Source organism: Alcaligenes sp. Me129 (assembly GCF_050487245.1).
Taxonomy (GTDB): domain Bacteria; phylum Pseudomonadota; class Gammaproteobacteria; order Burkholderiales; family Burkholderiaceae_B; genus Alcaligenes; species Alcaligenes phenolicus.
The window spans coordinates 229,644-284,974 of record NZ_JBKQGX010000002.1 but is presented as its reverse complement, the minus strand read 5'-3'; the positions used below and the strand labels follow the sequence as shown (position 1 = coordinate 284,974).

The window sequence follows — 55,331 nt, the reverse complement described above, 5'->3', positions numbered from 1 at the left end:
GGCTTCGATGATGCGATTTTCGATCTGATCGCTCATGCCCAGACCATGACGGCCACCAATGCGGTTGGCTTCCAGCATCAGTTCCACAGGGTCGGAGAATTCCACGCCGTTCAGGGCGACAGGCTGACCATCTTCAAAGCGCACACGCACTTCTTCAGCAGCCACGGCCACATCATCACGCCAGAAAGCCACGCCCATGATGGGTTTGACGATATTGATACCGGCATTCAGGTACTCCAGATCCTTGGCTTCGTGCGTGGCACCCAGCATGTTGGAGTCGGTGGAGTAGGCTTTTTCGGCCGACATCTTGTAGTCGAAGCCGTTTTCCTGCATGTACTCGGACATCTCGGCGCGGCCGCCCAGCTCGTCAATGAAGGTCTGGTCCAGCCAAGGCTTGTAAATCTTCAGCTCAGGGTTGGTCAACAAACCGTAGCGGTAGAAACGCTCGATGTCATTGCCCTTGTAGGTGCTGCCGTCGCCCCAGATATGGACGTCGTCTTCTTTCATGGCAGCAACCAGCATGGTGCCGGTTACAGCACGACCAATAGGCGTGGTGTTGAAGTAGGTTACGCCACCGGTGGTGATGTGAAAGGCGTTGCACTGCAAGGCGGCAATCCCTTCAGCCACCAGTTGCTGACGGCAGTCCACCAGACGGGCCAGCGTGGCACCGTATTCCTTGGCCTTGCGGGGAATCGCATCGTAATCGGGTTCGTCAGGCTGACCCAGGTTCGCGGTGTATGCGTAAGGGATCGCGCCCTTGTTGCGCATCCACAAAAGTGCAGCGCTGGTGTCCAGGCCACCGGAAAAGGCAATGCCGACCTTCTGGCCGACTGGAAGAGATTCAAGGATGGTTGTCATTATCGCGTCAGTAGTGGTGTGCAAGTACAGTTCCGCCCGTAAGGCTCTCTTGTAGAGCCCTGCCCGCGGCAGGATCAATATGTCATTATATCGTCTTGACCGACCCTGGACACCTTTGCGTAGCTGGATTTAATTACTCGATGAACTAGAACATCCATTTTTACCTGGAGACAAGCCATGCCCGAGACCCACGCTCAACCCGCTATCAGCCGTTATCCCGTCCCCACGCTGGCCGAAATGCCCGAGGATATTCGCAGTCGAATTGAAGCCGTGCAGGAAAAATCCGGTTTTATTCCGAATGTGTTTCTGGCTCTGGCCCACCGTCCTGACGAATTCCGCGCTTTTTTTGCCTATCACGACGCGCTGATGGAAAAGCCCAGTGGTTTGAGCCATGCAGACCGGGAAATGATTGTGGTGGCGACCTCCGCCGCCAATCAGTGTCATTACTGCGTGATTGCCCACGGTGCCATCTTGCGCATCCGCGCCAAGAATCCCCTGGTGGCAGACCAGGTTGCCGTGAACTGGCGCAAGGCCGATATTCCGGCACGCCAAAAAGCCATGCTGAGCTTTGCCATGAAAGTCTCGCAAAACGCTCAGGAGATTGAAGACGCCGACTTCCAGGCCCTGCACGAGCACGGTTTCAGCGACGAGGACGCCTGGGATATTGCCGGCATCAGTGCCTTTTTTGGCCTGAGTAACCGCATGGCCAACTTCATGTCCATGCGCTGCAATGACGAGTTCTACATGCTGGGACGCGTTCCCCGCTAAACATGATGCGTTACGCCCTGTTGTTTGCCGGGTGGATTTGTGTGGCGCTGGCGATTGCCGGCGCTGTTTTACCCTTGCTGCCTACCACGCCATTTGTACTATTGGCCGCGTGGTGCTTTTCCCGTAGCTCCCCCCGCTTTCATCAATGGCTGCTGGATCAACGCCATCTGGGCCCATACCTGCGAAATTGGGAGAACGGCCAGGGCTTGACCCGCCAGGCCAAACGCCGGGCGCTGATCATGTTGTGGCTGTCGCTGGCCGTCTCGGCCTGGCTGACCAGTCACCTGGGCTGGTATCGACTGGGGCTCTTGATCCCAGGCATTTTCGCCACCCGCTATTTGCTGCGTGCCAAAACCCTGGATGACACCCCTTCCGAGCCTGTGCAAAAATAGCCTGCTTGAACCGATCCTGGCTTGACCCTTTTTGCTTGAAACACCTATGTCCAATCCTGTCATCTTGCTGGCTGCCGCCTACATCACCAACCCTGAAGGCCAAATTCTCCTGGTCCGCAAACGTGGCAGCGCCTATTACATGCAGGCAGGTGGCAAGCTGGAAGCAGGTGAAACGCCCTTGCAAGCCCTGCAACGCGAACTGGACGAAGAGCTGGGCCTGACAGCGGAAGAAACCGCCTCGGCCCGCTACGAAGCATACTTTGAAAGCCCCGCCGCCAATGAACCTGGCCACGTGGTTCATGCCCACGTTTTCACTTTGACGGTAAACCGGGAAATCCAGGCCGCCGCCGAGCTGGAAGAAGCGCGCTGGGTCAGCCCGCAGGAAATCCGTTCGCTGACGCTAGCCCCCTTGCTGGCTAATCACATTCTGCCGCGCCTGTGCGCCCAGGCCGCCGCCTGAGTGCCAGCCCGCACAAGACTTCCTTCTGCCTTGTGCCGTCCAAGCCACGAACCGCCTATTTTTTGGCATAATGTCGCCCTTGAGTCCCCTCTTGCGGGGACGCAGCTATTTGCCCGACCAGCCCGCAACGGCGGGCTTTCTTTATTGAGCGCTAATTTATGTCCTCTTTGCCCTGTCAAGGCGCAATCGTCACCTTTACCCTGCAGCAGCTGCGTGCCGCCACGCAAGCCGGGGGGATTTTAGGTGTGTCCATCAAAGGACAAGGCAATCATTTTTTTGTACAAGTGGCCACGCGTGCCGGTCAGGCTGTGCTAGTTACCGCCCGCAGCAAAGATCCGCGCAGTTTCAAAAGCCCCTTGCAGGCCATGGTTCTGCTCAAGCAAGTCGGGATCGTTACTGGCCAGTTTGATCTGACCCAGTACTCGCCTGACCAGCACGAAACCGCCCCGCGCAGCCGTCGTCGCCCGGCCAAACCCAGCAAACTGGGACTGCGCTGGAACCGGATTGCAGAAAGCATCTCCAGCCCCGCTCAACCTTCTTTGGATGATCCCAGCCTGGACATCAGTGAAGAACAGACGCGTCGCCTGATCGCCAGGCAGGAAAACCAGCAGTTAAGCCTGCTGGGCAACTAAACGCAGCCCACTTGTGCTTCTGGGCGTGTTGAGCGCATAAGCCGCGTCCAAAGCCTGTTCCAGGTCTTGCTGCAAGTGCTGGGGCTCTTCCAACCCCACATGCAAACGCAATAACTGCCCTTCCCCGAACAAGGCTTTCCCATTGCGTTTGGGCATATCCATGGGTAGAGCCAGACTCTCGAAGCCCCCCCAGGACAGACCGATGCCAAACAGGCGCAAGGTCTTGAAAAAGCAGGCTAACTGCGCTTCGCTCAAGGGTTCCAGCACAAGGCCAAACAAGCCGGTAGAGCCGGTGAAATCCCGCTTCCAGATGGCATGACCGGGATGCGATTCCAATGCCGGATGCAACACCCGCTGAACCTGCGGATGATTCTCCAGAAAACGGGCAATCTGCAAAGCACTGGCTTGGTGCTGACGCAAACGCACACCTAAAGTACGCATGCCGCGCAGCGCCAAAAAGGCATCGTCAGGACCGGCTGTCTGACCAAAATCATGTGCAGCACGGCGCAGCAACGGCCAGGCACGCTCATTCGCGGTGGCAATTCCCAGCAAGGCATCGGAATGCCCGGTCAGATACTTGGTGGCCGCCTGAATGGATACGTCCACACCATGCTCGAAGGGCTGGAAGAACAAGGGAGTAGCCCAGGTATTGTCCAAGAGCACATACGCCCCCACCGCATGTGCGCAGCGAGCAATCGCAGGAATATCCTGAATCTCGAAAGTGGCCGAACCGGGCGACTCTACGTACACCACCTTGGTATTGGGACGAATCAGGCTGGCCATGCCCTCCCCCACAGACGGCTCGTAAAACTGCACCTGAATACTCATGCGGCTGGCCAGCACCTGCTGGGCAAACGCGCGTACCGGTCCATAGACTGAATCCGGTATCAGCAAATGATCTCCAACTTCCAACATGCCCAACAAGGCATGAGTACAGGCCGCCAATCCAGAGGGAAACAAGCTGGCCTGAAAACCGCCTTCCAGCTCGGCCACGGCCTGCGTCAAGGCTTGCAAGGTGGGATTGGTGAAACGGCCATAAGACGCGTAGGGATTGTCAGGCTCCTTGCGCTGCGCCCATTGCTCCAGATTGTCGGCCAGGATCGTGGAGCCGCGACAAACGGGTACATTCACAAAACCAGCCGACACGCTGGTGTCCCGTCCTACATGGGTCAAACGGGTTTGTTGATAATTGCAGTCCTGCATGCTGTTTTCCTGATCCTGATCGCTAGAGATGAATGGAAACAGTCTACGCAAGAGCCCAAGGGCAATTATTGCGTTTTCACGCTACTGCGGGCAGAATTCCGAGAATAAAAACCTACAATCAGCAAGATTATTGGGAAATTATTTTATGCTGGATAAATTCGACAAGCACATTCTGGAGATCCTCCAAAACGATGCCACCTTGGCCATCCAGGAAATTGCCGATCGGGTGGGTTTGTCCAGCACACCCTGCTGGCGACGCATACAGCGCCTGGAGCAGGAAGGCTATATCGAAAGACGGGTGGCTTTGCTCAGCTCTGAAAAGCTGAATGTCGGGGTGACGGTGTTTGTGGCCATCAAGACCAATCAGCACAACAAACAGTGGTACAGCCAGTTTTCGGCCGTGGTGGAGGCGATCCCGCAAATTGTGGAGTTCTATCGCATGAGCGGCGATACCGACTATTTGCTGCGCGTGGTTGTGCCTGACATCAAAAGCTTTGACCGTGTTTACCAGCGCCTGATCTCGGAAATAGAGCTGACCGACGTCAGCTCCAGTTTCGCCATGGAGCAGATCAAGTTCACGACCCGTCTGCCCCTGGACTACGCCTGATCCAGTGTGGTTCAGGGCTTAAAAGCTGTATTCTACATCCAGCGTCTGGCCGATACTCAGTCTCTGAGGTTTGGATTCAACCAGCATGGCCTGCATGCCAAACAAGGTCCCTTGCGGGAACTGACGGCTTTGTGCCAAGGCCAGGCCGGGTTGGGTACCCACATCCGCTGTCAGCTGATTCACATTGGGCATAGGGCAACGAGTACAAGGGCGGATAAAAGCAAAGCTCAAGCCTTCACTGCTGACACCCAGCACATAGTCCTCTTCGTACGCAGGCAAACCTTCAAAAACCACATTCGCGCGGAAACGATTCATGGGCACAGCCTGCTCACCTGACTGTTGCACCAGGCGGTTCAGCTCTTCCAGGGACGCCTCATTGGTAAACAGAAAAGGCAGCGCATCTGCAAAACCAAAACCGTTGATCTGATCACCAATCTGACGCCAGCCCTGGGACTTTTCTTCCCAGGGACGCACACGTTCGGTCAATACATAACGCCTGGCGCGGCTATGGTTACGCAACACCCGGCAAGGAGTCTGCAAAAAGTCGCTAAACCATTGCGCGACCTGATCACCCTCGTCCCGGCCCAAGGTATCTGAACTCCAGATACGCACGGACACAGCGACGTTATCCCCTGCCAGGGCATCCAGAGACCAGGACAAAGGATCCATACCAGGCGCTTGCACAGTAATCTGCCCGTCCTGCACCACTGGCTGAATCAAGGCCATGCGCGGCCAGCGACGCTGCGTCATGAATACGCCCTGTTGGTCAACAACAACCCACTCTCGGTCAAAGGCCAGGCCCGCAACGCTGACCTCCACGCCCTGTGGATGGGCCTGGGCGGCACAGGATTTGATGGGATGGGTAAAAAGGCCAGTGATGGTAATCATGAGTCGCAACAGAAAAGGCAAGTTAAGGGACCTATTCTAAAACAGCCTGAGCGCCTGCCTGCCCCTGCTTTGGAGACTGATTGCAAAGAAGTGGATCAGAAACATCGACTCTGAAAATCTATTTCGCACCAATACTTGACAACAGCGCAAAGCTATGAGTTAATAGTTGATTGATTGCACCAACATACCATTACATCAAGAAAGTGCGATCAACATTTTTTTGAATGTACCCACGCAAAACAGGTCCCTTTGACCTTCTGGCATGTCCCCAAACATGCGGGTATTCATTCACCACGGCGACGACAGCCACATCCAGACTTATTTTTTGCATCGTAGCGGACTCGCTCCGTCCATTTGCTTGGCAAACGAATAAGGCGCTGTCCATGCTGCCACAGAGCACGTCTGCCTGACATTTGTTCGACCAGCGCGGCTCTACATTGAAATAGCAATGGCTTGGCCTCCGTGTGGAGACCGATCCATCATGGTGTCATCAAATCTCAATAAAAAAACGATGTAATGACGCCACACGATAAGGAAAAAAATTATGAAAAATATCTATCCAACCGGTTTGGTATCGCGCCCTGAGCATATTGCCTTGAACAAGACCGATATTCGCATTGGCGATACCGTTTACTTGCAACCCAAGAACGGGCCTCGCATGGCGGGTACCGTGATTTTCAGCTCGCCTGTACACGGCTGCACCACCTATACGGCAGACGCGCAGAACCAGGACGCCAACGTGCGTTTCCGTTTCCGCCTGCAGGACGTGCATCACGTGGCTCCACGCCACCCTTTGCCAGCCTTGAACTAAGGCTTTGCCTGCCAATTAATACGGGGAACCCAACCCAATTCCCCGTATTAATTTCATTTGCAAACATATAATTACAATTTGCAAGAAACATTCCTGCTTTCATCCTAAAATAGTGGCGGCTTGAAACTTATCCGACGCTGTAAAGCGTCCACGACGAGCGTGCGCTCCTATGGCAACGGATATGAAATCAAAGCAGGCTTCCTGCTTGCGCCCGCCGCGGCGCTATTCCTATCTCTCCCGTTTTTTCCTGTTCAGCCTGGTCTTGATCCTGACCCTGCTGGGGACCAAGCTGCGCCATTACGACGCCCTGACCATCTTCTGGCCTGCCGAGGCCGTGCTGCTGGGCCTGTTCATTCGTCGCCCGGATTGGGCCAGCCAGTTCCTTAACTGGGTCATTGTTGTTCTGGCCTATCTGTGCGCCGAACTGATCGCCCGCAACCCCCTGCCTATTGCCCTTTTGCTAACCCTGGCCAATGTCAGTGGCGTCGGGCTGGCATACTGGCTGATCACCCGCAATCCGCTGCTGGACCTGTCCTTGCGCCGCCCTCAGGCCATGCTGACCCTGGCCGCCTACTACGGACTGGCCTGTATCCTTTCCGCCCTGCTAGGCGGCATTGCCCTGTCTTTGCATACCTCTCAAGCCTTGTCGCTGGCCATCCTGTCCTGGATGCTGACCGGCATGATCTCCTACACCGCTATTTTGCCCGTCATCCTGACTGCCCCGGCCCGCCCCATACGCCGTTTCATGGAGTACTGGAACGAGCCCCATTTGATGAGTCTGGCCCAGTTGGCACCCGCCCTGTCCTTATTACTGACCAGCTTGTTGAGTTTGCTGATTGACGGCCCCGGCTCCCTGGCCTTTCCCGTCCTGCCCTTATTGTGGTGCGCCCTGAGCTACTCGCTCTTTTCCACTACCTTGTTGACCTTGTTCTATGTGCTCTGGACACTGTTTGCCCTGAGCCAGCCGGTCTACTTCCTGCCCAGCCAGCTATATACCTCACTGGATCTGCTGTCGCTGCGCATCGGCATTGCCTCCATTGCACTCGCCTCCATTACCAGTGCCAGCTTGATCTCAGCCCGTAATCTGGCAGTGGAAAAGCTCCAGCGGCTGGCTCACCACGATGCCTTGACCGGTTTGCTCAACAAGCAGGCCTTTTATCAGCAAAGCCAGACCATGCTGACTCAATGTCGCCTACGGCACGTTCCTGTCAGCGTCATTGTTCTGGACATCGACCACTTCAAACCCATTAACGACACCCACGGCCACCATGTCGGTGACCTGGCCCTGAGCGCCATCACCCAGCGTATTTCCCTGGCTTTGCGCGATACAGACTTGTGCGGTCGATTGGGTGGCGAGGAGTTTGGCATCTTGCTGCCCGACTGCAGCGCCACCCAAGCCCATGCCGTGGCCGAGCGTGTCCGCAAAAGTATTGCCCTGCGGCCCCTGGCCCTGGATAACGAGCAGCAACTGACCATGACGGCCAGCCTGGGTATCGCAACTCTGGAAGCCTCCACGCTGGATCTGCATGCTCTGCTTCGTCAGGCCGACACGGCCTTGTACGAGGCAAAACGTGCCGGTCGGGATCAGAGTTTTTCCTATCATTTCCCCGAACCAAAAACGAAGACTTGACGCTATCCGTAAGCAAACCGATACTGATGTGTCAATACGAAACAAAACATCAGGGAGCGGTGATATGGCGTCAGTTTACGGCTCACCCTTGTGCCAAGCGTGTTTGACCTTGCCACAGGGATTAAGTACTAGCCAAGCGCATGCTGACTTGCGTTTACTGGGACAGCATCCTCCCTCTCCTGACGGGGCTCATGAGACCCAGTACCGCTGCCTGAGCTGCCAGACGCACTGGCTGCTACGCACCAATCGCTGGGGCGTTCCCGAAGGCTTTCGCCTGAAACCCGTATAGGCAAAGCGGGGCACATGCACTACCATGACGGCTTTGTCTGTTAGCGATTCCCGTATGTCTGCCCTGCTGTTTGATACTGAAACCACCGGCACTGCCAAACCTCAAGTCATCGAGGCAGCCTGGCTGCGTTTAAGCGACCCTGTCTTCTTGCTGGTCAATGAAGAATTCGAGCAACGCTACCGGCCTGATGAAGCCAATTCTCTGGGTGCGCTGGCCACCCACCACATTTACGACGAAGAGCTGCAAGACTGCCCGTCGCATACCGAGTTCAAGCTGCCTGCCGACACCCAATACATCATTGGCCATAACGTGGACTACGACTGGGGCGTGGCCGGTTCGCCCAATATCAAGCGGATTTGCACTCTGGCCTTGGCCCGGCACTTGATTCCAGGCCTGGACAGCTACAGCCAGTCCGCCCTGATCTATCACATTGATCGCGCCAACGCCCGCGAGCGCCTGCGCAATGCGCACAGCGCCTTGGCCGATGTACGCAATTGCCTGGCACTCCTGCAATACTTGCTGGGCCTGACGCAAAACATCAATACCTGGGAACAGTTGTGGCAGCTCTCCGAGCACGCCCGGATTCCCACCATTTTGCATTTTGGCAAACACAAGGGCATGGCCATTGCCGATGTACCACAGGACTACAAGAACTGGTTGCTGCGTCAACCAGACCTGGACCCCTATCTGGTCAAGGCCTTGAAGGTCTAAACCTCAAGGTTCGTAAAATCCCTAATGGCTGTCAGCCATCATATGCCCAATGATGAAGGTCCCAACAAGAACTTCATGAGGTGGCAAATGATCGAGGTTGCATACGTCACGAAAGATATGCGTCGGGACCCTTACGAACGAATCACCCATCTTGGAGGCGCAGGCTGGCAACGCTCTCAACCGGATGTGGTCCAGCAAATTGAGCAGGGCCAGGAGGACTATTACATTCTTCTGGATGGCATTCCCGCCAAACTGATCGTGGCGCTCAGCCGTTTTGGTGCCAAGTACCTGAAAACTGAGCTTGAAGTTGAAGAGCCTCATATTTTGCTCAGCCTTCCCAGCCAGGCCGGTTAAGCAGGCCGGTCCTCCCTCCACTTTCCTTCAAGGAAAACAGAAAACGCGGCTTTAAGCCGCGTTTTTCCATACCTGCCTGTCAACCTGCTTAGGGTTTGAGCAAGTGCCATTGGCCATTACGTACCGTAATCAGCTCGCGACCACGCTCGTCAAAGCCGCTATGGTCTTCGGGCGACATGGTATACACACCTTGGGTAGCCACCAGATCACGGGTTTGCTCCAGCGCATCGCGCAAAGCCGAACGGAACTCCGGCGTTCCGGGTTTGGCCTTGGTAGCCGCCTCAGGAATTGCCTTTTCCAGCAAAAGACCAGCGTCGTACACGTTGGCACCAAATGTAGCGGGAGCCTGACCATAACGCTCGGTATAGCGCTGGATGTAGTCCTGCGCGATAGGCTTGGACGGATTGCTATCGGCAATTTCAGGCAAGACCAACATCAGGCTGGCCGCCAGAATAGTGCCTTCAACCTGCTCGCCACCCAGGCTCAAGAACGCAGGCAGCGCAGCACCGTGAGTTTGGTAAATTTGCCCTTTGTAACCTTGCTTAACCAGCGTCACTTGCGGCAGAACAGCCGCAGCGCCAGTGCCGGCTACCAGGACCACGTCTGGTTTGGCCGCGTAAATCTTCAAGGCCTGGCCTGTTACCGAGGTATCGGAACGCACATAACGCTCGGTGGCCACAATCTTGATATTGTTCGCCTCGGCCAGTTCCTTGAACACGGTCAACCAGCTCTCGCCATAGGCATCGTTAAAGCCCAGAAAACCGGCTGTTTTCACGCCGGTATCGACCATATGCTTGACCAGGGCCTGAGCAATAATGTCGTCGTTCTGGGTCGTTTTAAAGACCCATTTCTTTTGCTCGGTCATGGGCAGCACGACGGACGCCGCGCCCACCGGTGCCAGCACAGGCGTGCCCGAATCGGCCGCAAACTGAATCAGACTCATGGCATTGGGCGAGCCGGTAGGCCCGATCAAGGCATCGATCTTGTCCTCGGAAATCATTTTCTTGAACAGCGTCACCGTTTGGTTCGGGTCGCTGGCATCATCCAGGGAGACGTACTCAACCGTCAGATCGCCAACCTTGGTAGGGAGCAGCGGCACGGTATTGCGCTGCGGCAAACCGACCACGGCGGTCGGTCCGGTGGCCGAGGCGATCACGCCAATCTTGACCTGTGATTGAGCCGGTGTGGCCAGAGCGGCCAGAACAACGGACAAAGCGAAAGCAGTTCGAGTCAATTTCATAATGTGCAGAGCCAGTTAAGCCCTTCCCCCCTTGATATCAGCGCAGCCGCGCTTATATGGATTGATCTGGGCATAAGATACCAAATTCCCCGTGCCGCACACGTCTTATTGAACGATTTGCTCCGGCAGGTCTGCTTACAATTGTACGCGGGCACACACAATAAAGTAGTTTATAACGAAGCTACTGTTTACCTTTCATAGAGCGAACTCATGTCACTTCAGCAAATGCTGCAACAAATTCTGCAAAGCGGCCAAAGCGCACTAAAACAAGGTCAAGGCCAATTGAACTCCTCCGGCCTGGGTAAGAAGATCAGTGAACAAGCCGGTGGTTTTGGTGGCGGCGCTGTGGTAGGCGGCGTTCTGGGCGTCCTGCTGGGCAACAAGAAGTTCCGCAAAATGGGCGGCTCCATGGCCGCGTACGGCGGAGCCGCTGCCTTGGGTGCCCTGGCCATCAAGGTCTATCAGAACTGGCAGGAACAAAACGCGGGCCAGCAAGCGGCCCCAACACCCGTGCAAGCGGTCCCAGCCGCCCCGCTGCCGCTGGCTTCCAACGGCCCGGCCGATACCCATGCGATGGTCATCCTGGCCGCTCTGGTCTCCGCTGCCAAGGCAGACGGCCATATCGGTGATGCCGAGCGCGAATTGATTGACGCGGAAATCAGTAAAATGGCCGCCCCCGAACAAGCCCGTCTCTGGCTGTCACAAGAACTGCTCAAACCGGTTGACCCGCAAGCCATCGCCCAATTGGCGCAAACGCCCGAGATGTCGGCCGAAATTTACTTGACCAGCGCCATCGTCATTGACGAGCAAAGCTATATGGAACGCGCGTATCTGGACGAGCTGGCACGTTTACTATCCTTGCCAAACTCCTTGCGCGAAAGTCTGGATAATCAAGTCCAAGCTTTACCCCAAGCTTGATCGGAAGTGGGACCGTTCCACCAGAACACCCCCACTCTGATTGTTTTATTTTTCAACCCCGGGCTGACACTCCCAATGCAGCCCACGACTCATCAAGGAAACCACTCATGAAAAACACCCTCAAGTTGACGATTGGTACATTGGCCTTAATGGGTCTGGCCGCTTGCGCGGCTCCAAACAACAGCAACACCGCGACTTCCGAGCGCCAAATGGATAAAGAAACCTCTCTGCAGGCTTATCACTGGCGTCTGTTTGCCACTACCGGCAAAGACGGCCAGCCAGCCCCTGCCATACCTGGCGCAGGCGGCGAGCAAGTCACTTTGAATTTCACTGACACCATGATGTCGGTCGACAATCTGTGTAATGTCCTGGGCAGCGGCTACACCATCAGCGGTTCCAAAATCACCTTTACCTCGCCGGTCAGCACCCTGAAAATGTGCTCGGACCCCGAGTTGATGCGCAACGAACAAGCCGTTGGCAAATTGTTGCCTACAGCGACAGACTGGAGCATGGCCAAGGCCGACTCCGCACCGGATAATCCAGCACCGGTCCTGACCCTGAACTTTAAAGACGGCACCAAATGGCGCCTGAAAGGTGAGCCTACTGCAACGACCCGTTACGGCAGCGAGCCAACCCGTGTGTTCCTGGAAGTGGCTGCACAAAAAGAGAAGTGCTCCCACCCCCTGATTCCAAACTACCAGTGCCTGAAGGTACGCGAGATCCAGTACAGCGATTCGGGCGTCAAGACCTACACGGGTGACTGGATGTACTACTACGGCGACATCGAGGGCTACACCCATACTCCTGGCGTTCGTAACGTGCTGCGTATCAACCGCTACGAACTGAAGAACGTGCCTGCAGACGCCTCGTCCAAGGCCGATGTTCTGGACATGGTTGTAGAGTCCGAGCAAGTCAGCAAGTAACTCACGCAGCAACGTCGTCCAAGCGCTTGTTGCACTGACGACCTGATCACATAGCCCCAAGGTTGGAGTTGATTCCGACTTTGGGGCTATTTATTTCAGGAACATTTTTTTCGAACCAGGAAGCAAACTGTCCTGGTTCAAATCCCCTAAACCCCATAAGAAACAGCACATTCGGAGCCACAAATAGTTACTCACTGCTATGCTTTGAACCTAGTCAGCAAGCCTGCCCATCCGTAGTATGGAAATACCGGATAACATTTTTCACCTCCCTATTTATCCGGCTTCAGGCCTTGCGACATGCGAGGCTTTTTTTTATGCCTGAACGGTGATGAGGCTTGCTCTTACTTCAGCGGCCCATAAAAAATAAAAAACGCGCCGGCACCAATCAGTGTGAAACCAAGCAGGTGATTCAGCGTAAAGCTCTCTTTCAGATACAACACCGAGAACACCACGAACACCAGCAAGGTAATGACCTCCTGCATGGTCTTTAGCTGCGCGGCACTGTAGACGGTGTGCCCCAAACGGTTGGCCGGCACCGCCAGGCAGTACTCCACCAAAGCAATGCCCCAGCTGATCAGAACGACTTTCAGCAAGGGGCTATTGGGATATTTCAGGTGCCCATACCAGGCAATGGTCATGAACACATTGGAGACGACCAACATCAAGATGGGAAGGATCTTAGCCATTCTGGACACGAAAATAAAAAGCGGCCTGCACCGCGACCCGGCCAGTGTAGCGTCACATTTAAGCAGCGCCTATGGGGATAATCAGGCAGCAGAAAGACGGGGCATCAAGCAAGGGCTATCAGTCCACAACTTTCAAAAAATCCACCTCAATTTCGGGTGGGCGCTTGGAACTGGTATCGACTTCGCCAATCAGCTCCACCCTGGTTTTCTCATCCAGAGTCTGACCCGCAAAATGCTTGGCCTTGATCTCCGCCACGATCTCCCCGCTGCCATCAGAGAACAGAAACTTGTCGTGGGCCGTTTGACGTAGCAAATGGCCTTGCACCCGCACGTCCTGATCATCGACGGGATTTTTCAGGATCTCCGCAACCGTCGTTTGACCAATCTCCGACGGGCCCGTGTACTGGGCATGGGCAGGAAACGACAACGCGCTTGATAACAAAGCCAGCGCCACGGCCGAGCGCAATTTAACGTAAGCAGACATAATGACTCCTGTTGTTCATGGCTTGAAACTTAACCATAACAGCAGATATCATCAGCGTTCTTATTAAAATGGCGGTGTTGGGCTTGCCTTGTTACCAAGCGCGACATCACACCATCACTGCACCATGCCCCTTCTTGAGAACTTAGGCCCCCGCATCTGCATTCTTGGCCCATCCAATAGCGGTAAATCCACCCTGGCTGACGCGATCGCACGCAAGCTGGCCATCCCGGCCGTGCATCTGGATCAGCTCTACCACCTGCCGCATAGCAACTGGGTGCCCCGCCCCGAAGCCGATTTTGTTGCGCTTCACCAGGCGGCTATTGCGCAAGAACAATGGGTGATGGAAGGCAACTACACGCGCCACCTGGCCCCACGTCTGGCTCGCGCTACAGGTTTCATCGTGCTAGAGGTCTCCACCGCTACCAGCCTGCTGCGCTACTTCCGGCGCACCCTGTTTGAGCGCAACCGTCGTGGAGCCCTGGAAGGCGGTAAAGATAGTGTGAAATGGCAAATGATCCGCCATATCGCCATCGTGACCCCGCCCAATCGCCACAAGTACTTGAGCATTTTCGAGGCAAGCACCTTGCCTAAAGTCAGACTAGGTAGCCCTCGCGACCTGAAACTGTTTTATCAAACCGAAGGCCTGCAACGCTAAGCGCATGAAGCGCTAACGCCCTGGGCTGTTTCCATCCGTGGGGCCCTATTTCCTCAAGGCCAACACATACCCCTGCAAACCGCTTAAAGCGCTCCGGTATCCATCAGCAACTCCTGCCATCTCTGTATATCGCTCTGCGCACAGGCCGACCACGTTGCGCAGCTGGCTGGCAATTCGGGCGTTTGCATCCAGCGCATGTCCGGCTCGGGCAGCCTGAGCGGCGACACGATCATTGGCGGCGGCGAGCTTGCTGCGCAAGCCATCAAGATCGGCGCGAGCAGCCACAGCAGCACGCTGAGCCGCATCCAACTGCATTTGATAAGTGACTCGAACATCCTCCACCTCCTTTTGTAATCGTTGCTCCATCAAGCGCGCACGGACCTCGGCCTGCAACTGCGCCGCCCTGGTCTGCGCCTGGGCCAGCTCATAGCCTTTGCGATACTGCTCCTGACCATAAAGCGCCCCCCATAAAAAAAGGGCTGCCAGAACAGCAGCCCCTACTAATGCAGACTTGATAGACATAACTGCCTCTCGGCCTGACGCCGCCGCTCCAGCCCCCGCAGCTTGCGGCCACCAGCATAGACCCAACGATCCAGCTCCTGACATGCTCCGGCTATATCCCGAGCCCGTAGCTTGCGCAGCAAGGTCGAATTGGCATAGGCCCCGGCCCCCACGTTGTAAACAAAGCTGCTCAGCGCCACACGTACCTCATCCGGCAAGGGATAGCTAACGGAACGATCCACCACACTCAAAGCGCGACGAACCTCCTGCTCCGTCAAGGCATCGCAACGCTGCGGACTGGCCATGTCACCCAGCTTGACTCCTTGTGTGTAGCCGTCGCAGATAGTCGGAATGCCTACGGGGTCCACATAGGCGATCAAAGAGCGCCCCTCCCAGGCGGCAACCAAAGCAATCGCCGCCGAGACTACCCCTGCACCCAGCTTAGTCTTCAGATCCATGCTTCCACTCCTTGAGCTGGCGCCAGGCACGCTGGATCCCGCCCACAATCCGCGCGGCCGCACGAGTAAAGTCCGGCAGCTTGGTCACAATCAAAATCACCACATAAGCCGCCCATAAAGTCAGCACAAAATCCTGCATCGTCCAACCATAAATAAGCAGGGCCGAGCCGGTGCTTATGGGTAGGTGAGCGGCGTCGTTATTCAGCACAGGCCCTTCTCCTTATTTAAATTTGCCCTGTCTGCTGCATCCCTTTTATGGGTGCAGCAGACATAAAAAAACCCGCTCAAGCGGGCCGGGGGAACAATTTTCAAGAAGTAATGGTAGGTCTACGCAGACCACTCAAACTGATCCACTTCGGCTTTGCTATTTGCTTGCTGAACCTGCTCAGCCAACAGCGCATTACGCTGCATCAGACTCACAATGCGTGCTTTGGCCTCTCGACCCAATTGCTGAATCTGCTCAGCCGTATGCACACGCATAGCCCAATCGCCGGCCTGGTTCGCGCACCAAAATGGTGTAGACCAGTTAGCGGCAAGACCAGACAACAATGAATCAGCCAAACTACTGGCCAGATTCAATTGATCAGTTTCATTACTAGGGTATCGGTGAAGCTCACCCAAAACCTCGGACTCAAAGCCGTCCTTGATAGCCGCCCGGCAAGCTGCCGACAAAGCGGTAATCTTGCTTTCCTTATACGTCTGCAGTTGAGCTGCTGCCGTCACGACCTTACTACTATCAATGTTGATCTGCATCGGTTTCCTCCTTTATTTCAGATTCAGGGCTTGTCTCAAAGTCGGCTTCAGAAGGCAGCTCTGGAATGGGTGCTGGCGGTGGGCTCTGCGCAGGTAATGCAACCACGCCATCCTCACTAATCACGATCGGCTCAGGAAAGCATGCTGCCGGATCTGTTTGATCCGCCGCGATATGAAAAAGCAGTTGATCAATCTCGACGCTGTCAGCATGACGGGTAACTGAGGCCTGCTTCAATAAGGGATGCTCGATTGCGCCGGCTGGCAGAACATCGCCAGGGGACATAAAGGACAAATCAAGCTCTTCCTGGTTGATTTTCAGAATGGTGCCTGAACGCTCAAGGCTGATCTTTTGGACCATACCCACAGGGATCTGGGGGCATAATTTGATGATGAAATTCATTATTTCCATACTCCAATTGCTACATAGTCAACTGCGGCACTTGTGCCAGTATCCACAATGCCAGCAGTGTCGCGAATAAAGAAACTACCCGACCCTGAACCCATCCCCATTTGAGGCACGGCATAATATCCAGAGCCGTCAGACAAGGGCTGGATCACCGTGGTGGGAGGCGCTATAAACGCCATGGGATAAGAGATCACTGGACTGGAAGGCTTCCAGCCATTACCACTGAATGTGACTTGCCCACGACAAATTTGAGTGCCATTGGCAAGCCGTATCCAATTGCCATTTGAATTTGACCCCGACTGCACAACCGATCCACCTGCCACATCACCCACAATATTCTTGTCGTGAACCAGCTTGCAGGCTGGGCGGTATTCCCTCTTGCCCGAGACCCCGCCATTTAAATAAAAGTTATCGGAGTAAGGATCGGTAGAAAGGCGCAGCCCCGCATTCATATTGCTGCCGTAGGGCATATCAAGAAAGAAAGAACCACCACCCCACGTTACCGCCCGCGTTTGGTAGTACCAACCAAATGGATTGGAACTATCCCTGCCGTTGGATGGAGTAGTTGTAGCCCCACCTAGTCCAAACTCACCGACATTCAAGGTAGTCAACCAGGCCCGATATGTACCGGAGCGGCGTCCCCTGTGAAGCAAACCACCATCTGAAGACACATAAATCTGTGCGCCCACCGTACCTGTCTGACGGTGCCATACAACGCCTGGCGCTGTGGTCGGCCTGTCGGTAATCGCCGTGCTTACGTAATACATGCCTGCCGGAACATCTACATCATTAAGCGACGCAGTGGGCCAATGGTCATACGAGTTTGCCGCCCCAAAACTACCTAAGCCGAATGCTCGACCATTAGTAAGTATCTTCCAGGCTGTCGGATCATTAGGGGCAGCTTGCAGATCCGTCTTTTTTAAAACCGAATCCCACTCCCATTCCGTTTGGGAAAGCAGAAGTAGCGAAGCGACGCGATCTGCCAACTCCTTGACGTAACCCTGCATGGGGGCCAAAGCATAGGCCTGCCCACTGGCAGACGCACCTCGATAAACCTGCGTCAGCGTCAAAGATGTGTCTGACGCAATATTCTTTACTTCATAAAGCTGCCCATCAGGTGCCACAAATGCCTCACCCTGACGCGCTCCAGAGAGCCACTTTGTTCCGGTTCCGGTGACCGTGGCATTGTTTGCGGCGACCTTGACGGTCCCGGCGGTATACCAAGCCATTGCTATCCTCCTATGTATCGTATGCTTGCCACCTGGCTACAAACAATCAGCAAAAAAAAAGCATGTGCGGGAATTATTAGAGCTAGGTACTACTGTCTTAGCCTGAAACGTCATGCTTTCCACCTTCCTATTGCACATAGACGGACTTGCAAAGCAAAGTCCCACCGAATAGCCGCCAGCAGTTTATAGTCGCAGTACCCTGTACCTCTGTTAATACCGGGGCCAACCCAAAAAGAACTGTCGCTAGTATTGAAGTCGGCCGTCAAAACATAGGCTGACGTGTCAATGAAGGCCATTGGGAAAGTCCAGGAATTATTGCTGCTTTTCCAGATATTCCCCTCTGCTCTATCCACCCAGCTAGAGCTCCGTATCCCGGACCAACATATTTGCGTTCCATCTGCGAACCTAATCCATGTACCGTTAGCGTTTGAGCCGTTATCAACCACAGATCCAGCGCCCACATCCCCAACGATGTTTTTATCGTGAACAAGTTTGCAAGCATTGCGGAACGTCTTTTGACCAGATACCGCACCATTCATATAAAAGTTATCGGTATAGGGGTCCGTCGAAATACGCAGGCCAGAGTTAAAGGCGGTTGTGTTATAGGCCAGGTCTAGGAAAAACCCCCCGCCCCCCCAGGCCGGTTTAGCTCCAGATCGGTAATACCACCCAGTCTTTTGGGCGTCCCATGAGGTTGGGTTAGCTTGAGCACCACCAAATCCGTATTCACCTACATACATGGCCTCGCGCCAAGTGTGATAAGCACCAGCACGCCGACCGCGCCAACCTAATCTGTTACTGGAGCTGACCGCCACTTGCCCCCCGGCTGTGCCCGCCTGCCTATGAAATAAAACCCCAGCGTTGTATCCGGTCACATTAGGGTCAAAGGGCAATTTCGACGCATCACCAACTAGGGGACCATAGTAGTAGGATCCCGCCCCCACACCCAGCGCATTCAGATCTGCTGCTGGAAATATGTCTAAATTGGCGTCTGCGCCCGAGCGGCCCACGCCATACTGCCCCACTGTCATAAGCTCTTTCCAGGCATTGGGCTTAGCGTTATTGACTGTGCGTATGTAGAACTTGTCTTGAACCGGCGATGCATACAATAGACCGTAATACGTACCGCCCCACCCAAACTTGAAGTAGCTTGACCCGGAGCTGGTGCCATCAGGTTTACCCACATCGCTTGAGCCCGATCGGTAAATCCCATTAATGGGGTTTTTCAGAATGTCTTGGTCTGCAACCGCTCCCGAATTACCTCCAAAACCCCAGTCTGCATTGCGCATCACGCGCCCTGGAACAGGATCAATCGTTGATGTAGCCAGAGTGCCCTTGGCGGCGCTCCCCATAGCCGACAGTGCAGGCAGCAATTCTGCTGCACGGTCTGCCAACTCCTTGACATAGCCTTGCATGGGGGCCAAAGCATAAGGCTGACCTGTAGCCGTAGCACCGCGATAAGGCTTAGTCAGCGTCAAGGAGGTATCCGACGCAATATTCAACACCTCATACAGTCGACCGTCAGGGGCAACAAAGGCCTCGCCCTGCCGGGCACCTGCCAGCCACTTCGTGCCGGTGCCCGTCACAGTGCTGCTATTTACGGTGACGTTTACAGTCCCCAAGTCATACCAAGCCATTCCATACTCCTTGCTGACAGTGATGCCCCTCAGCCGCTACTTGGGCACATACTAAAAACGGCGCACCAGAATGCTGAGTGTTCATTATTCGTACTCCATAAAAAAAGCCGCTATTCAAGCGGCTGGATACTCGACAGGATCACAATCCTGTAATGCCGGAGATGGCTCCTCGGCAAATCGCAAACTTACAAAACGGTCGGGAAGGATATCAAGGGCTTTGCCATTGATCGCTGGTCCAGTACTGTAATCAGGCTCATAGGTACGAATCGTCAGTGTTTGGTCCTGCTCGCACTCTTCGTAATCCAAGGTGAAATACACATTGCCGTTTCGATCTTTCGGGGTTTCGATATACCAGCCGTCACGACTCAGTAGCGGTACCTGGCGCAAGAGATAGTGGCCAGCTCCAAGGCGCTCGAACTTGGCTGCGGCAATTTCAGGATGCATGGTCTTCTCAATGCCCGTACTTCCAAGCTGAATGACAGGGGACGCCTTTTTAATAAAGCCATTGCTGTCGACCATCGTATTTCGATGCGTCAAGAGTTCCTGCCATGGCTTAGCAACCCGGTTCTGAACGTTTCGAATCCAGAGTTTGTCGCTTATTGGAGAGGCATATAGCAAGCTATAGTAGGCTCCACTCCAGCCAAATTTAATGTAGCCAGCACCGGTATTGTTGTCAGGGGCCTCCGTACTGCCAGAGCCCGATCGATAAAAACCGTTGACTGTGTTGTTAAGAATGTTAGGATCAGCCGCGATTGAGCTGCCAACACCAAACCCCCAGTCACCAATGCGTGCGACTCGCCCTGCAGTCGCGTCCTGGTTGGAGTCTGTCAGAGTTGCTTTGGCTGCCGTGCCCAGATCAGCCAAGACAGGCAACAGTCCTGCTGCTCGGTCAGCCAGCTCTTTGACATACCCCTGCATCGGCGCAAGTGCATATTTCTGAGCGGTGCCTGTGGCACCTAAATAAGGCTTGGCCAGGGTCAACGAAGTATCAGAAGTAATATTCGCTACCTCGTATAGCCGACCATCCGGGGCTACGAATGCCTCACCTTGTCGAGCACCTGACAGCCACTGTGTCCCGGTTCCTGTAACAGTCGCACTATTGCTAGTGACCTTTACCGTCCCTGCGTCATACCATGCCATTGCCGCCCTCCTGCTCTGGAGACGGGGGTTCAGCCGCTACCTCGGTCTGCTGCACACCAGCAGCCAGAATATCGACCAGACTGCGGAGCATTCCACCCGCCAATTCTGGTGTGATCCGGTTGCCCATATTGCTCTCAAATACCTGCGCAATAGATTGATGAATACTCATTGAACACCCATAAAAAAAACCGCCATAAGGCGGCTAAAGACCTGTCACATCAATGACCATGCAGTCATACCTAAGATACTGATCAACAGGCTGAATAGTGCCCGTATCACTCTCATGGATATCGGCGTCACTCCACTGCTGAACAGAAAAGGAAACGCTCTCGTAGCCCCAAGAGGGCCTTATTGCTAGATTACGCCAACGATATGACCACCATTCCTCCCAAGTTGGCGGACCTGCACCATGTTTCTGTATATCAAACGCATAGCCCGATGAAGTAGCACCGATATAGATAATCGCGTATACCTTACCAGGCGGAACAGTTACCGATTGCGAGCTGGCATTGTCTTCGGTGATGCGCTTGAAATCGACAACCTTCATCGGCGGATAATCGCTGGATGCGATCAAAGTGCCGTCCGACCTCCAGAACTGAAACCCTCTGTTAGTTAAGGCAGGTTTGCCGGAGACCGACTCATAAACATAGACCGTTGCATTTCCATCTGGTCGCCCAACATAAGCCTCCAATCTGTTGGTATTAACAAGAGATAAGGCGGGATCTCGTGAAGCTAGCGGATCATCTGTACTGTACTTGCCAGCAAACCCAAGGGTCGGCCAATTCGTATCAAACAAAATTTCGCCTGATGGTCTCCAAAACTGAAAGCCGTAGCCCATACCCTTACCTAACAAAAATGAACATCGAATTAAGGTCAATATTGTCTAGCGGTGGGTGCATCCCCCCTACCTGAATTGTCAATGGAACATTCCACGACAACGTGTTCCCGGAAGCATGGTAGAAATCTCGCATAAACTGGATTCCTCCTTTACTCGAATAACCGCCACGCCATCCAGTACCATGGGCAATCACAACCACATCCCCTTGTCCGGCTAACCCCGCTAGTGCCAGCGAGCCCGCCCTGGGCTGATTATTCGCAATGTGAACAAGCCTGAACAAGTTGTCGGAGCTAGAAAACGCCACTTTGCCATCGGGCAAACGGAAGTCATACCCGTACATGGCTACCACTCTCCAATACGGAAACTGGCATTGCCATTGGCATACCAGCCTCCGAGAAAATTCGGACGGATTTCTGTACGACCTTGAGCAGAATTTCCATTCAATTGAAATGTCCCTCCTTTATCTAAACGCCATCCCGACGCGTTAGGCACATAATTGAATGACTGAATATCATTCATGATTTTTGCGAAACCAATAGTTGTGTCACCGATTAAGGCTGTATTAAAAATGCTGGCCCCACCCTGCACTGAGAACACTGTCATTGGCATCCCATTAGCCGCATGCATCACCGCAAACCGATCCGCCAACACAGCAAAAGTCGACTGCATGACGCCAGACTCGTTGGTCAAATCCAGACCCACACCGGAGACATACTTCACCCCGCTCTGATTCGCCTGCAGCTTCACCCCCCAGCTGGAAGCGATCTTGCCATCCAACTCCGTCAAAGAACGCGCAACCTGCTCAACAGCCGCCGAATTGATACCGATACCTGTTTCCAACGTCGTAATAGACTCAGCCAGCGCACGATTCTCGTCAGCCTGGACATTCTTGAACTCCGCCAAAGAGGCCCGGATTTGGGTTTGCTCTTTCTGAGTATCAAACTGATTCAGCACTCGTTCAAGGTCAGCATCCTCACCCGCCTGTTGGCGTTTCATTTCTGCATTCAGCACCAGTTGACTAGTCGCCAAGGCTTCTTGCTGACCCTCTACGCTAGTCACCCGAGAGTTGGTCTCGTTCAAGGCCCCCGCTGTCGCTGCCAAACCCGTCTTGGGATCATTGACGGTATTTTGCAAAGCCGTCAGGTCGCGTCCTTGAGAAGAAATTGAGCTCCCTTGTTGAGTGACAATACTAGTCAGACCTTGAATCGCCGAGGAGTTGGCGAAGGTTTCCTCTCGCAACTCAGTCAGATTAGGCTGCCATTGCATGGCAGGCACAACATCACCAAGATACAAAGCTGCCCAATGGATAGTTGCCTGACCAGCATGGTTGCCAGGGGACGGCGCATAGTAAAACCGCAATTCACGCGGCAAGGCATTGGCAGCAGCCTTGGTGAATTTGACGACCTGGACAGACTGTTCAACATTGCGCTCCAGATCAGCAACCCGATTTGAACTGCCCCCCGCCCACACACCAATACGCGACTCCGTATCACCCTCCGCGGGCTTATGTGTATAGCAGACCACCAAGGTATAGCCCTGGGCAGGAACAAAGTCCTCAGTCAGGTTGTAGCGTCCAAATAGATATACAGGTGTGGCGCGAACTTGCTCAACGTTCGACGCCAGCAGCAAGTTTCCGGCTGGGGCTGTCAATGACTCAAGCCCAGTCTCCAGCTTTGTAATGCTCTGCGCCTGCGCACTGACATCCTGCTCTGTCGCCGTTACACGATTGCTCAAGGCTTGTACCGCACTGGCATCCGCTTTCTGATTTGCAGTAGCCTGCGCCGCATCAGCTGCAGCTTTTGCAGCCACCGCAGCGGCTGCCGCGTCCGTTGCCGCTTTATCCGTTACGGCCACCCAGGCACTGCCATTCCAGCGCTTGGGAGTATTGGCATTGTTTTTAGTGTCGATCCACAGATTTTGTGCCAGGCGCTTTGCAGCCGCAGGAGCTGCTGTTGCAAAGATCACCTCCCCTTTTGCCCCAGCGGCAGTGGCGGCAGCCGCTGCCGCATCTTGCGCCGCAACGGCTTTGGCATCGGCGCTGTTCACGCTGGCCGTCAACTGCGTGATGCTGCTTGCTTGTGCATCAAGCTTGCCCTCGGTCGCCGTCACACGGGTACCCAAGGAATTAACGGCCGTTGCCAAGCCACGCTGCGCGGCATCCAGACCATCTACCTTGCTGGACAGCGCCGTGGTGGAGTCAGACAAGGAGCGCAGGCCACCCTCCAGTTGCTCAACCTGAGTGCGCATGGATTGCACGGAGGAAGCCAAGGCGCCAAGGCCCGTTGCCGGATCGTTCACCTGGCCTGCGACCGTATTGATCTGCTGAGCATTAGCCTGAATCCGGCCTTCCGCACTCTCCACCCGGCTGATCGTCTCCTGCGACTGGACCGCCAAAGCAGCAAGACCATCAGTGATCGAGGCAAAGTCTCCGATCAGCCCCCAATACGCCGCATCCGTTATCTTCTTGCCTGCCGGCACAGCCTTTTTAGCGCGGTACATCTTGTCATTGGCAAAGACGACAGAACCTGCTGCATAGGCTTTTTTCGAATCCCATTTATCAGCAAGAAGCAGCTCTTGTACTTGGCCGTTGACCTCATCAACCCGTTGATTCAGCTCACCGAGTTCAAGAGTCAGATCTCCCACGGAATCGCGGATTTTGGGGATGTCGCGGATGTCGCCCATCAGCAGCTCGCCCAAGCCGCCCTCAACAATGGATGGAGTGATCAGCTGGTTATAGTCACTGGCCGATGTAGAAGGCACACCCCGGATACCGGGTTTTGACTCTGCCGGGAACCACGGTCCTTGAGTGCCGTTTTTATCAATCAGACGTGCCCAGAAGAAATGCTGAGCCGTCACCGCCAAACCTGTTTGCTCGAATGAGTCCGTCGGATACGCAAAACCACCGGCACTCAGCGAATCTGCAAAGCTTTGTGTCGAGCTATACCTGATCTCGGTGCGCTCAGTGATGTTCGGATCCGCAGGAAAACTCCATTTGACTTGTATACCCCAAGGAATGGAGCTGGTCCTCAGATCGGTCACAGGCAAAGGCGCAGACAGCTTGCCAGACAACTCTGTCAGATCTGAATTTCCCCACAGGCTGGACACATCCAGGACGTTAATCGCGCGTACACGCGCACGATACGCACCGGCATAGATGTTAGGAACCTCAACACTGGTGGAGCCCGTACGCGGGACTACAACCCACTCGGAATTATCCCGACGCCACTGCACCTCATAGGCGACAGCATTGGGAACGGCATCCCAGGAAATCACCGCATTATGTCGGGCCTGCCCCTGATCAATGACATGATAAGAGGTGATTGAAACATTACCCGGAATGCTCTGAACAGGCGGGGGAACAACGCTAACCGGTGGAGTTTCCACGCGGGTTTCATAGTCGATCGCGGCATGTTTGCCATCCACATACTGGACAGCTTTAATTGTATATTTCAGGCCGTCCCCTTCCGACAAACTAACTACTCGGTACTTCTGAGTCGACAATTCAGCCGAGCTGATAGACCAAGCCGACTCTGGCTCAGGAGTCTGACTAAACGGTGAGTCAACCAGCAGGACTTGTCCTTCTATTTCTTCACCATCCTCAACAACCACAAGGCGAGACTGAGAAACACCATTCGGTAATACGACCGTCAAACGATCACCCGATACGACTCGAACAGAAGCATCCAGTGTCACTTCAACATCAGTTGCTGCTTGAATCAAACCACCAATACGACGCCCAGCCAAATGTGAATCGGCAATTTCAATAATTTGCCCTGGCTGAGCCAAATTACCTGACAAACCCACCGCAAAAGTAACTGCCTCAGTTTCCATACGGGAGGTAAACAAAGCACTCCGTCCCATACGTTGGGCCTGACCTTGAGACGTACACCCAAATGCTGTTAGCTCAACTTGTCTTACGCCGTAGCGGACCATGCCTTCCGGGTCTTCAACAACCTCCACCTTGGCCCGCCCCATATCAGTCTCATCATTCCAGGAGACCAAAGCAACAGTGTGACGAGTCGCCAAACTGGATCCGACATAATTGAACACGCCATCAATTACGTTGGCATTCGAGTAGGTATAGACCGGATCCCGTGGCATATCGGCTACTGCTTGCACCGACCCTTGAGCGTAATAAGCAATCCCACGAAAAACCGATGCCAAATCCTGTAAGACTTTCCATGCTTCCGCTTTATCCTGCAAATACACATTGCAGGAGAAGCGGGGCTCGGTACCACCTTTTCCGTCGGGCACCTGCTCATCACAATATTGTGCAATTTGATAAAGAGACCACTTATCCAACCAAGCTGCGGGCAGAAGACGCCCCAAGCCATCACATGCATTCGTGGCCAGGTCATAGAAGATCCAGGCAGGGTTGTCTGTCCAGGAAACTTTAAAAGTACCATCCCAGCTCCCGGAGTAAGTATGTGTCCACGCATCATAGTTGCTAGGTACTCGTACCACCCGTAAGTACAAATCAAAGGCACGCGAAGGAATACTCTGAAACTGCTTGGCATTCACACGCAGACCAACACAAGCCGACATCGGACGACGCAACTTGGCATCAGTGACCTCTGTAATGGAATCAACGTATGTAACGTCACTCACCGTAGAGTTGTTGGCATTAACGGTAGTCCGACGCACGCGCAGCATCCAACCTACCTGCGCACGTGGCAAATCAATGCGATGAGAACGTGCATATTGCTGGGTTGTCTTACCGTCGAAGGCAGCTCGTAGCACTTCTTCAAAAGCTGAGTTATCGGTAGACAACTCAATCACATACTCAACACGATAGCCAGATATGTCACCGGTTGTAGCGGATTGCTGTTTCAGACCACGCACCGACAACCCTACTCGTACAGCCGAGATATGTATGTTCTGGATAGATCGTGTGAATGGCTGGTCTGAACGTAGCTCTACATTCACCGCCGAACTAGCTTCCACAGCCGGGAAACCAGGAATGTACCGTTGGTCCTGTGTACCCGCACGGAACTCCAATTGAACATCTGTAAAATTCAGGCTGCCATCGTCATTCTCAATAGGCGTTTTGTCCAGGTATACAGAGCGCAAAGGGCTGCTACTGTTTGCAAACCCATGAATAGGACCAGCGCTGACCAGATCGATAATCGAGGCATAAGCAATACTGTGCAGATTATCCTGGTCCTCAACCGGTGTACGAGTCGAGCCACCGCCCCCCTTCCCGCCCTTGTGACCTTTGACGCTGTAGCCCCCAGAAACAGGAACGGCGCCCGCAGGCGCCGCAATGTTGTAATCAAGAAGTCTCATCACATCTGATCCTCTGAATAAATCCCAGCTGAAACTACAGCACTACCTACTATTTTTCGCCCATACCCTAGCGGAACAGGGTTCCCCTGGGCCGTCGTATTAATTGGACCATTAAAGTTGTAGGACGCTTTATTCTCTGCTTGATCCGCTGTTCCTAACCCCACCTGCATAGGCATGATCATTTGAAATACCCCGCCCAGGGTCATGCCAGCACCAGCAGCCATCAACCCATATCCAAGCACAGGATGACCACCGACAACCAAAGCACCAACAATGACTAAGCTCACACCCAGTATTGTTTGAAAAAGCCCCCCTCGTTTCGAGCCTCGAATCACGGGCGCAATCCGTATTTCTTCCTGGCCTACGGGTGCTTCCAACGCTTCCTCGTTGATATTCGTTGTGGATAGAAAGCATGCATAAGAGATGCCTCGGTCCCCCGAGGTCAGTAGTTCTCGCTCAAAACCAGGCAATAACACACACAAAGCCCGCACACCTTCTGCCAGAGAATTAACTGCCAAATGATGAACCCGACCAAAACGGGTACCGAGCTTGCCATACAACCGTATCGTGCGTAGCTCTTGACTCACCGATGCTGTGGCCATCACAACAACTCCTTATGTCGAATAATCTTGCGAGTAATCTGTGCCCAATAACCGCCGTAAGGGACTCGTTCAGATAAGTAACCATAGGCATGGTGCAGCATTGCATCGGGCACAGGGTGTAAATGCGAGGCTTCAGCCAAGGAAGAGGCCCCCAAATACACCCCCGCATGATTAACCCGATCGCTACGCAGCTGCATAAGGATCACATCACCAGTTTTGGGACCATCCTCAACTTCTACAAAACCAGCTTTGGCAAAGTTATCAAGATACAGTTCTTCATCCCCCTCCCACCAACCATCCTCACGTTCAAAGTCTGGCAAAACCACTGCCCGTTCACGACGATAAAAATCCCGCACCAGGGTGTAGCAATCTAGTACCCCGTGATAAAACTGACGACCAATCAGAGGGGCCTGATAACCTTCTGGGCGGAAGGACTCCATCTCGCGTACCTGAGGAGTACCTGCACCTGGCATCACTGAAACAATCAACCACTCCAAAGGTTTTACATATTCAGCCATTGCCTCGCATGCCACACGATCCGCCTGGCTGGGCGCAGCCGACATATTCGGATGTGAGTGCACAAAAGCGATCAACTCACCTTGCTCCTGGGCTTGCACCCAATCCTCCGGACGAGTTATGAAAAAATTTTCAGGCTCGCTAGCCACATTCACTCCGGGCACATAAATTTCCTTGCGTCCTTTAGCCACCACAAAACCCACTGCCTCACGTGGATACTCAGCCAAGGCGTGCGCATTAATCGCTTCTATGGTTTTTTTATTCATATGACACCCATAAAAAAAACCGCCTATAGCGGTCATCCAATACATCGCAATCGTTAACGGAGGCGATCAGCCGCCGGTTCACCACCAAATGAAATCTCTGCTTCCTCAGGTTGACAGTTCTGAACACTAGCCCACCGCAACTGGCAACTACGGACAAAACCAGGACAACGATCTAAAGCAGGGTCCTGCACTGGCTGATCATTCTTATCAAACATGGCTGAACCTGTGTAACCACAATAAGGCCCACGATAGCCACCGATACGCGTCCAAGAGCAATACGTCATAATTTGGCGTCCTGGCAATCGCTGCCCCTGGAAATCCAACGGGCTGGATAACTCAAACTCTACCGCTTCGGCATTACTGGCAGACCTCTGCTCAATCAGCCACACCTCAAGAGGAAAAGACTGCGTAGGATCTGCCCCAGGATTACCCTCCGGGAAATTAGCCTCATCAAGATATTTCACTAAGGTACGATGCCGAATAAATCGTGTACCAACTAAATCCCCATACATCCGGCACAAGGCGGAAATCACCCCTGGCACAGGCTTGCCCTGAGCATCCACACCAATGTTTCCCACCTGCACTTTAGGAGTCGCTTGGCGCCCTTCACCTGCGCGTTTAAATCCTGTCGCTTGAATAGCCCATGGCTCATACCTTTTTCCTTGCCACCAAATCGGTGTATCTTGCGAATAGCCATGAAAACGAAACGTGCCAGCACCAATTTCTTCAGCATCAAGCTCAAACAACTCCACGATGGCACCAGGCTCCAACTTTTGTAGATCTGCAGTAATCGTCATGGTTGAAACCCCTTCTCAAAAGTTGCGGACAGTCGCCAAACATCGGCGCCTTGATGTTCCTGCGAATAGGCACCACAAGTGGTAACAATCGCCGTGCTCTGCCCAGGTGGGGTCCAAAGAAAAGAGCACCATCCAGCATGTTCATCCAAAAACTCTGTGATCTCATCAATACGCTGCTGTCGCCCCAAAAACACCAAAGACCACTTGGCGTCTTTGGAGTTCATCCCTTTGCCCACCCGTTGTACATAACCATCACCCAGCTTGGCTGACAAAACCTGGAACTCAACCTCTTGCACCATATTTTGCTGTTCCGCCGCCCAAGTAAATGTATTCATCATGCATACCCTTGTTGTTGATTCCACAGTAAGCCGCCTTGCCGCATTTCACTGGCCAGCACTTTCTGAACTTGCCCGGCAATCAATTCACCTAGTTGCCTGGCATCTGCCTGACTGCCACCACTAGTCTGCATTTGGGCTGAACCATTACTAGAAATATTCACCTCGACATTAATTGGAGCTGACTGTGCGCCCCCTGCAGAAGTCTTGTTAGCTCTTTGAAGATAAGAAGTGAGATCATTATTTTGTCTAGAACTAAGCACCCGCTCACCTTTATCCAGCAACCAGGTGCCCTCACGCGGTATCTGGTCAAGACCGTCATGAGCCATCCCGCTCAAAGAAGTAGCCGCAATCATAGCGACCGAGGCGTAGCCCATCCCGCGAATCCACGGCGCTATTGCCAGTCCCTTTCCACCTGGAATCGCCATAGCCTGGGTGTAAGCGACTTCTGTATTAATAATTGCTTGGGCAATGCTAGCGGCCTTATTGGCATAAAAAAGAACCTTATAAGCTGTCGATCCCTCTTGCCCCAACGCTTTCAGCATTTGCATAGCATCACTAGTCACAGTCGAAAAACTAGATAATGTCGCTGACCGCCATGCTTCAGATAGAATCGACTGCTGCTCGTTGTAACGCGTATTTATTTCCAAAATAGCTGCAGCATGTTCCTCCTCCATACCTTCCAAGGTCTCAAAGTACGCAGCCTTTTCTGCCAACTCTTTTGCACGCCACTCATCCAGTGCAGCCTCACCTCGTGTGACATTCAATAACTCTCCAATCCCCCCTCCCAATGTACTGGTAGGCTCATTGAACTGAGGTGCTACAGAGATGCTGCTTTGCACCAGCTTTTGTATTGCATTGGAATATTCATCGGCAGACAATCCCGCCTCATTCAAAACACGGACTCTATTTTTAAAAGTATCCGTACTGCGCTCTTCCTCTGTGCTCAACTCCAACATAAGCGACTTATATGCGTCCTGGGCTACTTTTGCCTGCTCAAAAGCCTCTTTAGTTTCGAACAACGCATTTGCGAGCCCCATCTCCTTCTCTGAGGCTCCTGAAAGTCGCAGCTGATAGTTAAACATCTCACGCTCAGACATCCCGAGCACTGCTACCTGATCCTGCAACCCCTGAACTAACGGATTCACTCCCTTCTTTTGCTGACTTCCCATATCAGCCCCAGCAGCGTTGCGAGCAGCCTCTTCCGCACGCTCAACAGCTTCTAACATCTCGATCTTCTCAAGGGCTCGCTTGTGCTCTTCATCACTCATTTTCCCAAGCAGACCCTTTTCCAGATCATATCGAAGCAATGCAGCATTACTAGCTTTACCAGTGAGTGCAATCTGACGATCTATCTGGGATTCAAACTTAACAAAGTCCTCCGATGCTTGTTCCACACCAGCACTGATAGGAGCACTGAGCAACTCTGTAATCTTTTCAAACTTTAATCGCAAGCCCTCCGCCCGCGTCATCGCTACTTCGTACGTCTCAAAAAGATCCCTACTCTGGCGACTCAACTGCTCATATAGAGGCGAACTCTTATCTGGCATCGCATGCATCTGCGAGCCCAAACTCTGAAGCTGAATCTTGTAAAAAGCTATGTCCTTCCCTAAACCAACCAGTTCTTCTCCGATTTTCCACTTGGTATTCTCAAGTGCAGCCCTTCCCATTTTATTGAGTGACACACTAAGCAAATCGACCGAGCCACGGAAACTATTTGCACTTTTCTCTGCAGTATTTGCATTATTACTAAAGAGCAAAAACGACCCAGCTGCGAGTGCTGCTGTAACACCAAGCCCTACCGGCCCCCCCAACACGCCCAGCAATGCTCTACCAGTACTTACACTGGTTGATTGCACGGCTACCAAGCGCTTTGTGGCAGCCTCGTCCGCCAGCTTTGCTGTTGCCACCTGCGCATGGGTCGTAGTCAACCCAAGATTCGCTTGTGCGCTTGCCAAAGCCGCAGCCGCAGCTTGTGCTTCCGCTCTGGCAGCAGCAAGCGTAGCAGCAGCCTTGGTATGGCTCGCCACAGTGGCACTCACAGTTGCCGCAACAGCACCAATCGTCCGCGACGTATAGACCCCCAGTGCACCCAGGGCCACAGTCCCCAGAACATCTGCAAACGACTCAAAATTCTGGGAAATGAAGTTGATTCCCGAAGCCAACAATGTCGTTGCTTGCAAGGAGTTATTCGTATTGCCTACGTACTCGCTAAATGCCGAGTTCAAGTTTGTCAGCGCGCCACTGACTGTCTTGGGCATCAACTCCAGTTGCTGCAAGGCAGGGATATAAGAAGATGCCAAACCTTGAGCCAACATCTGGGCAGACATCTGCCCACTCCTGCCCAACTGATCAATCTCTGCCGTCGTTTTCCCTGTGCTGTCGGCCATATGGGAAATCAGGGAATCAACAGTACCAGTAATCTGCGCCCAGTCACTGGCATTAACTGCACCGGTACGAAACGAATTGGCAAACGCCTCCATGGCGACTGCGCCGCTATCTGCACTAGCCCCATTCGTTGCCAACAGTCCAGAAAAAGCCCCTACTGCATCCATGCTTTGATCAAAACCAAGACCGATCTCCCGCAAAGCCGGGGAAAGTGCGATGAATGCTTCACGTGTTTCATCAATAGGGCGGGATGTCGCCTGAGCAAGCTGCGCCACTCGTGCCTGGGCCTGGTCGTACTCGCCCAAAGACTGCGTCGCAACCGCCATACGCTCGGCATAGCTATCCCACTGCTCGGCCATCTCAATCAAATCCATGGCCGAAAAACTACTTAAGGCAGACTTCAACACTCGGTCCATCACAGCGGCTGAGGCAGCACTTGAGAGGGTCGCATGACTGACGCCAGCCATACTGCCATTGACTCGATCCGACATGGCCGCAACACGAATGCCGGCCGCCTCCATTGCATTTAGGGCAAGCGTCAGATCTTTGGCACCTTGCTCCGCCGACCGAGTATCGAGCGTAATAGTCAATCGAGACTCTTGCGCCATTCAAATTCTCCAGATAAAAAAACCCTGCCAAAGCAGGGAAAACCGCACATAGACGCTGATTCAAATCTCAGGACCTGAACCCTATCAAAACAATTGGGCCAGCCAGGTAAACGTGCAACCCCAACTGGCCCAACTCCTGCTCCCACCACCAGGCAATCAACTGCGTTCCAAGCGATCAAGCTCAAACACAGCCATATCCAGTTCTTGCCGGGGCAGTGGGGTTCCGTATGCCTGGACCACAGCGCTTATGTTCTCGGTAGAAAGGGGCAATGGCACCGCACCGCCCATTCCGACAACGACACTCCGACAACGGTCTGCAGCACAATAAACACGGATGACATGATCCGTAATGGGATCACTGGGAGGTTCATCCGGGATCTGAGCACCGAGAGTCGAATGAATCAGCTTGCGCTTTTCATTTTGCCCGGCCCACTCTTTTTCCCACTGGAACCGGGCGAGGACTTTTCCACGGTTTCCTGGGCCTCCTTCTTCGCATTGGCCGCAACATGGGCCGCTGTCGCAATCACCCAGACAAAAAGGTCTGTGTTCTCTGACAACAACTTGGTCGCATTCTCGGGCGAATAAGGAATGACATTGCCCGCTTCATCAAGGACCTCACCCTTCCAGTCCTTGACGATATACGTGCTCAACAACTGGCACTGAACATCATGCTCGCGGACATCGTTACTTGAAACACGAATAGCCGCCAGTGAATGCCCTGCATCTTCCCGTGCAATCAAGCGGCGAGCTCGCTCCAAGGCTATTTGATAAGCCTCGGTATCAAGCGCCGCAATCTTGAAAGACACGTCCTCGTCATAATCCTCCCACCGCTCCTGACTCAGCACCGATTCCAGGCGATTAATCTTCAAAGCCATGCCATCACTCCTTAAGGTGCAGGCGCAGCAACTGGGCTACGAGTCAGCACGGGAGTTTGCTTGGCCACGGTGAAGTTCAGCTCCACTTTCAGAATGTCGCCCTTGGCACCGTTAGGCAGGTCACCATCGACCTCAATGGCGGGCAGATCGATCTCGTACTTGTTGCCAAGGGAGTCGGTGATCGGGAAGGAAATGGCGATCGGGGTGCGTTTGAACTGGTTCTTCCACAGCTCCCAAGCCTTCTGGGACCAAGCCAGGGTCACTGTGCCGGTGATGGCTGCTGCGGTCTCAATCAGGGCGCCGGGGCCCAAACGCTCGGCACCAAAGCAACGTTGGGTCTGCAGTTGATTGTCGATATTCAGGGTCAGGCCCGATACGCAAGCCTGGCCAGCCAAAGACACACCATTGGCTTTCACATCGCCCACGCTGATCGAGGACATGAAAGGTGTTTGGCTGGGCTCGGCCGGATCGGTGGCAAAGGGAGTTTCCTTGTCTTCGTAATCCAGGCAAGACATGGTGAAGGTCACGGTGGCTTTGCCTTCTTCAGGCACTTCCAGGGCAAAGGTGCTGACATGTGCACCCTTGAACAGCGCGTAGACATCCACGTCACGATAGGCTTTGGCCAGGCTGAAGGTGCTGCGGGTCTCGCCCACGCTCAGCTTGTTCTCTTTCCACTCGCCGTAGAAGGCAGCGGCCAGCAGCTCGTCAAAGGTGCCGTAGGACAGTTCGCCCGTGATGTCGCCACCAATATCAATACTGGTCACGATCGAACCCTGACCAATACGCGAATCGGTGATTTCTTCGGACTCCTCTTTGTTCAGGGTAGGAGTCAGTGTGTTGCCGGTAACGCGCAGCGTCTGCCAGCCCGAACCGGGGGTTACACCGGGAACGGTTTCTTTAACCAGGTAGCTAGTAACTTTAGCGCCAGAACTCATAATGCATCTCTCCTGTATGCAGGCAAAAAAAACCGACGCGAGGTCGGCACAAAAAAACAGGTAAAAAATCAACCGGCCCGGAACGGGACGGTCAGGTTGATCTGGTAAAACTCTTCGCGTTGTGGCCGTTTTTGCGGGTCATCCGCTGCCACGTCGACCTGGCTCAGGCCCAGGCATTCCAACGCTCCTTCAGACCAGAAGGAAAAGTGTTCATCCACGGCATCACTCAGGCGATCCAGCTCCTGACGCCCCTGACCCAAACGATCAAAACACTCAATCAGAATCTCGCCCGATTTGCGGGTGTAGGGTCTCGCACTCATGCCCGAGATTTCCGAGTCGGTATTCTTGATCAGCAGACGGCACCAGACGCCTGTATCCGGCGGAGTAAAGGCCGCGTGCGCATTGGGATACTCGATGCGCTCCTGAGCAATCCCGGTCAATGCCACCATGTGATCAATAATGGCTTTACTGATCTGTTCAAAGTTCATCTTGTGTAGTTCTCCTGAACGGTCCTGGCCATCTGCTTGACGGCCAATCGACGACTGTGCGTGGGTTGCTGTGACCAGGCATAAAAAAACCCCGCAGCAATTTCTTGCTCGGGGTTGTTTCGTTTGCATTGGACGCAACTTTGCACGCCCATTATTGCAATTAGCCTTGCAGATTCATAGCGGACCATGTTGCAGACTGCAACGCCAGGCGTAAAAGGCAGAGGTTTCACCCTCTTTGATCTTGTCCACCTGGCCTGAATCCTGCAACTGCACCAGCACACGCTTGACCCCTTCGCGCATGGCGTTGCGTTGGGCCGTGGACAGCTCCATGCCTTTGCTGACGTGCCGCACAATCTGGATCATACGGAACTCTCGTCCCGGATAGGCCGCTAACAGGTCTATGACTTCGGCTGCATACTTCACCGCAAAATCTCCTTCTCGACTGTAATTCTGAAATCCATCAAATGGCGGCGGTAGTCTTCATCCCGAAGGACCGCGCCAGTCACCTTTTTGATCCACAAACGGGCTGTGGTCTGACGTTCGCTGGCGGTCAAATGACCGTACTGAGCGTTCTTGCGCGGGTACTCGGCCTGGATGACCATGGCTTGGTAATGCGGCAGGCGCTGGTAGAGGGCGTCAACCGCCAAAGCGTGGTCTTGATGTATGGGCCTGAAGTCCTCTTGCCACGGAACGTAGCGTTCCATATTGCCCACGGTCTGCCCAGACCAGCACCAACGGGCCCAGTTCCAGAGCAAATCGTCGCCGCTCAGACCCTGCTTTTTTTCTGCTTTGATTGTCATGTGGGTTCCTCCTTCAAGCCCGATGAACGGTGATGCAGTGCATCCGGGTCAGCAAAATTCGTTTGATGCTTTGGAACAGGCTTTCTGGATCGCCGCTTAGCTGCACAATGCGATCGCCGCTGCTGTTGTCCGTGTAGGCAAAATCCGCGATATAGCAAATCCTGCCGGCAGGTATCAGGTGGCTGAAAAGCCGTGGCACCAGACTCCAGGATGGCTGCTGTACCAAATGCCTGATCTGGCCGCTCCGCTGCAAAGCCAGCAGTTCTCTGTAGCGATGGGCAGGTGCGCCGGTGATCGCCTGATGCACCTCTTGATGACGCCGTCTTATCAGATCCATGGCTGGTTCGCTCCTTGCCCAAGGCTGCTTTGGCCATCTTCAGCACAGCCAAGGAACACGCTTCCGGGCGGGCCAAGATCCGATTCGCCCAGACTCGCGGGTCCTTGTCGGTGTCGCCCGAAATCACCTGAGCCAGATCGCGCACGCGTCGTTGCCCTTCCCGGCGCCCTTGCTCCCAGTCTTGCGGGGAGGTCAGGGCCAATCGAGGCGGCGGGATTTCTGGCCACTGTCCTTTGGCCAGGTGATCTCCCAGCACTTTGTGCCAGCGTTGTTCCAGCTGCGTGTAGGCCTGATTCAGCATGTCAAACTGTCCAATGCTGATTGCTGCGTGATAGATAGCCGGGTGTGACCACTCGCCCATTTCTCCTCGCACTCGTGCTTGCATACCACGCACAGCCTGGAAAAAGGCGGTTTCTGGTTCCAGTTGAGGGCGGCACGCGCGCAAGAACTCCGGCAAGCTGGGGGGCCAATCAAACATGCGACGGCAATTCTTGATGCCTAGTGCCACGTCATTGGGCGAGACACCTTCCTCGTCAAAAGCTTCGGCCCAAGCCTGTTTCCAGTCTTCAATGGCTTGCTTGTCCCGAAAGTTGGAGCGGAACTTGTTCGGATAAATGCCATTGAGCCGGTTATACAAATGGTCCATCAGGCTGATGCCTTCCAGCTTGGTGTGGCGCAGCAGCCAGGGGTTGGAAAAATCAGATATCGATGACATCGTCTATCTCCTCGCGTTGCCGATGACGGTTCACATAAGCCAGGGGATCAAAGCCCGACGCCTGACCTGCACGGGGCTCGTTGCGTCCTTCCAGCCAGCTGGCCTTGCCCCCGCGCCAGCCACGCAACATGCACTCGGCCAGAAAGTCGTCCACGCTGTAGCCCATCTCCAAGGCACGGTGGGCTTCGGTACCCAGGCGGTTCAGGGCGGTTTGCGTCAAGGGCGCTTTGATCTCGCGACGATGACGCAGATAATCTGCGATCACTTCGGCACGGGGTTCAGCAGGCCAGGCAGAGAACTCCAGCGCCGGAGCCTTGCGACGCACGTTTATTTTTTCTTTATCTTTTTCTGTATCTGTATCTGTATCTCCTTCTTTATCTGCCTCTTTATCTAGCGCGTTACCCGGCCGTTTCGGTAACGTTACGGACGCGTTACTGCCTTCGTTACCGTCTTGTTCCTGTTTTTTTCTGGCCCGAAAACGCGCCACCCGCTCCGCGCTGCTGTCGGATTTCATCTGGCGTTTGTCCCACGCCAGAGGCTGCAAAGTTTCCTGGTCGATCAGGCCCACTTCGCTTAAGCGGCGCACCACATCGTCCAAGGTGCGCAGGTCCAGGCCCAGCTTGACGGCCACCTTGCGCAGCATCAGCGTGTCTTCGCTGTCTAGCACGCCCTGCCCTTTAAGGCAGAGCAAGGCCACGTAATGCCATCTGTCCTCAAAAGCCAGCAGACGCAATTTCTCGTCGTCCACCATCTCGGTATAAGCGCGAAACCACGGCATATTGCTCATAGGCACGCTCCTGACTGTGTAAGCCAACGACAAGCAAACTCGTGTCGATGGTTGTGAATACGTGTTTTCATGGCACCCCCGCCTGAAAAACCGCACGCCTCTGATGTATTTGCAAAAATATGACGCGCAGCAGGATCCCTGGCCCAAACAGGCCACGAACATCCGATTGATAGGCAATGCCCCAAGGGCACAAGAACTGCGTCACCCCATGACGCAATCGAACTGTCAGGCATGGCTTGCAAGCCAAACCCATCGTAAATGCTTAGATATTTCTAGAGCTTTCTTTGGGTGCTGGGGCGGGCACCACCGGGTTCATGTGATGGAAGACCAGTTGCCAGACGCGCGGTATGACACCAGCCTTCTCCCATTGAGATATGCGGCCTTTGCTCAAGCCCGTGATACGCAATACGGCTCGGCGACCGCCCATTTCTTCGATGATGTGTTTAGCGTCCATGCATTGAGTATAGATAGTTCTAAACGTAAATAAAAGAAATATCTAAACCTATGTTTAGTTTTTTCTTGTTTTAATGTCGGGTATGGATATTTATTCGATTCGCCGCAGAAACCTGCAACGCCTGATTGAAGACCGCGCTCACGGCAACGCGGCTGACTTTGCGCGCTCTATTGGGCGCACACGGGCGCAACTGGCCCAGTACCTGTCATCCACCTACAACGGTGGGCGCAGCATTGGCGAACGAGTGGCGCGGGCCATAGAAAAAGAAGTGGGTCTGGAAGCGCATAGCCTGGATCAGCAAGGCTATGGTTTTGGGGCTAAGCACGGTTTTGACTCCAACGTGCAAGACGCCATGATGGGCGAGCGGCGTATCCCCCTGCTGAACTATGTGCAGGCAGGTGTGTTTCGGGATCCCGGTCAGAACTTCACGTTTGAAGAAGTGGAATATCTGCTGACAGACCTGTGTCTGTCCGAGCGTTCCTTTGCCTTGCAGATCAAGGGCGATTCCATGTTGCCGGACTTCAAGGAAGGCGACCGGATTATTGTGGATTGCGAGCTTACGCCCCGCCCCGGTGATTATGTGGTCGCCAAAAACAGCGAAGAAGAAGCCACCTTCAAGAAGTACCGGCTCTTGTGCATAGATGAAGGTGGGCAAGAAATCTTTGAGCTGGTGCCGCTGAACGAAGACTATCCTTCCATTCGCAGCGACCAGCATGCTATTGAAATCATCGGCACCATGGTGGAGCACCGGAAATACTATAGGCGTTCGTAAAAAGCTGGCAGCGCAGGCTGCCTTGCATAATGCGGCTTAACGCTTTTTCATTTCCTGATCGACCTTCTCCATCCAGGCCTGATCACAAGGGACGGGCTGTGCTGAGCGCTGACCATACAAACGGATATGCACCACGTTGCACCACTCCTGCGAGCCATAGTCAGGGCCATGCCCTTGTCCATCGGAGACAGCCAATTGACGATCCACCTTTTCCAGCCAGGCCTCACTGCCGACTTTCTCGGTGGGCACCGTAGTTTGGCAAGCGGCTAACAATAAAGCGGGGGCAAGCATCAAGATTCGCATGACAATATCCAAATAAAACCTCTGCTATAACAGAGCATCAAAAAACTATTATTTTTCAATGCCCCTTTTATAACAAGACCATTGGGGACTCAAGCTCGTCCCTGGCATGTGAGACAAGAATGAAATGGCTGTTCCTATGCCTGATCATGGTATTGCTACCTCTGAGCACGCAGGCAGGAAACACTCCCTGCTCAGGCAAAAAAGGTGGCATTTCCCACTGCGAGGGGGAAGTCTTTGTATGCCGTGACGGTTCAGCCAGCGGCAGCAAGCGGTCGTGTCCTGCGTACACCGGCACTACAGGACAAAGTTCGCAGTCCAGGCCACAGGCGCTGCAATCCAGCAGCGTTTGCCCCTGCTCCAGTGGAACCTATTGCACCGGCCCTCGTGGAGGGCGCTATTGCGAAACCAGCACAGGTAGCAAGCGCTATCAGCGCAAATAAGGGGGCAGCCTGCGGTACTTGCTTAGCAATTGCCCTTTTTAGCCTGGCCGGGTGGACAGTGACGCTGCCCATATCCACCGTAACCATCCGGATCCACAATCACCGAACCCCTGGGAGTATGGACGGCACAGGCGGAAAGAATAGCTGTCATGGTCAAAGCCAAAATAAGTGTTTTCATCATTATTCTCTGGGTTTTAGACGCGCTCATTGTGCTCCAAGGATAAACAACAAGGTGCTACCAATCGCGAGCAAATACAGTTGGGCCTCCAGATGCTTGAATCTCTTGCTCTAGCCGTGGCTACGCTAGGCACAAACACAGACTTTATGTAATAATTGCGGACTTGTTGCCCCTCTAGCTCATGCTTGGTTAGAGCAGCGGACTCATAATCCGTTGGTGCCGTGTTCGACTCACGGGGGGGGCACCATCTCATTCCTCTTTCAAGCATCGGCCCGTACTAATAATAACAATGCCGAACTCGCTTGTTCCCTGCCGTTTGGCTTGCACCCAGCAACAAACCTGAAGCCCGGGCTTCTTGCTGTTTGAGCAAGTTACCCAGGCCTGAAAAGCGCTTATTTATCCGCCGGCAAGAGCGAAGAATGGTGGCTGACAATCAGCCAATCCCGCCCGTTCCATTGATAGGTATAGGTGTAACGCGCGCCTACGTCCTTGCCGCTGCTGCCCATATGAAAGGTATACAGCCCCGAGTCCACTGCCATATTGCAGCCTAGGGTGATCTGTCGTTGCGTTACCCTGCCCTGCGGCTTGCCAGCCAGAAAGTGGTCGAAATAATCTTCTTTCTCTGCCTTGGTGATGCGGTTTACCCCAGACAGCGTGGGTAGCAGAATCGAGCGCTCTGCATAGTTGTTAACGACGACCTCGGGTTTGCCGGTTTGTAGCGACTGGTTCCAACGCTCAAACAAAACGGCAACACCAGCCTCGTCTATCGGTGCACAGCTTGGTGAAGATTGGGCACTCAGGCTGCGTTCTTCCTGGGTCTGTGCCGCGCAACCCGCCAGCACCAGCGTTCCCAACAACACCATGATTTTCTTGCTCATTTCCCTTACCTCCCTCTCGTTTTTATGAGGCGGATAGTAGCATCGGTGCCTAATCATTAGCGTTTAACGCTGATCGAGGCGACGTACTACAAACGTTCGGGAATGAGTGGGACATTGTGGGGCTGAACCTCCTTACTTAGTCTTGATCGTGCCCGCCCAGGCCTTTTATCTATGTGTAAGTGCACCAACAACAATTGTTAAAGTTTGTTTTATACAGGAACCCTTCGCCGCCTAGTCATTAAAATCGCTTCTCTTTATATAAGTAGAAGGGGAAGTTCATGACTTTTCGTATGGGTGCATTGGCCGCTATGCTGGCCGTCGCTGGCCTGACTGCAGGCTGTCAGACAATGGATGTGGGTGGCATGGTCGGTGCCGGCAGCAAGGCTGTCCAGGCGTTCAATTTGTCCGATCAGGAAGTGATTGCTCTGTCGGATCAGTCCTGCAAGCAGATGGATGCTGAAAACAAAGTGGCCAGCCCCAACAGCAAGTACAACAAGCGCCTGCAACGTGTCGTTAAGCCATTGGCGAAACAGTTGAACGGTCAAACACCGAACTTCAAGGTTTACCAGACTCAGGAAGTGAACGCCTGGGCCATGGCTAACGGTTGTATCCGTGTGTATGCCGGTCTGATGGACAAGATGAACGACGACGAACTGCGCGGCGTGATCGGTCACGAAATGGGCCACGTTGAACTGGGCCACAGCAAGAAAGCCATGCAAACCGCCTACGGCCTGTCCGCTGCTCGTGACGCTGCTGCCGCCACCGGTAACGGCGTGGTTGCTCAGTTGAACTCCAGCCAATTGGGCGAGCTGTCCGAAGCCTTCCTGAACGCTCAGTTCTCGCAATCGCAAGAATCCGACGCTGACGACTACTCCTTTGACCTGCTGACCGAGCGCAAGCTCAAGACCCAGGGTCTGGTTTCTGCCTTTGAAAAACTGGCAGCTCTGGACGGCGGCGAAAGCAGCGTGATGAGCTCGCACCCCGGCTCCAAAGAACGCGCCCAGCGTATGCAACAGCGCATCGACGCGGCTAAATAAGCCCCTTCGACGCAGCGAATCGCATGCCGCTAACCCGTCCGCTTTTGCGGGCGGGTTTTTTTTTGGGGATTCCAGGGATCACAAGTCAGGATGCAGCACAGCATCGGGCCGCCGCTACCAAACGCTGGATGCTCGGCCAGGAACTTTTTACCCGTACGATGAACCAATCAGACATTACCAACACCCGTACTCCCTCGAACGCCCCTGCCTGACAAGCAGTCCAGCTACAGCAAAGCCTGGTCTGTAAATCCTTACTTTTCGTCGCGGCGGCGCCATAAACCAATACCTGCTTTCAGGTATGCTTGTGCCATTCTTTGGTCTTGGCAGTTACGCTCTTGAAAAAGTCTTCCTCTTCAAAAAATTCCTGTCCCTGCGGCAATCCCAAAACCTACGAAGTTTGTTGCGGCCCTTGGCACCAAGGCCCGCAGTACTTGCAAGCCCCCGATGCGGCTACCCTGATGCGCTCGCGGTACAGCGCTTTTGTGCGCGACGATCTGGACTATCTGCTGGCCACCTGGCATAGCTCCACCCGCCCTCATTCGCTGGAACCCAATCCGGAAGGTTTGCAATGGCTGGGCCTGGATGTGCGACGTCATGAACGTGTTTCCGACACGGAAGCGATTGTGGAATTTGTCGCTCGCAACCGTCTGAATGGCCGGGCGAACCGTCTGCATGAAGTCAGCCGTTTTGTCCTTGAACAAGGCCAATGGTTCTACGTGGACGGAGATTTCTCATGAGCCAAAGCAACGATTTTGGGCAAGCGGAACAGGTCCATGGCTCCAGCCTGCCCATGGCTTTGCTTCTGGAAGCTGATCCCAGCACAAGTCTGATTGAAAGCTACAAAGACACACCGCACGCCTGGTGCATTAAAGATCAGGAACACATCGTGGCGGCTGCTATTTTGCAGCGCAGGAACGCCCAGGATTGGGAGCTGATGAACATCGCCGTTCAGCCCTCGCACCAGGGTCATGGGTTGGGTGCCAAGCTGCTGTCTGCCCTGATTAGCTATGTACGCGAACAAGGTGGTCAAACCTTATATGTGGCCACCGGCACCATTGGCTACCCCCTGTTTTTCTATCAGCGCGCCGGCTTTCGAGTGGTGGCGGTAGAGCCCGATTATTTCCTGCACCATTACGACGAGGCCCTGTTTGAGGACGGCTTGCAGCACAAGGACCGCCTGATTCTGAGCCTTGCCCTGAACTAAAAGACTGCAATGATGCTGTCCCTTCCTTCTGGTTGATATGCTGAGCACTCTAAGCAATTTTGCAGAACAGGCCACAGCCCTGATCAGCGCCAACCCACAATGGGTGGCCCCCGCTGTTTTCGCTTTGTGCCTGGTCGAGTCCCTGCCCTTTTTGGCCCTGATCATACCGGGTACAGCCATCCTTTTATCCGTCGGTGCCCTGGTCGGTGCCGGGGAAATGAGCTTGCTGCCGATCTGGCTGTCCGTGACACTGGGCGCCGGCCTGGGCAATGCCATCTCGTTTTTTCTGGGCCAGCGTTACGGTGGCAATCTGTTCCACTTCGAGTGGGCCCGCAAGCGTTTGCATCTGTATGCAAAAGCGCAGGCTTTTTTTGCACGCTGGGGATGGTTTAGTATTGTGGCCTGCCGCTTTGTTGGTCCCTTGCGCTCAACTGTCCCCTTGATTGCGGGCACCTGTGCCATGTCGCCTCTGAGTTTTCATATCTCATCCTGGGCCTCGGCCGCCTTGTGGGCCAGTGTCTTGCTGCTACCTGGCTGGTTCAGTTTCCAACCCTGATTTTCAATGACCCCTGTAAGCCTCGCCTACCTGCATTTATTCATCGCGATTCTCTTCGAGATCATCGCCACCAGCTTGCTGCAGCGCTCCGAACAGTTCACGCGCCTGATGCCCAGCGCCTTCACCATCATGTTCTACGCAGGTGCGTTTTACTTCCTGTCGCTCAGCCTGCGCGTCATGCCGGTTGGGGTGGCCTATGCCATCTGGAGTGGCGTGGGCATTGTGCTGATTTCCTTGATTGGCTGGGTGGTCTTCAAGCAGAAGCTGGATTTGGCCGCTATGATTGGCATCGGTTTTATTGTGGTGGGTGTGCTGATTGTGAATCTGTTCTCCAAATCTGTCGGCCACTGATTTTAGTGAATAAATATGATTGCCTTGATTCAACGGGTACGCCAGGCCCAGGTCGATATTGAAAACCAGACTGTCGCAAAAATTGGCGCAGGCATGGCCGTTCTGGTCTGTGCCGAGCACGGTGACACCCGCGAGCAAGCCACACGCTTGCTGGATAAATTGCTGGCCCTGCGCATTTTCTCGGACGAGCAAGGCAAGATGAACCTGAACTTGCAGCAAGCCGGTGGTCAGCTATTACTGGTTAGCCAGTTCACCCTGGCAGCCGATACGCGCAAGGGCAACCGTCCAGGATTCAGCCGCGCTGCGCCCCCTGCAATCAGCCAGCCCTTGTTTGACGAGCTGGTAGCCATGGCCCGCACCCGGCTGCCTGATACCCAGTGCGGCGTATTTGGTGCCGATATGCAATTGAGCCTGACCAACGATGGGCCAGTCACGATTCCCATACATATTGCGCCCGACACAGACCCAAGCTGACGATTGCCTTAAAGAGGCTCCATCCCTATAATTGCGCAGGGTGTTTTGCTGGCATGGTGCAGCAAGGCAGGTTAATTACATACGCAAGGTCGGGCCGCCTTGTGGAGATTTGCCGACCATGTCCCACCCTTCTTCCGGTGCGCCTTTGCCGCGCGCCCATGTTCTGACCCGCCAGTTGCAAGCCCAATTGCAACGCCTCCTGCATATCGAGGCCCTGGGCGGTGTGGTCTTGTTGATGGCTGCCGCCATAGCCCTGATCTGGGCCAACTCTTCATTTGCCGATAGCTATTCTGCCCTGTGGCACACCCAAGTGACCTTGGAGCTGGGCTCCTGGCGTTTCTCGCAAGATCTGCATTTTTGGGTCAACGATATTCTGATGACCTTGTTCTTCCTGGTTGTCGGGATGGAGATCCGCCGCGAGATCCATGACGGTGCCCTGTCCGACTGGCGCTCGGCCATGCTGCCTATCTGTGCTGCCCTGTCCGCCATCACCCTGCCCGCGCTGATCTACGCCGCCATGAATCCCGACCCGACTGTGCTGATGGGTTGGGCCATTCCTACCGCCACCGATATTGCCTTTGCAGTGGGTGTGCTGGCCTTGCTGGGCCGCTCCCTGCCCCCCAGCTTGCGGGTGTTTTTGCTGGCGCTGGCCATTATTGATGACCTGGTCGCCATCCTGATCATTGCCTTCTTCTACTCGGGTGGCCTGGACTATAGCGCCTTCCTGATTGCAGCCGTTGGTATTGTGGCCGTCCTGGGTCTGCAAAAAATGGGCATAGGCTCGGCCTGGGCCTATGTCGTTCCCGGTGCGATCCTGTGGTTTGGCTTGTTGAAGACAGGTGCTCACCCCACACTGGCCGGTGTGGTTCTGGGCATGATGAGCCCTGTGCGCGCCCTGCCCTTGCCTCGCAAGGCCCGCCACCTGAATCTGGAACTGGCCACCAAACTGGAAAGCCAGCATGACACCCACGAGGTCATGCACACGCTGCAGAGAATGCAGCTGGCTCAACGCGAGATTCTGCCTCCGGTCCAGCGTATTCCTGCACTGCTGCACCCCTGGGTAGCGTTCATCATCATGCCGGTGTTTGCGCTGGCCAATGCCGGGGTCAGCCTGAATGGTCTGGACCTGAATGCCGCCGGTGCACAAAGCGCCCTGTTTGGTGTGGCGATTGCCCTGATTGTGGGCAAGCCCCTGGGCGTCTTGCTGGGCACCTGGTTGCCCGTACGCTTGGGGCTATGTACCCTGCCTGCCGGCATGGATTGGGCCGGCGTCACCCTGATTGGTTTGCTGGCCGGTATTGGCTTTACCATGTCCATCTTTGTGGCCAACCTGGCCTTTGCCGAGCCCGTTTTGCTGGATGCTGCCAAGCTGGGCGTTCTGTGTGGCTCTTTGGCGTCCGCCGTTCTGGGCTTGGCGTGGGGCCTGATTGTGCGTCGTCGCTATCAGCAGTCTGCCAGCCAGTCAGCTTATAGCCAGGCATAAACAGCCAGACATCAAACAAACAGGCCCACGCTAGCGTGGGCCTGTTTGTTTTAGGGGCTGATCAATTAATCAATGGTCAGCACGCGTTCGTTCAGGATACGACGGCAATCCATTTCAAACTCCAGATCCTTGACGGGAGGACGGGCCAGGTGCCAGCCCAAGCCATGGTTGATCGCACCGCGCTGAGCCAGTTCAGTAGCCATGAAAGGATGCAGATTGTGCACCGTGTACGCATGGGTGGCCGTCGTGTCAGCCCATTCATGGCCCAACACTTCCAGACGACGCTCCATTTCACCCAGAACCCATTGCGCCTTCTGCAACAGCCCTTCAGGCGACACGTCCTGGTAGGCCACAATGCTCTCTATATAGTCGTCGGGCGTTTCGGGGACTTCGCAGCTGCCTGCGATCACAAAGGTGGCTTCTTCAATATCGGTTTCCACCGTGTAGCTGAAAGCGTAAAAACTGGGCTCGGCAGGTGCGCCTACCAGCGGCGACACGTTGCTGCGGGCGACCGGATTATGCTTGCCTTTGACCAGGCCCCACTCTTTCAGCGTTTCCAGATACAGCTCATTGAACTTGTTGAAGTCGCTGTCGCTAACTGGCTCGGGCGAGCGCAGCTCGCAGGCGCACAAGGCTGTCAAGGGACGCTCTTCTGCTTCCAGCACGGCCTGAATCAAGTCAAAACCTTCTTTCAGTGGCACGGGGGCAGAAAACACGACCCGGCAGATCTCGTAACCGGGCTGAGCGGCCACCCCGCCCGAAAAGCGGTTCACGCCGGTCGGAATGAAGCGGTAGTTGCCTTTGTCAAAATTAATCGCATTGCTCATGGTTGTTCCTGATCGTGTAGTGGGCCTTGGCCCGCCGGGGTCGAGTCGCCGTTATGCGGCAAAGCGGGCACTATAGCACCCTCTGAACCGTCTCAAGTTCGGTGCAGGGGCACAAGCCTCACCTTAACAGCACAAATCATTTTTTTGCGCATCATTGCAATCGCTTTGACTTCCAGCGCAGACCTCCCTACGATGGCGATATTCTTCATCACGCTGAGTTTCAGCTTGGTAGTGCACTGAGCGGTTCTATGGGTAAATCATGGATCGATTCACAGACATACTTAGACCACAGCATCAGCAATTTCCCAGACAAAATGCAGCGGCCTGGCGTTTCCTGCGCCCGGCTTGGGAAGCACGTATCCGCAAAGAACGCTATCCTAGCGAGTTTCGTGCGAACTGAGCCGGTTCGCTTTACGGTCTGTTGGCCCGGTGCCAACGTCCTGAACTCAAGACCCTGTACCTGCACGCCCACTGGAGTATTGCATGTCCACGCATCCATCAACTGAGCTACTTGGCCCTCAAACCCCGATTGCCGATATTGTTCTGGCCCTGAATCAGCTGGAGCAACGCCCCGCGCTGCTCGCTGCCCAGGAGCTGGACAACGAACGTCTGCAAGCCTTGCTGGAAGTGCCGGAGTTGCGTTGGGCCAGTGCGCTCTTGATGGAGCTGACACGTCCCGAACGCCTGCCAGTGCTGGAGCAACTGGCCGAAGACCGAATGGCCGACTTGCTGCAAGACCTGGACCATGAAGACCAGGAGCAGATTCTTGGCCGCCTGACCCAGCGCACCCGCACCTCCATCATGCGTCTGATGCACTATCCGGCAGACACAGCCGGCGGCATCATGACTACCGAGTTTCTGCAAGTGCCCATGAGCTGGAATGTGGCACAAACCTTGCAGCACATTCGGGAAGTGGAAAGTACCCGCGAAACGGTCTATGCCATCTATGTGGTCAACGACAAGCAACAACTGCAATTTGTGGTGCCTTTGCGCAAGCTGGTGTGCGCCGACCCGCAAGCGGCCCTGACCGAGTTGTGGAGTGGCGACAGCCCCATTGCCGTGCAGGCCCTGACGGACAAGGAGGCCGTGGCCCAACTGATACGCCGCCACGACTTTCTGGCCATTCCAGTGGTGGACGAGGCCAATGCCATCATCGGCATTGTGACGGTAGACGACGTGATCGACGCCCTGATGGACGAGGCCGCCGAAGACATGAACCGCTTCGGGGGGGCCGAACATATTGGCAAACCCTATCTGCAAGCGGGCTTTAGCACCATGATTCGCAAACGGGGAGGCTGGCTGGCCATTCTGTTCCTGGGTGAAATGCTGACCGCCAGTGCCATGCAGTACTACGAAATACAGCTGGAAAAGGCCGTGGTCCTGGCCATGTTCATTCCCTTGATCATGAGCTCCGGCGGTAACTCCGGCTCGCAGGCCACTTCCTTGCTGATTCGCGGTCTGGCCCTGGGTGAAGTCCGGGTGCGCGACTGGTGGCGTGTCCTGCTGCGCGAATTACCCGTGGGTCTGGTGCTGGGCACCATGTTGGGGGCGATCGGCTTTATTCGTATCGAAATCTGGCAACACCTGGGCCTGTACGACTATGGCGAGCACTCCTTGCTGATTGCCTTCACCATCTGGCTGGCTCTGGTGGGCATTGTGACGTTCGGTTCTTGTATTGGCTCCATGCTGCCCTTCATCTTGCAGCGCGTCGGTTTTGACCCGGCCAGTGCCTCGGCACCCCTGGTGGCCACGCTGGTGGACGTGCTCGGTTTGGTGATTTACTTCTCCGTGGCCGCGATGTTGCTGACAGGAACCTTGCTCTAGCCATGAATTTTTTTGTTGAATCCATACAAAAAAGCGCACAGTAAGAGACAAACTCGGTAACCTATCCGAATTTCACCGTTACATTCCCTCTGGCAGGCAGGGGGAGCCTGACACATTTCGTCTAACTTGGCCCCCTATGGGCCGCTTCGGACATCAGCACCTATGCGGATACTCGACCAGTTCTTCATCAGTGCAGACCAGATGGCTCCCTTTTTGGTTGGCAGCTATAACAGTGGTCTGGTCATCCTGTCGCTACTGGTTGCCATCTTCTCCTCGGGCATGGCCTTGCAAACGGCCCATATTGCCCGCATGGCTGATTTGCGCATACACCGCCAGATTGCCATCTGTACGGGTGCCATCGCCCTGGGCGGTGGCATCTGGACCATGCACTTTATTGGCATGTTGGCGTTTGAACTTTGCACCAGCGTCCATTACGACCCGGCCATCACCATGTTGTCGGTTCTGCCCAGCGTAGGGGCATCCTGGGTCGCCCTGCAAATTCTCTCGCAAGCCCGTGTACAACGCTCGCACCTGATTGTGGGCGGTATTTTGGTGGGTCTGGGTATAGGCACCATGCATTACAGTGGCATGGCTGCCATGCGTATGGCGCCGGTGTTGCGCTATGAACCCATCACCTTCTTCCTGTCGATTGTGCTGGCCGTGGTACTGGCCACGCTGGCCTTGTGGATACGCTTTCGCCTGCATCGCACCCGCCTGACCTTGCTGCAACGCGTGGTCATCAGCGGCATTGTGCTGGGCCTGGCCATTTCCGGCATGCACTATACCGGCATGGCGGCCGCCCGCTTTATAGGCCAGACCACACCGCCCGATGACATGATCATCTTCAACAGCACCTTTGCCTCCATGGTGCTGTCCACCTTCACCATTACGGTGACGGTACTGGTGACCGCGGCCAACGGCCTGCTGCGCTACCGCCAGTTGTTCTTGAAGATGGAAGAAAGCGAATCGCATAACCGGGCCATTGTGGATACGGCGATTGACGGCATTATTACCATCAACAGCCACGGCACCATTCTGGACTTCAACCATTCAGCCGAACGCCTGTTTGGCTGGAAGGCTGGCGAGGTGCTGGGGCGCAATGTGAACATGCTGATGCCCGAGCCGGACCGCTCGCGCCACGACAGCTATCTGTCCAATTATTTACGCACCAACGACCCAAAAATTATTGGCGTAGGCCGGGATGTCACCGGTTTGCGCAAGGATGGCAGCTTGCTGCCGATGCGCCTGGCCGTGGGCAAGGTACGCCAGCCGGGTGACCCGCTGTTTGTCGGTTTTGTCACTGACATGAGCCGCTACAAGGCACTGACCGAATCCCTGCGTCAAAGTGCGGAAAAAGCCGAGCAGGCAGCCCAGGCCAAGACGGCTTTTCTGGCCAATATGAGCCATGAAATCCGTACCCCGCTCAACGCGATTATTGGCTTTAGCGACTTGATGCTGAATGATCAGATCAATGCGCAGCAAAACAAGCACCTTGCCATCATCAACCAGTCCGCCCACTCCTTGCTGGCTTTGCTGAACGACATTCTGGATACCACCAAGCTGGAACGCGGCTCGGTCGAGCTGGAGCAAGTGGATTTTTCGCTGATTGAATTGTGCAATCAGGTCGTGGCCTCCTTGCGTTTGGCAGCGGATGCCAAAAACCTGGAGTTCCGTCTGAACCATGCGCCCGAGCTGCATCAGTTTTACAAGGGCGACCCAATGCGGATTCAGCAGGTGCTGAACAATCTGATCGGCAATGCCATCAAGTTCACCCAAAGCGGAGCGGTGCATGTGGATGTCAATCCCGAACCAGGGCGCAATACCGTCTCCATCCGCGTCACGGACACCGGCATTGGCATGACTCCTGAGCAGTTGCGCCATGTGTTCACCCCTTTTACACAGGCCGATGTATCCATCAGCCGCCGTTTTGGCGGTACCGGCCTGGGCGTATCTATTGCCCGCCAGTTGGTGGATCTGATGGGCGGCACGCTGAAGGTTGAAAGTACCCTGGGCGTGGGCAGCGTCTTTGAAGTCCGTATTCCCCTGGAACCGGGTAAAGAACCCAGCCTGAGCCCGGACGATCAGCCCGTGCCCCGCCTGCCGCCGCTGCGCATTCTGGTGGCCGATGACATCAGCCTGAATCAGGAACTGCTGACCTTGGCCCTGGAGCAGCACGGACATTCCGTGACAGCGGCCGACAACGGTCACAAAGTGCTGGAGCTGCTGTCCAAAGAAGATTTTGATGTGGCCTTGCTGGATGTGCACATGCCCGAGATGGACGGTCTGGAAACCGCCCGCCGGTGGCGCGAACAGGAGCGCCGTGAAGCGCGTCTGCCTTTGCCACTGATTGCGCTGACTGCCAGTGTCATGGAGTCCGACCGTCATGCGGCCCAGGAGGCCGGCATGAATGGCTTTGCCACCAAACCGCTGGATCTGCCCTCTTTGCTGCAGGAGATTGCCATGGTGATGGGTCTGCCCCCCACTGGCCCCATGGAGCACAGCGTCGAACCACAAGAGAGCAGCCTGATCGATTGGGAGTTGGGCCTGAGCCTGTGGGGTTCCCAGGTCCGTCTGCGTCGCGCTCTGCTGAGCTTTCTGTCTGACCTGCATACCCGCTACCCACTCGATGAAATCAAGCAGGTATCCCCGAACTGGGAGATTGTGCTGGGCAGCCTGCATGGCATTCGCGGCACCGCCGGCAATCTGGGCCTGCCCCAGGTGTCTGCCCTCAGCGCCGAGCTGGAAGAAAAAATTCGTCGTGGTCAAACTCGCCAGATGCGTCGCCGTATTGAACAGTTGCAGGAAATGTTCAACCGCATCGCTCAAGAACTTAGCCACAACGGCCCACCGACTCCTTATTCAGACCCTCAACACGTCGTGGTGCATACCCCCGACGTTGCCTTGAACCATCTCCACATTCTGCATAGCAGCGTCTTGCTCAACGAGCTGGATGAGCCTGCCTTGCAAGTGGTCTGTCAGTATCTGGAAAGCACAGGGCAAACCGATACCCTGAATGATCTTAATAAAACCATCGACGTGTTCGACTTTGCTCAAGCCAGCCTGATCCTGTCCAAGCTGATCAAAGACCTGAATGCGAGCTTGGCCAAGGATCCGCCACGCCATGAATGAATTTACCTCACCGCGCCCCACCCTCTTGCTCATCGATGACGAGCCCGCCAATCTGCAGATTCTGCGCCATACGCTGCAACAGGATTTCCGGCTGCTCTTTGCCAAAGATGGCATCAAGGCGCTGGAGCTGGCACAACGGGATCTACCGGACCTGATCTTGCTGGACATCATGATGCCGCAAATGTCGGGTTACGAAGTCTGTAGAGCCTTGAAGGCCGACCTTAAAACCCGCCACATCCCCGTTGTTTTTGTAACGGCACTCTCGCAGCCGCAGGATGAGCAAATGGGGCTGGACATGGGGGCGGTGGACTACATCTCCAAACCCTTTAACCCGGCAATTCTGAAGGCACGCATACGCAACCATCTGTCCTTGGTACAAATGCAGGAACTGCGCGACAGCCGCCTGCAGATTATCCGTTGCCTGGGGACAGCGGCCGAATACAAGGACAACGAAGTTGGCCGCCACGTCATCCGCATGAGCCACTACACGCGCATTCTGGCCCATTGGCTGGGTTACTCCAGCGAAGCGGCCGACGAACTGCTGCACGCCGCGCCCATGCACGATATTGGCAAAATCGGCATCCCGGATTCCATCCTGCAAAAACCCGGCAAGCTAACACCCGAAGAATGGGAAATCATGCGTACGCACACCTTGATTGGCGCCCGCATTATTGGCCAGCACTCGCATGGTTTGTTAAAACTGGCACGCACGATCGCGCTGTATCACCATGAAAAATGGGATGGCAGTGGCTATCCCTATGGTTTAAAAGGCGAGAATATCCCCCTGCCCGCCCGCATCGTGGCGGTGGCCGATGTGTTTGATGCCTTGGCCAGTGAGCGGCCCTATAAGAAAGCCTGGAGTGTAGAGCGCTGCATCAGCTATCTGCGCGAACAATCCGGCCAGCACTTTGACCCGCAACTGATCGCTCTGCTGGACAAGTGCCTGCCTGAAATGCTGCATATCAAAGAAAAATGGGCCGACGATCCCCAACTGATGGCAAAGACTTGAACCGATTGGCCCGATAAGCAGCAGGTGGGCCAGGTCCCGCGCTCCTCAGCCCTGCGGGCTTGTCTTACAATGACGGCTTTACTATCTATCCCCGCTTCTACATGGCCGCTTTGCGTATTCGCCAAGTCCGACTTCATAAAAAACTGTCTCTGCGCAAGCTGGCCGAGCTTGCCCAAGTCTCCCCCGGCCTGATCAGCCAGGTGGAACGCGGTTTGACCCAACCCAGTCTGGATACCCTGCGCCAAATTGCACGTGCGCTGGATACGCCCTTGTTTTCCCTGCTGGATGACAATGTGGAGCAAGTGGCGGTGGTGCGCCAGAACGAGCGCATGAGCATTCAATCCGCTTCGGGCGTGCAGTACCAGCGGGTGTCACCGGGCTTTGGCAGTATTGAAATGCTGGCGGGCTTCTTGCCGCCGGGAGGAAGCTCGGTCGGGCAGCGCTGGAGCCACCCTGCCGAGGAATGTGTGCTGGTGACGGAAGGCCAGCTGCTGGTCGATGTAGGGGATGATCAGCACTGTCTGCAAACGGGCGATAGCTGTTATTTCAACTCCAGCCTGCCCCATGCCTACCGCAATCCTTACGACACGGATGTGCGCTTTATTGTGGCGATCACCCCACCCAGCTATTAAGCACGAGCACTAGGCGGCGCTGTGCAGCTGGGCCTGGATCAGATCCAGCTCGGTTTCATGGCAACGCTGCAAACGTAGCCAGCGGTTTTCATCCATGTCTGCACCGCGTGTCGCCAGCATGATCAAAATGCAGGAATTCTGATCCAGCGGCTGCACCATGGCGCTGATGCGCGGGGTACGTTGCGTGGCGCTGCCTACCCAATATCGAATCAGCCCTTGCTCGGCCAGAATCTCCACGCTGACATGGGTTTGGCCACCATCAAACAAGGACGTCCCCACCACCAGGCCAGGCTCCACCGTTTCGGTGTCAAAGCAGCCCAGGGACCAGCGTCCCAGCGCATCCAGATCCGCCATATAGTCCATCACGACCTTGGCGGATCGTTCGATACGACGGCTGGCCTGATGAGCCCAGGTTTGGCTATCCATATCCCCTCCTCCTTTACCAGCCGGCTTGCAAGGTGTCGCACAAGCGCAGTACATCCTGCTCGGTGCAGACATTACCGGGCGACAGACGCAATACGCCGTCACGCTGATCGCAATAGAGCTCCTGCTCACGCAGCTGATCCACCATAGCCTGAGCGCGCTGGGCACTGCTGGCGCGCAACATGATGCTGCCGCCGCGCTCGTTCTCGGCCAATGGGGTCAGCACGGGCCAATTGGCTTTGGCCGCACGATCCAGCAAGACCGCCGTCAATGCCCGGTTTTGCTCCAGCAGTTTTTCCACGCCGGTTTCCAGCACGAAACGCATGCCAGGCAGGGACGCAATACTTCCCAAAATAGCCGGTGTGCCGTGGTCGAAACGACGCGCGCCGTCAGCATAGCTGAACTGGTCCAGATTCCAGTTAAAGGGATTTTCCTGGCTGAACCAGCCGCGAAACTCCGGCTCGCACTGCTCGATCAAATCTGCACGCACATGCAAGAGGCTGGCACCGGACACGCCGCATGCCCACTTCAAGGAGGCCGACAAGGTAAAGGCCACGCCTTCATGCACGGTGAACGGCACCAGCCCGGCAGCTTGTGTCAAATCCAGCGCCATCAGGCTGCCGTGCTCCGTCGCACATTGCGCCATGCGATCCACATCCACCCGGTGCGAGGACGTAGAGCTGACCCAGGTCACCAGGGCCAAACCCACACTGTCATCCCAGGCATTAATGAAATCATCGTCCGTCACATAGGACAGGCCGGCGCTCAAAGGTACGGTGCGCAAGGTGAAGCCCAGGCGCAAGGCCAGTTTTTGCAACAGGAAATGCAGGCTGGGAAAGCAATCGGCCGCAACCAGCAAGGTACGTCCTTTAAGCACATGCGAAGGCAAAGAACCCAGAATGCTGTAGAGGCCGCCAGTGACGTTTTCACTTAGCGCAATATCCTTGGAATCAGCACCAATCAAACGGGCCCAGGCATCCATGAAAGCCTGTTTCTGGCCCAGAGCGTACCCCCACTGGGCATCGTCCTGCGCCGACCAGACCTGGCTGAACTGATCCAGCTCGGCACGCATGGCCGCTTCCTTGCCCTCGAACATGCCAATGGAGTGATAAAGAAAATATCCGGACATCATTTACTTCCTTGAAAATCAATCGGCCAACTGACGGCCAGAGGTTTCCTGCACCGTGCTCAAAGCCACAATCCCGATCAGCGCCACTACCATCACGTAAAAGGCAGGTGCCATGCTGGAACCGGTCAGGCCCGTCAGCCAGGACGCCACGAATGGCGCCGTCGCTCCACCCAGAATGGTGGCGATGTTAAAGCCCAGCGACACGCCGCTATAGCGCACTCGCGTAGGGAACAATTCGGCATACAAGGGGTAGCCCACGGCCTGCACTACGATGAAGGGCAAAATGGACACGGCCACCGCGATCACCGCCAGCGGGAAACTGCCCCAGGAGGCGACCCACATCGTCAGCGGCACCAGCACCAGATAACCCAGCAAGCCAATCGTCAGCAAGGGTTTGCGGCCAAAGCGATCAGACAGGCCACCGGCAAAAGGCATGATGAAGGCCGAGCACAAGGTGACCAGGGAAATCAGCCAGAACACCGCGGTGCCGTCGTATTTCAGGGTGTGAATCAAATGGGTACTCAGATAGACCACGCCCACGTAGCCTGCTGCATTCTGTGCAAAACCAATGGCAATGACTTGCAAGAGGGGACGGCGGTAATCACGCACAATCAAGGACAAAGGCGAATGCTCGGGGTGATGGCTTTTGAGCATTTCCTTAAAGCGCGGCGAATCCTCGATACGTGAACGAGCCCAGACGCACAGAATGATCAAGGGAATGGACAGCAGAAAGGGAATACGCCAGCCCCAATCCAGCATGGCTTCCTTACCCACCAGCGCCGTCACCAGGCCGGCTACGCCGGTGGCCAGGGACAAGCCCAAAGTGGCGGCGGCCGGGTTGAACGCGCCAAAGAAACCGCGCTTGCCGGGGGGCGAGCATTCCGCCACATAGGTAGCTGCGCCCGTAATTTCACCACCGGCAAAAAAGCCCTGCAGCAAACGACACAGCAATAGCAAGGCCGGTGCAGCCAGGCCCAGCGTGGCGTAGGTAGGCAACATGCCCATCAAGGCGCTGGCCACTC

General features: G+C 54.9%; 61 protein-coding genes and 1 tRNA gene (2 of these 62 cut by a window edge). 25 read left to right on the top strand and 37 right to left on the bottom strand.

The features are described from left to right. Positions 1-858, bottom strand: the 5' portion of a protein-coding gene (gene argG / locus ACLPGZ_RS03370; RefSeq protein WP_239055448.1) for an argininosuccinate synthase. It extends 477 nt beyond the left edge of the window; 858 of the gene's 1,335 nt are visible here — the first part of the coding sequence; it begins with the start codon at positions 856-858; its stop codon lies beyond the left edge, outside the window. Between the two features lie 177 nt (positions 859-1,035). Here argG and ACLPGZ_RS03365 point away from each other — a divergent pair, with 177 nt between their 5' ends. The 4 genes from ACLPGZ_RS03365 to ACLPGZ_RS03350 all read left to right on the top strand — a co-directional run bounded on the left by ACLPGZ_RS03365 (position 1,036) and on the right by ACLPGZ_RS03350 (position 3,110). After that, complete coding sequence (locus ACLPGZ_RS03365) at positions 1,036-1,626, top strand: peroxidase-related enzyme (protein ID WP_009455594.1); 591 nt, start codon at positions 1,036-1,038, stop codon at positions 1,624-1,626. Between the two features lie 2 nt (positions 1,627-1,628). Beyond that, positions 1,629-2,018 carry a YbaN family protein gene (locus tag ACLPGZ_RS03360; protein WP_009455593.1) on the top strand — a complete coding sequence of 130 codons (390 nt, stop codon included), beginning with the start codon at positions 1,629-1,631 and terminating at the stop codon, positions 2,016-2,018. A 46-nt stretch (positions 2,019-2,064) separates the two neighbouring features. After that, a complete protein-coding gene (locus tag ACLPGZ_RS03355) occupies positions 2,065-2,478 on the top strand; it encodes an NUDIX hydrolase (protein WP_239055447.1) in 414 nt (137 codons plus the stop codon). Positions 2,479-2,636: 158 nt separating this feature from the next. After that, on the top strand, positions 2,637-3,110 hold the full coding sequence (locus ACLPGZ_RS03350) for a hypothetical protein (protein ID WP_009455589.1): 474 nt from the start codon (positions 2,637-2,639) through the stop codon (positions 3,108-3,110). Here the strand turns inward: ACLPGZ_RS03350 and metC are convergent. Continuing rightward, the gene (metC, locus tag ACLPGZ_RS03345; protein ID WP_239055446.1) at positions 3,090-4,313 is read right to left on the bottom strand and encodes a cystathionine beta-lyase; all 1,224 of its coding nucleotides are present in this window, start codon (positions 4,311-4,313) and stop codon (positions 3,090-3,092) included. The genes ACLPGZ_RS03350 and metC overlap by 21 nt on opposite strands. A gap of 145 nt (positions 4,314-4,458) precedes the next feature. Here metC and ACLPGZ_RS03340 point away from each other — a divergent pair, with 145 nt between their 5' ends. Then, a complete protein-coding gene (locus ACLPGZ_RS03340; RefSeq protein WP_239055445.1) occupies positions 4,459-4,920 on the top strand; it encodes an Lrp/AsnC family transcriptional regulator in 462 nt (153 codons plus the stop codon). 18 nt (positions 4,921-4,938) lie between these two features. Here ACLPGZ_RS03340 and ACLPGZ_RS03335 read toward each other — a convergent pair whose 3' ends face one another. Next, on the bottom strand, positions 4,939-5,808 hold the full coding sequence (locus tag ACLPGZ_RS03335; protein WP_060186021.1) for an MOSC domain-containing protein: 870 nt from the start codon (positions 5,806-5,808) through the stop codon (positions 4,939-4,941). Positions 5,809-6,352: 544 nt separating this feature from the next. Between ACLPGZ_RS03335 and ACLPGZ_RS03330 the strand changes: the two genes are divergently transcribed. From ACLPGZ_RS03330 to ACLPGZ_RS03315, 4 genes are all read left to right on the top strand, one after another. After that, positions 6,353-6,619 (top strand): hypothetical protein, encoded by a 267-nt coding sequence (locus ACLPGZ_RS03330; RefSeq protein ID WP_009455580.1) that lies wholly within the window; start codon positions 6,353-6,355, stop codon positions 6,617-6,619. Positions 6,620-6,800: 181 nt separating this feature from the next. After that, the gene (locus ACLPGZ_RS03325; RefSeq protein WP_060186022.1) at positions 6,801-8,249 is read left to right on the top strand and encodes a GGDEF domain-containing protein; all 1,449 of its coding nucleotides are present in this window, start codon (positions 6,801-6,803) and stop codon (positions 8,247-8,249) included. Between the two features lie 313 nt (positions 8,250-8,562). Then, positions 8,563-9,249 (top strand): 3'-5' exonuclease, encoded by a 687-nt coding sequence (locus ACLPGZ_RS03320; protein ID WP_009455576.1) that lies wholly within the window; start codon positions 8,563-8,565, stop codon positions 9,247-9,249. An 87-nt stretch (positions 9,250-9,336) separates the two neighbouring features. Then, positions 9,337-9,603, top strand: coding sequence for a DUF3892 domain-containing protein (locus tag ACLPGZ_RS03315; protein WP_230940605.1), 267 nt, complete (start codon positions 9,337-9,339; stop codon positions 9,601-9,603). Positions 9,604-9,691: 88 nt separating this feature from the next. Here the strand turns inward: ACLPGZ_RS03315 and ACLPGZ_RS03310 are convergent, their stop codons facing one another. Beyond that, positions 9,692-10,843, bottom strand: coding sequence for an ABC transporter substrate-binding protein (locus tag ACLPGZ_RS03310; protein ID WP_026482930.1), 1,152 nt, complete (start codon positions 10,841-10,843; stop codon positions 9,692-9,694). Between the two features lie 210 nt (positions 10,844-11,053). On the opposite strand from ACLPGZ_RS03310, the gene ACLPGZ_RS03305 reads away from it, so the two are divergent. Further along, the gene (locus ACLPGZ_RS03305) at positions 11,054-11,761 is read left to right on the top strand and encodes a tellurite resistance TerB family protein (protein ID WP_035268249.1); all 708 of its coding nucleotides are present in this window, start codon (positions 11,054-11,056) and stop codon (positions 11,759-11,761) included. Positions 11,762-11,868: 107 nt separating this feature from the next. Continuing rightward, complete coding sequence (locus tag ACLPGZ_RS03300) at positions 11,869-12,684, top strand: META and DUF4377 domain-containing protein (protein ID WP_035268251.1); 816 nt, start codon at positions 11,869-11,871, stop codon at positions 12,682-12,684. 341 nt (positions 12,685-13,025) lie between these two features. Here ACLPGZ_RS03300 and ACLPGZ_RS03295 read toward each other — a convergent pair whose 3' ends face one another. Beyond that, positions 13,026-13,370: a DMT family protein gene (locus tag ACLPGZ_RS03295; protein WP_021446759.1), complete on the bottom strand. Its 345-nt coding sequence runs from the start codon at positions 13,368-13,370 to the stop codon at positions 13,026-13,028. Positions 13,371-13,488: 118 nt separating this feature from the next. Continuing rightward, on the bottom strand, positions 13,489-13,854 hold the full coding sequence (locus ACLPGZ_RS03290; RefSeq protein WP_203144889.1) for a YgiW/YdeI family stress tolerance OB fold protein: 366 nt from the start codon (positions 13,852-13,854) through the stop codon (positions 13,489-13,491). A gap of 124 nt (positions 13,855-13,978) precedes the next feature. Here ACLPGZ_RS03290 and ACLPGZ_RS03285 point away from each other — a divergent pair, with 124 nt between their 5' ends. Further along, positions 13,979-14,509, top strand: coding sequence for a P-loop NTPase family protein (locus ACLPGZ_RS03285; RefSeq protein WP_009459867.1), 531 nt, complete (start codon positions 13,979-13,981; stop codon positions 14,507-14,509). Positions 14,510-14,554: 45 nt separating this feature from the next. On the opposite strand, the gene ACLPGZ_RS03280 is transcribed toward ACLPGZ_RS03285, so the two are convergent. The 24 genes from ACLPGZ_RS03280 to ACLPGZ_RS03165 all read right to left on the bottom strand — a co-directional run bounded on the left by ACLPGZ_RS03280 (position 14,555) and on the right by ACLPGZ_RS03165 (position 37,660). Next, positions 14,555-15,031, bottom strand: a complete 477-nt coding sequence (locus tag ACLPGZ_RS03280; protein WP_251196272.1) for a DUF2514 family protein — start codon at positions 15,029-15,031, stop codon at positions 14,555-14,557. After that, positions 15,010-15,468, bottom strand: coding sequence for a lysozyme (locus tag ACLPGZ_RS03275; protein ID WP_137430861.1), 459 nt, complete (start codon positions 15,466-15,468; stop codon positions 15,010-15,012). The genes ACLPGZ_RS03280 and ACLPGZ_RS03275 overlap by 22 nt, the downstream gene beginning before the upstream one ends. Further along, positions 15,452-15,676, bottom strand: coding sequence for a twin-arginine translocase TatA/TatE family subunit (locus tag ACLPGZ_RS03270; RefSeq protein ID WP_009459872.1), 225 nt, complete (start codon positions 15,674-15,676; stop codon positions 15,452-15,454). Before ACLPGZ_RS03270 ends, ACLPGZ_RS03275 begins: the two co-directional genes overlap by 17 nt. Positions 15,677-15,795: 119 nt before the next feature. Further along, complete coding sequence (locus ACLPGZ_RS03265) at positions 15,796-16,221, bottom strand: DUF4376 domain-containing protein (RefSeq protein WP_239055439.1); 426 nt, start codon at positions 16,219-16,221, stop codon at positions 15,796-15,798. Next, positions 16,205-16,621, bottom strand: coding sequence for a hypothetical protein (locus ACLPGZ_RS03260; protein ID WP_239055438.1), 417 nt, complete (start codon positions 16,619-16,621; stop codon positions 16,205-16,207). The genes ACLPGZ_RS03265 and ACLPGZ_RS03260 overlap by 17 nt, the downstream gene beginning before the upstream one ends. Further along, positions 16,621-17,856, bottom strand: a complete 1,236-nt coding sequence (locus tag ACLPGZ_RS03255) for a phage tail protein (protein WP_239055437.1) — start codon at positions 17,854-17,856, stop codon at positions 16,621-16,623. The genes ACLPGZ_RS03260 and ACLPGZ_RS03255 overlap by 1 nt, the downstream gene beginning before the upstream one ends. A gap of 110 nt (positions 17,857-17,966) precedes the next feature. Beyond that, a complete protein-coding gene (locus tag ACLPGZ_RS03250) occupies positions 17,967-19,493 on the bottom strand; it encodes a hypothetical protein (protein WP_239055436.1) in 1,527 nt (508 codons plus the stop codon). Positions 19,494-19,607: 114 nt separating this feature from the next. Continuing rightward, a complete protein-coding gene (locus ACLPGZ_RS03245) occupies positions 19,608-20,633 on the bottom strand; it encodes a phage tail fiber protein (protein WP_427974586.1) in 1,026 nt (341 codons plus the stop codon). Beyond that, positions 20,620-20,802: a hypothetical protein gene (locus ACLPGZ_RS03240; protein WP_060186033.1), complete on the bottom strand. Its 183-nt coding sequence runs from the start codon at positions 20,800-20,802 to the stop codon at positions 20,620-20,622. The genes ACLPGZ_RS03245 and ACLPGZ_RS03240 overlap by 14 nt, the downstream gene beginning before the upstream one ends. A 33-nt stretch (positions 20,803-20,835) precedes the next feature. Then, a complete protein-coding gene (locus ACLPGZ_RS03235; RefSeq protein ID WP_060186034.1) occupies positions 20,836-21,471 on the bottom strand; it encodes a hypothetical protein in 636 nt (211 codons plus the stop codon). A gap of 342 nt (positions 21,472-21,813) precedes the next feature. After that, positions 21,814-26,757, bottom strand: coding sequence for a TipJ family phage tail tip protein (locus ACLPGZ_RS03230; protein WP_239055434.1), 4,944 nt, complete (start codon positions 26,755-26,757; stop codon positions 21,814-21,816). Next, entirely contained in the window at positions 26,757-27,359 is a 603-nt protein-coding gene (locus tag ACLPGZ_RS03225) for a tail assembly protein (protein ID WP_230940607.1), read from the bottom strand. Before ACLPGZ_RS03225 ends, ACLPGZ_RS03230 begins: the two co-directional genes overlap by 1 nt. Beyond that, positions 27,359-28,141 carry a C40 family peptidase gene (locus tag ACLPGZ_RS03220; RefSeq protein ID WP_021446763.1) on the bottom strand — a complete coding sequence of 261 codons (783 nt, stop codon included), beginning with the start codon at positions 28,139-28,141 and terminating at the stop codon, positions 27,359-27,361. The genes ACLPGZ_RS03225 and ACLPGZ_RS03220 overlap by 1 nt, the downstream gene beginning before the upstream one ends. Before the next feature lie 53 nt (positions 28,142-28,194). Then, positions 28,195-28,938: a phage minor tail protein L gene (locus ACLPGZ_RS03215; protein WP_060186037.1), complete on the bottom strand. Its 744-nt coding sequence runs from the start codon at positions 28,936-28,938 to the stop codon at positions 28,195-28,197. Next, positions 28,935-29,276 (bottom strand): phage tail protein, encoded by a 342-nt coding sequence (locus ACLPGZ_RS03210; protein WP_022983190.1) that lies wholly within the window; start codon positions 29,274-29,276, stop codon positions 28,935-28,937. The genes ACLPGZ_RS03215 and ACLPGZ_RS03210 overlap by 4 nt, the downstream gene beginning before the upstream one ends. After that, positions 29,273-32,269: a tape measure protein gene (locus ACLPGZ_RS03205; RefSeq protein WP_239055433.1), complete on the bottom strand. Its 2,997-nt coding sequence runs from the start codon at positions 32,267-32,269 to the stop codon at positions 29,273-29,275. The genes ACLPGZ_RS03210 and ACLPGZ_RS03205 overlap by 4 nt, the downstream gene beginning before the upstream one ends. Before the next feature lie 401 nt (positions 32,270-32,670). Then, positions 32,671-33,144: a hypothetical protein gene (locus ACLPGZ_RS03200; protein WP_009459896.1), complete on the bottom strand. Its 474-nt coding sequence runs from the start codon at positions 33,142-33,144 to the stop codon at positions 32,671-32,673. A gap of 11 nt (positions 33,145-33,155) precedes the next feature. Next, complete coding sequence (locus ACLPGZ_RS03195; RefSeq protein ID WP_021446765.1) at positions 33,156-34,079, bottom strand: phage tail tube protein; 924 nt, start codon at positions 34,077-34,079, stop codon at positions 33,156-33,158. A gap of 68 nt (positions 34,080-34,147) precedes the next feature. After that, positions 34,148-34,567: a phage tail terminator-like protein gene (locus ACLPGZ_RS03190; RefSeq protein ID WP_239055432.1), complete on the bottom strand. Its 420-nt coding sequence runs from the start codon at positions 34,565-34,567 to the stop codon at positions 34,148-34,150. A 174-nt stretch (positions 34,568-34,741) separates the two neighbouring features. Beyond that, complete coding sequence (locus ACLPGZ_RS03185; protein WP_009459904.1) at positions 34,742-34,990, bottom strand: hypothetical protein; 249 nt, start codon at positions 34,988-34,990, stop codon at positions 34,742-34,744. Beyond that, positions 34,987-35,367 (bottom strand): hypothetical protein, encoded by a 381-nt coding sequence (locus tag ACLPGZ_RS03180; protein ID WP_203144899.1) that lies wholly within the window; start codon positions 35,365-35,367, stop codon positions 34,987-34,989. Before ACLPGZ_RS03180 ends, ACLPGZ_RS03185 begins: the two co-directional genes overlap by 4 nt. Further along, positions 35,364-36,419 carry a replication protein P gene (locus ACLPGZ_RS03175; RefSeq protein WP_429640985.1) on the bottom strand — a complete coding sequence of 352 codons (1,056 nt, stop codon included), beginning with the start codon at positions 36,417-36,419 and terminating at the stop codon, positions 35,364-35,366. The genes ACLPGZ_RS03180 and ACLPGZ_RS03175 overlap by 4 nt, the downstream gene beginning before the upstream one ends. Beyond that, the gene (locus ACLPGZ_RS03170) at positions 36,403-37,206 is read right to left on the bottom strand and encodes a hypothetical protein (protein ID WP_239055429.1); all 804 of its coding nucleotides are present in this window, start codon (positions 37,204-37,206) and stop codon (positions 36,403-36,405) included. The genes ACLPGZ_RS03175 and ACLPGZ_RS03170 overlap by 17 nt, the downstream gene beginning before the upstream one ends. Before the next feature lie 262 nt (positions 37,207-37,468). Continuing rightward, positions 37,469-37,660, bottom strand: coding sequence for a helix-turn-helix domain-containing protein (locus ACLPGZ_RS03165; protein ID WP_429640984.1), 192 nt, complete (start codon positions 37,658-37,660; stop codon positions 37,469-37,471). Positions 37,661-37,742: 82 nt separating this feature from the next. On the opposite strand from ACLPGZ_RS03165, the gene ACLPGZ_RS03160 reads away from it, so the two are divergent. Further along, the gene (locus ACLPGZ_RS03160) at positions 37,743-38,432 is read left to right on the top strand and encodes a LexA family protein (protein ID WP_088453217.1); all 690 of its coding nucleotides are present in this window, start codon (positions 37,743-37,745) and stop codon (positions 38,430-38,432) included. A gap of 36 nt (positions 38,433-38,468) precedes the next feature. On the opposite strand, the gene ACLPGZ_RS03155 is transcribed toward ACLPGZ_RS03160, so the two are convergent. Together ACLPGZ_RS03155 and ACLPGZ_RS03150 are read right to left on the bottom strand one after the other, a co-directional pair. Further along, positions 38,469-38,735 carry a hypothetical protein gene (locus tag ACLPGZ_RS03155; RefSeq protein WP_083053805.1) on the bottom strand — a complete coding sequence of 89 codons (267 nt, stop codon included), beginning with the start codon at positions 38,733-38,735 and terminating at the stop codon, positions 38,469-38,471. Positions 38,736-39,197: 462 nt separating this feature from the next. Further along, entirely contained in the window at positions 39,198-39,326 is a 129-nt protein-coding gene (locus tag ACLPGZ_RS03150; protein ID WP_266140775.1) for a hypothetical protein, read from the bottom strand. 195 nt (positions 39,327-39,521) lie between these two features. Between ACLPGZ_RS03150 and ACLPGZ_RS03145 the strand changes: the two genes are divergently transcribed. Continuing rightward, positions 39,522-39,600, top strand: a tRNA-Ile gene (locus ACLPGZ_RS03145). Between the two features lie 145 nt (positions 39,601-39,745). Here the strand turns inward: ACLPGZ_RS03145 and ACLPGZ_RS03140 are convergent. Beyond that, complete coding sequence (locus ACLPGZ_RS03140; RefSeq protein WP_115635063.1) at positions 39,746-40,231, bottom strand: DUF4440 domain-containing protein; 486 nt, start codon at positions 40,229-40,231, stop codon at positions 39,746-39,748. 278 nt (positions 40,232-40,509) lie between these two features. Between ACLPGZ_RS03140 and loiP the strand changes: the two genes are divergently transcribed. The 7 genes from loiP (at position 40,510) to nhaA (ending at position 45,336) form a co-directional block, all read left to right on the top strand. Further along, positions 40,510-41,268 (top strand): metalloprotease LoiP, encoded by a 759-nt coding sequence (gene loiP / locus ACLPGZ_RS03135; RefSeq protein ID WP_009459460.1) that lies wholly within the window; start codon positions 40,510-40,512, stop codon positions 41,266-41,268. Between the two features lie 335 nt (positions 41,269-41,603). Then, on the top strand, positions 41,604-42,005 hold the full coding sequence (locus ACLPGZ_RS03130; RefSeq protein WP_009459461.1) for a YchJ family protein: 402 nt from the start codon (positions 41,604-41,606) through the stop codon (positions 42,003-42,005). Then, positions 42,002-42,472, top strand: a complete 471-nt coding sequence (locus ACLPGZ_RS03125) for a GNAT family N-acetyltransferase (RefSeq protein ID WP_035268297.1) — start codon at positions 42,002-42,004, stop codon at positions 42,470-42,472. Before ACLPGZ_RS03130 ends, ACLPGZ_RS03125 begins: the two co-directional genes overlap by 4 nt. A 37-nt stretch (positions 42,473-42,509) precedes the next feature. Further along, positions 42,510-43,028 (top strand): DedA family protein, encoded by a 519-nt coding sequence (locus tag ACLPGZ_RS03120; RefSeq protein WP_009459463.1) that lies wholly within the window; start codon positions 42,510-42,512, stop codon positions 43,026-43,028. A 6-nt stretch (positions 43,029-43,034) separates the two neighbouring features. Further along, on the top strand, positions 43,035-43,379 hold the full coding sequence (locus ACLPGZ_RS03115; RefSeq protein ID WP_009459464.1) for a DMT family transporter: 345 nt from the start codon (positions 43,035-43,037) through the stop codon (positions 43,377-43,379). Positions 43,380-43,394: 15 nt separating this feature from the next. Continuing rightward, positions 43,395-43,853: a D-aminoacyl-tRNA deacylase gene (gene dtd / locus ACLPGZ_RS03110; protein WP_035268299.1), complete on the top strand. Its 459-nt coding sequence runs from the start codon at positions 43,395-43,397 to the stop codon at positions 43,851-43,853. A 118-nt stretch (positions 43,854-43,971) separates the two neighbouring features. Continuing rightward, the gene (nhaA, locus tag ACLPGZ_RS03105; protein ID WP_251196278.1) at positions 43,972-45,336 is read left to right on the top strand and encodes a Na+/H+ antiporter NhaA; all 1,365 of its coding nucleotides are present in this window, start codon (positions 43,972-43,974) and stop codon (positions 45,334-45,336) included. A 65-nt stretch (positions 45,337-45,401) separates the two neighbouring features. On the opposite strand, the gene cnbZ is transcribed toward nhaA, so the two are convergent. After that, positions 45,402-46,163 carry a 2-amino-5-chloromuconate deaminase CnbZ gene (gene cnbZ, locus ACLPGZ_RS03100; protein ID WP_009459468.1) on the bottom strand — a complete coding sequence of 254 codons (762 nt, stop codon included), beginning with the start codon at positions 46,161-46,163 and terminating at the stop codon, positions 45,402-45,404. A 483-nt stretch (positions 46,164-46,646) separates the two neighbouring features. Between cnbZ and mgtE the strand changes: the two genes are divergently transcribed. The 4 genes from mgtE (at position 46,647) to ACLPGZ_RS03080 (ending at position 52,757) form a co-directional block, all read left to right on the top strand. Beyond that, positions 46,647-47,987 (top strand): magnesium transporter, encoded by a 1,341-nt coding sequence (mgtE, locus tag ACLPGZ_RS03095; protein WP_035268303.1) that lies wholly within the window; start codon positions 46,647-46,649, stop codon positions 47,985-47,987. A 162-nt stretch (positions 47,988-48,149) separates the two neighbouring features. Beyond that, positions 48,150-51,116, top strand: coding sequence for an MHYT domain-containing protein (locus ACLPGZ_RS03090; RefSeq protein WP_376911368.1), 2,967 nt, complete (start codon positions 48,150-48,152; stop codon positions 51,114-51,116). After that, on the top strand, positions 51,109-52,125 hold the full coding sequence (locus ACLPGZ_RS03085) for a response regulator (RefSeq protein ID WP_376911367.1): 1,017 nt from the start codon (positions 51,109-51,111) through the stop codon (positions 52,123-52,125). Before ACLPGZ_RS03090 ends, ACLPGZ_RS03085 begins: the two co-directional genes overlap by 8 nt. Positions 52,126-52,184: 59 nt before the next feature. Next, entirely contained in the window at positions 52,185-52,757 is a 573-nt protein-coding gene (locus tag ACLPGZ_RS03080) for a helix-turn-helix domain-containing protein (RefSeq protein WP_235332425.1), read from the top strand. Between the two features lie 9 nt (positions 52,758-52,766). Here ACLPGZ_RS03080 and ACLPGZ_RS03075 read toward each other — a convergent pair whose 3' ends face one another. The 3 genes in view from ACLPGZ_RS03075 to ACLPGZ_RS03065 are tightly spaced (at most 15 nt apart) and all read right to left on the bottom strand, a layout consistent with a single transcriptional unit that may run on beyond the window. Continuing rightward, positions 52,767-53,183 (bottom strand): hypothetical protein, encoded by a 417-nt coding sequence (locus tag ACLPGZ_RS03075; protein ID WP_009459478.1) that lies wholly within the window; start codon positions 53,181-53,183, stop codon positions 52,767-52,769. Between the two features lie 13 nt (positions 53,184-53,196). Then, positions 53,197-54,312, bottom strand: a complete 1,116-nt coding sequence (locus ACLPGZ_RS03070) for an aminotransferase class V-fold PLP-dependent enzyme (protein ID WP_226349538.1) — start codon at positions 54,310-54,312, stop codon at positions 53,197-53,199. 15 nt (positions 54,313-54,327) lie between these two features. Further along, a protein-coding gene (locus tag ACLPGZ_RS03065; RefSeq protein ID WP_009459482.1) for an MFS transporter crosses the window boundary here: on the bottom strand, positions 54,328-55,331 show its 3' portion. Its footprint extends 295 nt past the window's final position; 1,004 of the gene's 1,299 nt are visible here — the last part of the coding sequence; the start codon falls outside the window, past its right edge — the gene reads right to left on this strand; its stop codon occupies positions 54,328-54,330.

Bases quoted from the DNA above. Each gene is read 5' to 3' on its own strand.
- ACLPGZ_RS03365 (WP_009455594.1), top strand. From the start codon at position 1,036: ATGCCCGAGACCCACGCTCAACCCGCTATCAGCCGTTATCCCGTCCCC.
- ACLPGZ_RS03360 (WP_009455593.1), top strand. From the start codon at position 1,629: ATGATGCGTTACGCCCTGTTGTTTGCCGGGTGGATTTGTGTGGCGCTG.
- ACLPGZ_RS03355 (WP_239055447.1), top strand. From the start codon at position 2,065: ATGTCCAATCCTGTCATCTTGCTGGCTGCCGCCTACATCACCAACCCT.
- ACLPGZ_RS03350 (WP_009455589.1), top strand. From the start codon at position 2,637: ATGTCCTCTTTGCCCTGTCAAGGCGCAATCGTCACCTTTACCCTGCAG.
- metC (WP_239055446.1), bottom strand. From the start codon at position 4,313: ATGCAGGACTGCAATTATCAACAAACCCGTTTGACCCATGTAGGACGG.
- ACLPGZ_RS03340 (WP_239055445.1), top strand. From the start codon at position 4,459: ATGCTGGATAAATTCGACAAGCACATTCTGGAGATCCTCCAAAACGAT.
- ACLPGZ_RS03335 (WP_060186021.1), bottom strand. From the start codon at position 5,808: ATGATTACCATCACTGGCCTTTTTACCCATCCCATCAAATCCTGTGCC.
- ACLPGZ_RS03330 (WP_009455580.1), top strand. From the start codon at position 6,353: ATGAAAAATATCTATCCAACCGGTTTGGTATCGCGCCCTGAGCATATT.
- ACLPGZ_RS03325 (WP_060186022.1), top strand. From the start codon at position 6,801: ATGAAATCAAAGCAGGCTTCCTGCTTGCGCCCGCCGCGGCGCTATTCC.
- ACLPGZ_RS03320 (WP_009455576.1), top strand. From the start codon at position 8,563: ATGACGGCTTTGTCTGTTAGCGATTCCCGTATGTCTGCCCTGCTGTTT.
- ACLPGZ_RS03315 (WP_230940605.1), top strand. From the start codon at position 9,337: ATGATCGAGGTTGCATACGTCACGAAAGATATGCGTCGGGACCCTTAC.
- ACLPGZ_RS03310 (WP_026482930.1), bottom strand. From the start codon at position 10,843: ATGAAATTGACTCGAACTGCTTTCGCTTTGTCCGTTGTTCTGGCCGCT.
- ACLPGZ_RS03305 (WP_035268249.1), top strand. From the start codon at position 11,054: ATGTCACTTCAGCAAATGCTGCAACAAATTCTGCAAAGCGGCCAAAGC.
- ACLPGZ_RS03300 (WP_035268251.1), top strand. From the start codon at position 11,869: ATGAAAAACACCCTCAAGTTGACGATTGGTACATTGGCCTTAATGGGT.
- ACLPGZ_RS03295 (WP_021446759.1), bottom strand. From the start codon at position 13,370: ATGGCTAAGATCCTTCCCATCTTGATGTTGGTCGTCTCCAATGTGTTC.
- ACLPGZ_RS03290 (WP_203144889.1), bottom strand. From the start codon at position 13,854: ATGTCTGCTTACGTTAAATTGCGCTCGGCCGTGGCGCTGGCTTTGTTA.
- ACLPGZ_RS03285 (WP_009459867.1), top strand. From the start codon at position 13,979: ATGCCCCTTCTTGAGAACTTAGGCCCCCGCATCTGCATTCTTGGCCCA.
- ACLPGZ_RS03280 (WP_251196272.1), bottom strand. From the start codon at position 15,031: ATGTCTATCAAGTCTGCATTAGTAGGGGCTGCTGTTCTGGCAGCCCTT.
- ACLPGZ_RS03275 (WP_137430861.1), bottom strand. From the start codon at position 15,468: ATGGATCTGAAGACTAAGCTGGGTGCAGGGGTAGTCTCGGCGGCGATT.
- ACLPGZ_RS03265 (WP_239055439.1), bottom strand. From the start codon at position 16,221: ATGCAGATCAACATTGATAGTAGTAAGGTCGTGACGGCAGCAGCTCAA.
- ACLPGZ_RS03260 (WP_239055438.1), bottom strand. From the start codon at position 16,621: ATGAATTTCATCATCAAATTATGCCCCCAGATCCCTGTGGGTATGGTC.
- ACLPGZ_RS03255 (WP_239055437.1), bottom strand. From the start codon at position 17,856: ATGGCTTGGTATACCGCCGGGACCGTCAAGGTCGCCGCAAACAATGCC.
- ACLPGZ_RS03250 (WP_239055436.1), bottom strand. From the start codon at position 19,493: ATGGCTTGGTATGACTTGGGGACTGTAAACGTCACCGTAAATAGCAGC.
- ACLPGZ_RS03245 (WP_427974586.1), bottom strand. From the start codon at position 20,633: ATGGCATGGTATGACGCAGGGACGGTAAAGGTCACTAGCAATAGTGCG.
- ACLPGZ_RS03240 (WP_060186033.1), bottom strand. From the start codon at position 20,802: ATGAGTATTCATCAATCTATTGCGCAGGTATTTGAGAGCAATATGGGC.
- ACLPGZ_RS03235 (WP_060186034.1), bottom strand. From the start codon at position 21,471: ATGGGCTACGGCTTTCAGTTTTGGAGACCATCAGGCGAAATTTTGTTT.
- ACLPGZ_RS03230 (WP_239055434.1), bottom strand. From the start codon at position 26,757: ATGAGACTTCTTGATTACAACATTGCGGCGCCTGCGGGCGCCGTTCCT.
- ACLPGZ_RS03225 (WP_230940607.1), bottom strand. From the start codon at position 27,359: ATGGCCACAGCATCGGTGAGTCAAGAGCTACGCACGATACGGTTGTAT.
- ACLPGZ_RS03220 (WP_021446763.1), bottom strand. From the start codon at position 28,141: ATGAATAAAAAAACCATAGAAGCGATTAATGCGCACGCCTTGGCTGAG.
- ACLPGZ_RS03215 (WP_060186037.1), bottom strand. From the start codon at position 28,938: ATGACGATTACTGCAGATCTACAAAAGTTGGAGCCTGGTGCCATCGTG.
- ACLPGZ_RS03210 (WP_022983190.1), bottom strand. From the start codon at position 29,276: ATGATGAATACATTTACTTGGGCGGCGGAACAGCAAAATATGGTGCAA.
- ACLPGZ_RS03205 (WP_239055433.1), bottom strand. From the start codon at position 32,269: ATGGCGCAAGAGTCTCGATTGACTATTACGCTCGATACTCGGTCGGCG.
- ACLPGZ_RS03200 (WP_009459896.1), bottom strand. From the start codon at position 33,144: ATGGCTTTGAAGATTAATCGCCTGGAATCGGTGCTGAGTCAGGAGCGG.
- ACLPGZ_RS03195 (WP_021446765.1), bottom strand. From the start codon at position 34,079: ATGAGTTCTGGCGCTAAAGTTACTAGCTACCTGGTTAAAGAAACCGTT.
- ACLPGZ_RS03190 (WP_239055432.1), bottom strand. From the start codon at position 34,567: ATGAACTTTGAACAGATCAGTAAAGCCATTATTGATCACATGGTGGCA.
- ACLPGZ_RS03180 (WP_203144899.1), bottom strand. From the start codon at position 35,367: ATGACAATCAAAGCAGAAAAAAAGCAGGGTCTGAGCGGCGACGATTTG.
- ACLPGZ_RS03175 (WP_429640985.1), bottom strand. From the start codon at position 36,419: ATGTCATCGATATCTGATTTTTCCAACCCCTGGCTGCTGCGCCACACC.
- ACLPGZ_RS03170 (WP_239055429.1), bottom strand. From the start codon at position 37,206: ATGAGCAATATGCCGTGGTTTCGCGCTTATACCGAGATGGTGGACGAC.
- ACLPGZ_RS03165 (WP_429640984.1), bottom strand. From the start codon at position 37,660: ATGGACGCTAAACACATCATCGAAGAAATGGGCGGTCGCCGAGCCGTA.
- ACLPGZ_RS03160 (WP_088453217.1), top strand. From the start codon at position 37,743: ATGGATATTTATTCGATTCGCCGCAGAAACCTGCAACGCCTGATTGAA.
- ACLPGZ_RS03155 (WP_083053805.1), bottom strand. From the start codon at position 38,735: ATGCGAATCTTGATGCTTGCCCCCGCTTTATTGTTAGCCGCTTGCCAA.
- ACLPGZ_RS03150 (WP_266140775.1), bottom strand. From the start codon at position 39,326: ATGACAGCTATTCTTTCCGCCTGTGCCGTCCATACTCCCAGGGGTTCG.
- ACLPGZ_RS03140 (WP_115635063.1), bottom strand. From the start codon at position 40,231: ATGAGCAAGAAAATCATGGTGTTGTTGGGAACGCTGGTGCTGGCGGGT.
- loiP (WP_009459460.1), top strand. From the start codon at position 40,510: ATGACTTTTCGTATGGGTGCATTGGCCGCTATGCTGGCCGTCGCTGGC.
- ACLPGZ_RS03125 (WP_035268297.1), top strand. From the start codon at position 42,002: ATGAGCCAAAGCAACGATTTTGGGCAAGCGGAACAGGTCCATGGCTCC.
- ACLPGZ_RS03120 (WP_009459463.1), top strand. From the start codon at position 42,510: ATGCTGAGCACTCTAAGCAATTTTGCAGAACAGGCCACAGCCCTGATC.
- ACLPGZ_RS03115 (WP_009459464.1), top strand. From the start codon at position 43,035: ATGACCCCTGTAAGCCTCGCCTACCTGCATTTATTCATCGCGATTCTC.
- dtd (WP_035268299.1), top strand. From the start codon at position 43,395: ATGATTGCCTTGATTCAACGGGTACGCCAGGCCCAGGTCGATATTGAA.
- nhaA (WP_251196278.1), top strand. From the start codon at position 43,972: ATGTCCCACCCTTCTTCCGGTGCGCCTTTGCCGCGCGCCCATGTTCTG.
- cnbZ (WP_009459468.1), bottom strand. From the start codon at position 46,163: ATGAGCAATGCGATTAATTTTGACAAAGGCAACTACCGCTTCATTCCG.
- mgtE (WP_035268303.1), top strand. From the start codon at position 46,647: ATGTCCACGCATCCATCAACTGAGCTACTTGGCCCTCAAACCCCGATT.
- ACLPGZ_RS03090 (WP_376911368.1), top strand. From the start codon at position 48,150: ATGCGGATACTCGACCAGTTCTTCATCAGTGCAGACCAGATGGCTCCC.
- ACLPGZ_RS03085 (WP_376911367.1), top strand. From the start codon at position 51,109: ATGAATGAATTTACCTCACCGCGCCCCACCCTCTTGCTCATCGATGAC.
- ACLPGZ_RS03075 (WP_009459478.1), bottom strand. From the start codon at position 53,183: ATGGATAGCCAAACCTGGGCTCATCAGGCCAGCCGTCGTATCGAACGA.
- ACLPGZ_RS03070 (WP_226349538.1), bottom strand. From the start codon at position 54,312: ATGATGTCCGGATATTTTCTTTATCACTCCATTGGCATGTTCGAGGGC.